The organism is Armatimonadota bacterium, assembly GCA_017993055.1.
In the GTDB taxonomy this organism is placed as follows: Bacteria; Armatimonadota; UBA5829; order DTJY01; family DTJY01; genus JAGONM01.
The window spans coordinates 1-57,671 of record JAGONM010000003.1 but is presented as its reverse complement, the minus strand read 5'-3'; the positions used below and the strand labels follow the sequence as shown (position 1 = coordinate 57,671).

Below are 57,671 nucleotides of genomic sequence, written 5' to 3'. Positions count from 1 at the left end.
GGGCTGACGTGCCTGACGCCGACGCTCGGGAGGTGATCAGTCTCGCCCCTCTGGTCGCGTTGACTATCCTCGTCGGCATCATGCCATCGCTGCTCGTCGGAGTGTTCAACGGCTCGGTGATCGAGATAGTCCAACTCGTTTCGCGCATGGTCGGAGGCTGACCGTGGACTTCAGTCTATACAGCATATCCCCGGAACTGATACTCACCGCAGGCGCGATACTGACCCTGGCGGCGGGCCTGTTCTCGAAGGAGCGGTCCGGAGATCGCCGAATCGGTCTGCTCTCTCCGGAGGTCGTATGCGTAGCCACGCTTCTCGCCGCACTCGTGCCTTCGGTCATGATGTTCACGGGGCTGTACACGTGCGCCTGCTGTCAAACACTTGTCTTCAACGGGCTTCTCGCCGTAGACGGCCTTGCCATCTTCTTCAAGATGATCGCGATCGTCTCGACGATCATCGTCGCCCTGCTGGCGGTTGACTACTTCCGAAAGGTTGATTTCCACCGCGGGGAGTTCTACGCGCTCCTCGTCTTCGCAACCCTTGCGATTAACCTCCTGGCCGCGTCAAACGACCTCATAATGATCTACCTCTCGCTGGAGTTCCTGAGCATCACATCGTACATCCTGGTTGGGTATCTCAAGCGCGACTCGAGATCGTCCGAGGCGGCGATGAAGTACTTCATTTTCGGCTCGGTCGCGGCGGCGGTGATGCTGTACGGCATGACGATCCTCTACGGACTGACCGGCGAGACGAACCTTGCCGAGATTGCGACCGCGTTCCGGTCCGGGCTGATCCCGTACCCCTTGCTCTACCTGGCAATGGTCTTCGCGCTCGTGGGCTTCGGTTTCAAGATTGCGATGGCGCCGTTCCATCAGTGGGCTCCGGATGCGTACGAGGGCTCGCCGACGCCGATCACGGCGTTCCTTTCCGTCGGATCGAAAGCGGCCGGGTTCGCCGTCCTCGTCCGAGTCTTGACATCGGGGTTCGCTCAGGACATCGTGGACTGGACGCCGGTGATCATCCTGCTCTGCGCCGTAACGATGACCGTCGGCAACCTCATCGCCATCCCGCAGACGAATATCAAGAGGATGCTCGCGTACTCGAGCATCGCGCAGGCCGGATACATTCTGCTCGGCATCGCGGCAATGGGCCGAGGGGCATCCCTGGCGCTCACGTCAGTACTGCTCTACCTCCTTGTCTACCTGTTCATGAATCTCGGCGCGTTCGCGGTCGTGACGATCCTCTCCGCGAGGATCGGGGACCGGATCAGCGACTACGCCGGGCTCATCAAGCGCGCACCGATCGCCGCGGCCTGCATGGCGGTCTTCATGCTGTCGCTGGCAGGAATCCCGCCGACCGCAGGGTTCATCGGGAAACTGTACCTTTTCATGGCCGCGCTCCAGGCAAACGACACGGCCCTTCTGTGGCTCGCGGTGATCGCGGGCGTCAACACCATTGTTGCCGTCTACTACTACTTCAACGTAGTCCGCATGATGTTCTTCATCAGGTCCGAAGACAACTCCCCCATTGTCTCCTCGATCCCGGTCGGCTTCGTGATCGCACTGACCACGGCAGTGACGTTCATCGTGCTGTTCTACCCGGAGCCGTTCATCAGGATCGCGCAACTCTCGGCAAGCACCCTGACTGGAATGTAGCAGATGCGAAACTCGAAACGCGGAACTCGAGACAAGCAGATCCGCGATATGTTCGCGTCAATCGCCCCCCGATACGACCTTCTGAACTCAGTTCTCAGCTTTAACCTGCACCGTTACTGGCGGAGGTTCGCAGTCGCGAAGTGCGAGTTGAGTCCCGGCGATTCGGCGCTCGACGTGGGCACAGGGACCGGCGACCTCGCGATCGAACTCGCGCGAACAGTCGGTGAGCGGGGATGCGTGGTCGGCCTTGACTTCTGCGGCCCGATGCTGGACCTGGCCGCTCGCAAGATCAGCCGGATTGGAATCACGAACACTACGCTCCTCGAGGGCAATGCCGAGAAACTCCCACTGCACTCAGACTCGTATCAGGCCGCCGTGGCCGGCTTTGCAATTCGCAACGTTGAGAGCATCGAGGCCGCACTCGCAGAGATGACGCGCATCGTCGTTCCGGGCGGTCGAGTGGTGATTCTGGAACTGGCCACACCAAGAGGTTCGCTATTCAGAATCGCACACGGCCTGTACTCGAATCGCCTTCTTCCGCTGATCGGCTGGGCGGTCAACCGGAAGCGCGGGCCGTATGATTATCTTCCCGCATCGGTCGCATCCTTTCTCTCAAGAGAGGAACTGAAGAGCCTCATGGTGAAAGTGGGATTGACCGACGTGAGGGTCTATGACCTGACCGGCGGCGCAGTCGCAGTACACGCAGGAACAAAGAGATGAGTTTGACCACTCAAGACAGAATCCAGAACCCCCCGGTGCCCGACTACCTTGCACCAATCGCGAGTGAGCTTTCTCAGGTTGACGAGACCATCTCATCCGAGCTGGACTCGGGCGTGAAGATGGTCCGCGACGTAACGGGCCACATCCTTGATGCCGGCGGCAAGCGCCTGCGCCCCAGCCTCGTACTCCTATCGGGGAGAGCCTGCTTGTACGATTGCGATGACTCGCATCTCATCCGCGTGGCAGCTGTCGCCGAGTTGATCCACATGGCGACCCTGCTGCACGACGATGTGATAGACGACGCAGAGTCACGGCGTGGGCGGATCACGGCGAACCGCTTCTGGGGCAATCAGGTGTCGGTCTTGACGGGCGACTATATGCTCGCGCGGGCGTTCTCCCTGCTGGCAGCCGACGGCGACATTGCCGTCATGGAGGCCCTCTCACGCGCCACGGTAGCGATGTCCGAGGGCGAGATTCGGCAGATCGAGCTCTGCGGAGACGTAGAGGGCCTCGCGAAGGAGTACATTACCATCATCGCGGGCAAGACCGCCGCGTTCATGTCCACATGCTGCCGAACCGGCGCGATCTGCTCGCGCGCTCCGCGGGGGGTCGAGGACTCGCTGGGGGAATACGGGCTGAACATCGGGCTGGCCTTCCAGATCACCGACGACCTGCTCGATCTCATCGGCGATCCGGCACTCATCGGCAAACCGGTCGGCGGCGACATCCGCGAGGGGAAGGTTACCCTACCGGTGATACTGGCGATGGATCGCGCAGAGCCGGACAGCCGCACGCGGATCGAGGGCATCCTGGCGTCGGGTGAAGCCACCCAAGAGGATGTGGACTTCGTGCGCCGCATGGTCGAAGAGACCGGCGCAATCGAGGCGACTCGTGAGGCCGCATCGGAGTACATCGCCATTGCCCTTGACGGCATTCTCCCCTTACCGCCATCGCCATACCGCGATTCCCTGAGGCTTGTGGCGGAGGGGATTCTCTCCCGGAAGAGATAGAATCCCCCACCGTCCAGACGCGTTGACCTCGCACATTCGCCTGCTGAACCGGACGCCCGCCCGGACCTTGGGGCCTAGAAGAACGGCGCGAAGTACATGCCCGTGGAGCCTCGGAAGCTTCCGGCAGCATCATACACGGGTTTGCCGGACAGAGTGGTCACATGGATTTCCAAGGTCCCCCCACCGTCCGTGAGCAGAGTCGTGATCGGTACGGCGTTGTACCGGAACCAGCCGTTGTTGATCCTCAGCAGGGCCTTCATTATGCCTCGATATGTCAGACCCCCGATCTGCACGTCGCAGAATCCACGGTATTCCGAATATGAGTTGGCCTGCGGCGGCGAGCTCATAAACACGAACATCTGAAACTGAGATAGGCCGGACCAGATTCTCGTGGGGCCGGCGGGGTTGTCCGGGTCAAGCAGCAGAAACTGCACCAGATTCGGCCTCAGGTTCTGCAGTTGTGCCAGGCTTCGACCGCCAGGCAGAGCGGCCACGGTCAGCGCCTGTCTCGGGGCCTGCAAGAGGTCGCCGACGGCTACCTCGCGCGGGCCATTCGGCGACTGCACGGAGGCTATCCCCGCAGTCGCGGAAGCCACGCTGCAACTATTGGGTGTCAGGCTCGCTATCACCGCAGGCATGGAAGCGAGTCCATCGAATGCACCGGTTGCACCGAAGGCCTGCACGGTGTATAGCCCGGTGAGCAGGGTCTTGAGAGAACAGGCCTTTCCGAGCGAGTTGGTGTAGATTGTACCGCCCGGCCCGATGAACCTCGTGTTCCCCGACATGTCCCACGCCTGCAACCACAGACCAACATTCGGTGAACCGACGAGACTACCGTTGTCTCCCTCGAGGGCCGAAGCGCAGATTCTGGTCGTTGAACCGAGACTGACGAAGTCGCCGTTGTAGACGATCTGTTCGTCGGCCGCCCATGCAATAGCGACCAGCATGAAGACGGACAGCAGCACGCAAATCATTGACCTTCCAGACATTCCACAACCTCCTCTGAAACGAGTCTCTGCACCAGCAACCGCCTGTATAGTAAGCGCAAGTAGAACGTGGGCTCTCACTATTAGGGCTGACTTATGATGCTTATTGAATGTATACCCAGTTCCGCAAACTTCTATGCATTGAGAACGGGTATTCGGGGACTGCCTGCACTAGAGGGAACGCAACGACAGGGCTGCATCGTACGCGGCCAGCATCAGTCGGACCATTTCCTGAGAACCGAAGCGGCGGGAGTTCTCAATCGCACGGTCGGAGAATGTTCGCCGAAGGTCGTCACTGTTTGCCAGGGCTTCAACTTTGGCGGCGAAATCCGCGGCATCGTTGTCACACAAGAAGCCGTCGTCTCCGTCTCTAAGCATTTCGGGGCTCCCTCCCGCATTGACCGCGATGCAGGGAAGCCCGGCCGCCAGGGCCTCGACAAGCACGAGCCCCTGAGTATCTGTAGTCGAGGGAAAGACAAACAGGTCGCCACCGCAGTAGACCCGCCCAACCATCTCCCTCGGTACTGACCCCGTCATCACGACCCGGTCTGAGAGATCGCGATTCTCGATCTCCCGAGCCAGGTGCTCTTCGTATGGTCCGCCACCTACCACGACGAGACGAAGGTCATCGTGCTCTGCAGAGAGACGAGAGAGCCCATCCAGCAGGAGCGTCATGTTCTTTTCCCTCGCAAGGCGACCGACAAACAGAAGCACAATGGCGTCCGCGGGAACCCCCCATTCGCGACGGACTTCCTCACGCACCCCAGGAGTCCGGGGAATGTCAAGCGAGTTGGCGGTGGGGATTACGCGAATGTCAGGACGAACACCGTACGAGATCAAGATGTCCTTGTTCGCCTGAGAGGGGGTAACCACCAGATCGCAGGCGTTGTAGTAGCGTCTCAGCATCGCTATGACAGCGGCCCTGCTCCAAGAGACCGGCGCGAATGGGAAGTAGTGTGTATACTCGGCGTATTGCGTGTGGTTCGTGGACACGACCGGTATCCCCAGCCGGCGACCGATCCTGAGACCCGTCCAGCCGAGCATGAAAGGAGTCTGCGTGTGTATGATGTCCGGCTTCAACTCGCGAACGAGCGAGATGAGCCCGCGCTTCCACGGGAGCGCCAGAGGGTAGTCGCGGGCAGTCGGCGGCCTGAAGGACGGAAAACGAAACACTTCAGGATCGTCGTCGCGGTAGCCGCGAAACCCGGGAGCGAAGACGAGAACTTCGTGTCCATGATCGCGCAGCGCATCGCGCAGGGTCTGGATTGACGTCGTAACGCCGTTCAGAACGGGCTCGAAACTCTCGCTGAAGATTGCTATTCGCAACGTCACTCCCCGGAGGTTTGCGGCAGTCGGAAGAACGTAACGGCGACCTGATACCGTTCCGGATCAGCTCCCATCGGCATCCAACGCAAGCATGTCGCCGACGCTGACCGACGACGCCGAGCCAGCCGGCAGTTCAATGGTGAAGGCAGCCTCCCGACAATACGGCCCGATACGCCAAGGCTCAAGGCCACACCGAACTCGCACTACCCGCCACTCGGAGTCAGCGCACACAAGGTCAACGGGGTAACGCATGAAGAAAGTGTGCACCTGACGGCATCGCGGCAGGACCAGAACGCTTCCCCGCGGCTTCCCTATCAGCCCCCACAACCGCGATGAAAGGCTGCGGGCGATCTCGACATCCTCCGCGAGCACCTCTCCGCCGGGCCGAACCGTCACGCGCATGAGGGGAATCTCATTGTTACTCGCCGCCCGACTGCCGCTCGAGAAAAGCCAGCACGTCGGAGAGCCTGAACCGCCGCTGGTTCCCCGCCGTGCGGTGGTGTGCAAGAGCCCCGCTGTTCGTGTATCGCCGAACGGTTGTCGGGCAGACGTTGAGCACGCGCGCGACCTCCTCCAGGCTGAGCACGGGGTCTACGAGCCGCTCGATCAACTCCTCGCGGGACTCTTTGAAGGTCTTGTACGACCGTTCGGCTACCTCGCGCCGGCCGACGCTCTCCGCATCCAAGTTGGTCGGCAGACGCTTCCTGATGCGCGCCGCCCTACCGGCCGCCGCGTTCGGAGCCGACGCCACTGCCACGGATCTAGGACGGGCCGCCGGCACAGGAGTGGGAGCAGTTAGTTCGGCAGGCCGAGCAGTCTTCTCAGGCTCGAGAATCACCGGCTCACTCTCGACCCTCAGGAAGGCCGGAACATCGTCCTCGACTTCCGGGGCAGCGATTACGGCCGACGCGGTCTCAGCCTGCCGCACCGGGGCAGGAGGCTCGGGCCTCTCCTCGACCCTTCGCTCGGCAGTCCTTGCCGGCGTCTCGATTTCTTGCTCCTGCTCTTCGAGATAGCGTGTCCAATCCTGTAAACTACGCATGAGATACACCCTCCGGTGTGATGGAGCCTCCCATCAGACTATTAGCATTGCATCGCCGAAGCTGAGAAAGCGATATCCCCGACGCTTGGCCTCCTCGTAGGCGTGCAGTACTCTACCTCGCCCCGCAAAGGCGGAGACCAGAATCAGGAGCGTGGACTTCGGCATGTGAAAGTTCGTTATGAGAGCATCCAGTATCTGAAACCGGTATCCAGGAGTAATATACAGCCCGGTCTCTCCGTCCATCGCCGCAACCTTCCCGTAACCGACAGCCGCGCTCTCCAGCACCCGCGCGGTGGTCGTGCCAACGGCGATGACTCGCCCTTCCGCCGAGTTGATCACCTCCGCCGCATCAGCCGAGAGCGATACTCGCTCCCGATGCATCACATGCTCGGCTATGTCCTCGACCCGGACGGGACGGAAAGTGGCTATGCCCACCTGCAGAGTCACGCTTGCCGTACGCACGCCGTGATCCCGCAACCGATGCAGCAACTTCGGCGTGAAATGCAATCCCGCGGTCGGAGCGGCCGCCGAGCCGGGAGATTCGGCGTAAACAGTCTGATATCTCGACGGATCGCTCAGAGTACTCAGTATGTACGGCGGAAGCGGGACTTCTCCTATCCGCCCCACTATCTCCGCGACTTCAGGAGATTCGAAGTCCAGGACTCTCCCGCCATCCTCGGTACGTTCGACAACCTGCGCATCAAGGCCTCCGTCGAAACAGATTCTCGATCCCACCGCGACACGGCGCCCCGGCTTGACCATCGCCTCCCACCGACCACCACCGAGGTGCCTCATCAGCAGCGCCTCGATCTTGCCGCCGGTGGGTTTGACGCCAAAGAGCCGTCGCGCAGTGACCTGCGTGTCGTTCATGACCAGCGTATCGCCCGACACCAGATACTCCGGCAGATCAAGAAAGCTTCTATGCTCGATGTCCCCGGTGCACCGATCCAGAACCAGGAGCCTGGATTTGTCTCGCTCCGCCAAAGGCTCCTGCGCAATGAACTCCCGGGGCAGGCAGTAGCTGTAGTCGCTGAGTCTCGTGGACATCCGGCCCTTCGCTCATCGCTGGGTGATGGCCTTACCAAAGGCCTGAAGCTCGGCAGCCGCTTCCTCCCGGAATAGTTGCGACTGATCCGCGTACTCGCGCTTGTCGGTTTCCAGAAACGATGTCAACATGCTGATGGACTGAGACAGGAGGCTCGCGCACAGCATTCCGTGCGCCTGAGCGGCCCTGAGACCGTCCGGCACGGTCAGCGTGGACAAGTATCTGGTGAACTCGTCCACCTGCACGCTCAGGTCGCTGCAGTCGAGATAGTAGTTCTCGCGGGAGAGCCGGCTCGACTGATAATCCTGCCAGTTCGTCTTAAGCTTCGCCAGGATACCTGTCAACTGCCCGCGGACGACCTCCGCCGCGATCCTGTACCGCGACGAAGCATCGAGTTCGGCGCCGCCGGCCCGGCCGGCGGACAGATGCTCAATGGCAAGCTCGTACTGCTTGCGAGCCCAGTAGAGCTTGTAGAGCCGTTCGTGCGGAACAGGGTTGGCAGGATCGAGTCTTGCAGCCTGATTGAAGGCATCGGCGGCGTCATCGAGCCTGTTTAGGTTCCAGTAGACATTGCCCAGGCTGACGCGCGCGGTAGTGTCGTCAGGATTCAGCCTGATGACCTCTCGCAACTGGCCCGCTGCCTCGGTAAGAGCGCCGCTCTCCAGGTAGAAATCGGCGAGTTCACGGTATACGGCAGGATCGTCGGCATCGAAGAGAAGCGCCCGCCGCAACTCGTCCAGGGCCAGTTCGGGCATCCCAATCGCGGAATAGGCATCCGCGAGCTTGACCCTCACAGCGACCGTCTTGGGCTGCAGGTTAACCGCCTGCCTGAGTTCCTGGATCGCGTTCGGCAAGTCCCCTTTCCCGATATACGAGTCGGCGGCGCTGAGGCAAGCCGCGTACTCGGCGGAAATGTCCCTCGGAGCCGATTGCTCCAGCGAGGCCTCAACGGTCGGGATCACCGTAGGCGAGACAGCGATCGGCGATTCGACACCCGGTTGAGCGTTCGGGAATGCGGCAAGGTCAATCTGGGAAACCGCGGAGCTTGCCGCAGTGCTGATCGCGTTTCGGCGGTTCATCTGAGCCTGAGGGCCGCCCACTTGCGCGATGTCGCTCTCTGCCGAGGAAGACCACTCACCTCTGCCTCCAAGCCGCGTCAATCGAAGGCCGACCCTAACCGTATCCGAACTGACTTCGCCGTGAACGGCGAGAACGTGAGTGGCGCCTACGATCCCAGCCAGGTCGCGAACGACCGCCGGATCGGCCATCTTCTTGTAGAGTTCGCTCGCGAGGCCGCGCTCCATGATGAACCGAGCGATCGTCGGATTCTCCCGATCGAACGCGATCACTCTGTACTTCTTCGCTGCCGCGAGATGCAATCTGACAGAGTCCAGTACGTCCGAGTCCGCCGTCGCAGAGTCGCCCACAACGCCAGGCACAATGAGCACCACAGGCGGCGACTGGCTCTGCGCGAGAACCTCTGTCAAGCAGAACAGAGATAGCAGAGCCGGGATAAGCATGGAAAGAGTTGGTCGTATGTTCGTCATTTACCCGCCTAACGCGAGGCGCTGCGGCTGACCTCGATGCCCGCTTCGCAGGCACGTATATTCCGCTCCACCTCCGCCTTGTCCCGACCGGTGTTCAACTGGTCGCGGAAGGACCTGATCGCGCGATTGTAGCTGTCTATCGCCAACGTGTGGTCGCCTTTACGCTGGTAGGACATGGCGATCTGCTGATACACCCGGCCGGCATCGCTTGTCTGGTTAAGCGCCTCCCTGTATGAGCTTATCGCCTCATCATATTTGCCTTCGCGGTGAAGCTGCCTTCCGCGCTCCTCCGGACTCACCGACGGCTGAGCAGCGACTGAATCGGGTGCAGGACGTATGACCGGGGTACGCGGCCGAGCGGCGTTAGTCGTGGATGTAGAAGTACCCGTCCCGCCGCCGCTCGGGCGGATGATGGGTGTGATTGCCGGTCTCTCCTGGGTCGGCGCACTCGGCTGCCTCACGGGCGAGTTCGGTCGCGTATTCGTGCCGGGGAGCGGCACGGACGGAATCCCCGGACGAGTCGTCGGAACGGCCGGGGCGGTAACTGCCTGCCGGTCCGTCTGCCCACGGCCCGCAGTCGGCGGCTCGGCGGCCTGTCCAGCCGGGGGGGTATACGCACCCGGCCCGTATGGAAGCGGTTGGCCGGGGATGCGGTTATCCGGCGCGCCGTTCTGGGCCTGGGTATCGCGAGGCGAGGCGTCCCTTGTTCGACTTCCTCTGATGGCGGCGCTTCCGATGGCGACCACTATCAGAAAGGCGAGGGCTGCGGCCACCCACGGCAGTTTGTCCCTGTGCTGCTTGAACCACTTGAGATCGGCGAGGCGAATCGCCGGACGGGGAGGCTTCACTATGGGCGCCGGCATCAGCAACTGCACGCGAAGCTGCTCGAGCTTGCGCCTGTCCTCTAGGCTGCCGGGATTCAGGGCGACGACCCGCTCGTACTCGTAGATCGCCCGCGCGAGGTCACCCATGCGCGCGTAGAGAGACCCGAGAAGGGCGTGGATCGCGGGGTTATCTTCGTTGATCGCGAGCGCGCCCTGACAGGCGGCAATCGCGTTCTCAACGTGCCCCGCGTCGCTCTCCCTGTACGCGAGATAGACGAACTCGCCTACCTTGAGGTGCTCATCCGGCGTGAGCTCCTTTGCCACGCCGGGATCGGACAACTTCTGCCCACACTCTTTGCAGAACTTGTTCGCAGAGTCGTTCGCTGTGCCACACTTGCTGCATCTCATAGTCGGTCATCTCCGGGCAGGCAGGCGTGCCCGCCCATCGGGGCCCACATCTCAGTATATCACCTTGTTGAGCGGATACTCCACGATGCCTTCCGCACCGGCATGGCGCAGCTGCGGAATCATGTCGCGCACCGTCTTCTCGTTTATGACGGTTTCAACCGCCACCCAGGTTTCATCAGCAAGAGGCGAGAGCGTAGGCCTGTTCAGCGCGGGCAGGATGGCTGTGACCTTGTCCATGTCGGCCTTGCGCACGTTCATCTTGAGGCCGACCAGTCGCTCGGCATTCAGCGCGCCGGTCAGAAGCATCGAAATCTGTTCGAGCTTGCCGCGCTTCCAACCATCTTCCCAGGAATCCCTGTTCGCAATCAGCCTAGCCGTGGATTCCAGAAGTGTATCCATTATCCGGAGGCTGTTGGCGCGCAGGGAGTTGCCTGTTTCGGTGTTGACGACGATGGCGTCGGCAAGTTCCGGGACCTTCATCTCACAGGCGCCCCAGGAAAACTCGACCTGAGCAGAGACGCCGTTCTCAGCAAGCCAGCGTTTCGTGAGGTTCACGTACTCCGTCGAGATGCGCCTGCCTTCGAGGTCTCGGACGCTCTCCATCTCCGAACACTCATGGACGGCAAGAACAACGCGCAGGGGCCTGGTAGTGGTCTTATTGTAGGACAGGTCAACCACCTCGATCACATCGGCGTCGTTGTCAACAATCCAGTCCTTGCCGGTCAGCCCGGCGTCGAGTACGCCATCCTGCACGTATTTCGGAATCTCTTGTGGCCTTGCCAGAACCGCCTCGATCTCCTCGTCATCGCATATCGGCATGTACGAGCGGTTGCCTACCCGGAAGTCCCAGCCGGCTTTCCTGAACATCGCGAATGTTGATTCCTGGAGGCTTCCCTTAGGAAGTCCGATCTTCAGTTTCAAGAACGTCACCTCGACGGCTACTGCGGTGATTGTCTGGTACGCATACAGAGTATAGCGACAATCGCAATCGCGGTCAAGGTTTCGAGATTCAAAGCTGTACAGCACGCTATCACCCCTCCGCATGTCGCAACCTAGTGATAGTACCTAGCTTCTCCGATAATCCAGTTGACAGACTCCCTCAGAGCAGAGGCGGCAGAATGAAGGACAACGAAGTCATGATCGACATAGCATGGAAATCCCTCGTCGCAGGGATATCCGACCGCAACCCGGACGAGTGGCATCATTGCAGGCGGGTCGAACGCACTTGCGCCCTAGTTGCTCGCGAACTCGGATGGGAACCGCAGGCGATTGCGGACTTGAAGCTGGCGGCGCTCCTGCATCACCTGGATCGCTCGCACGTCCCGGAGGCCGCACTGAGCCCTTCGGTCGCAGAGTGCCTGCACCGGTTTGCTGAGACCAACCGACGCCTCGAGACGGATACGCGCAGAACGATGACCCACGCAGACGAGGCGTGTGAGATCATCGCCGTTGCCGATGCCTACGATCGCCTGACGTCATCTCAGAGGTACCGCAAACCGATCTCCGACGACGATGCGCTGCGTGTCATGTGCCATGACGCGGGGACCACGTATTCTCCTGCTGTGGTCGAGGCATTGCGCCGCGTCCATGACTCGGCGGCCAAGACGTCCGAGTCCAAAGCCGCCTAGAGAAGCAAGTGTGTCTGACTCGGCCCTCATTGTGCCCCTCAGCATTCGATCCCCATGCCGCGGGAGGATTGCTCCGCTCAGCGCGTAATATGACGTCAGCGCGCTCGATTGCGGCGCATCAACCTTACAGGAGCTGATCTCAATGAGCGAAAGGAAGATCAAGGCCGCCGTGCTCGGATACGGGGCCTCGTTCAACATGGGCAAGTCCCATGCCAAGTGGATGAACGACACAGGGCGGATTGAAACGATCGCTGCCTGCGATATTGACCCTCCCCGCATGGACGCCGCAGCCGAGGACTACCCCGGCATCGAGACGTATCTGCACATTGACGACCTTCTCGACCGAAGCGATGCGGAGTTGATTGCGGTCATCACTCCACACAACACACATGCCGAGCTTGCGGTCGCCGCGCTCGAGGCCGGAAGGCACGTCGTAGTCGAGAAGCCGATGTGCCTCTCCGTCGCCGAGGCAACCGCGATGATCGAGGCTGCTCGCAGGAACAAGGTCACGCTCACCACCTTCCACAACCGCAGGCATGACGGCGACTTCAAGGCGATCAAGGAAGTGCTCGATAGGGGCACGATCGGCGAGGTCTTCGAGTTGGAGGCCTTCATGGGCGGCTACAGCAAGCCCCGTGACTGGTGGCGGTCAGACAAGGCGATCTCCGGCGGATGCATGTATGACTGGGGCGCCCATTTCGTGGACTGGATCCTGAACTTCATCCCGGAGGCGATGGAGAGCGTGACTGGATTCTTCCACAAACGGGTCTGGCACGAGGTCACCAATGAGGACCAGGGCCGAGCGATCATCCGTTTCAAGAGCGGAGCCACCGCCGATCTGACGATCTCTTCCATCGCGTACGCGGGAGAGCCGAGGTTCAGAATCCTGGGCACAAGAGGGGCGATCATAGATCACTGGGGCGGGAGTTTCAAGGTCATCACCGACGTAGACGGGGTGCGCGTTGAAGGCGATGTGAAGTATCAGGAGGGAACATGGCCTCTGTACTACGTAAACCTTGCCGCTCACCTGCTGGACGGAGCACCTCTCGAGGTAACGCCAGAGTCCTCGCGGCGCATCATAGCGGTCTTCGAAACCGCCGAGAAGTCGGCGATCAGCGGGAAGACAGAGCCGGTGCCGTTCGAATAGGAACCCAAGGTCGGGGTTTGAAAGTCGGGGCATAAACGGGTACAATAGCCTGGAATACCTACCATCTGCCCCCCGGCGGTTGGTAAATCAACAAGCGCCCTAAGGAAAGGGGAACAAAGCATCATGAAGAAGCAGGTGAGTGTTGCGCTCAGTATCAGCGCCATCGTAGCGATCCTAGTCTCCAGTTCAGCTGCCGCTGCGGCACCATCACTGCTGGGGTACAGCGGACTCGTAACCATTCCGACAACTGATTCGCTGGAAAAGGGACAGTATTCAGCAGCCATGTTCGTGGTAGATCTCGAATCCGGTCCCGATTCAAATGTCTACGCTCTGAACCTGGGGGTGAGCGATGGAACGGAGGTCGGATTCGCCAGGATCAGACCGGACGGCGGGGTCGGTGAAACCATACTCAACGCGAAGCATGCGTTCCGGGCGGAGACTCAGGCACACCCTGCCGTCGCAACTGGAATTATTGACCTGACCGGGGAGATAGATACCACCGCGTATGTCGTTATGAGCAAAGCCATCAGCTGGAAGAACACGACGAAGCACGGAGAGATCACCGCGCCCCGAGTTCACATCGGCGCGGGCGGAGGCATGATCGACGGCATTTTCGGAGGCCTCTCCGCAGTGCTTGGCGAGCGGCTGGTGCTCATGGCTGAGTACGACAGCACGGACTTCAACTTCGGCGCTCGTCTCCTGATCACGGACGAACTTAAGGTACACGGCGCGATTCTGGACGGTGACGATCTGGCGCTGGGAGTCAGTTTCGCCAAGGGTTTCTAGGACTCAGAGGGGCGCACGCCATCGGTGCGCCCCTCCAACCCCACTATCCGATTGTCAATCAACCTCGTCCTGCCAATCCGCACAGCCACCGCGACGACTGCCGTCCCCTCGACACGATCAAGCGGCTCCAAGCTCTCCGAATCCACGACCTCCACGTAGTCAATCCGCGCCAGCGGCTCCCGTACGACAAAATCCCGTATCCTGTCCCGCAAGCCGGCCGTGTCTCGGACTCCGCCTCCAATGAGATCCTCCGCGTAGTCGAGCGACTTCGGCACTACGAGCGCAGCTCGGCGTTCCTCCACACTCAAGTACGAGTTGCGAGAGGACATTGCGAGCCCGTCAGGATCGCGGACCGTCGGAACCGCCACGATCTCCACGGGCACATCGAGGTCCCGGGCCATGCGCTCGACAACCTTGAGCTGCTGATAGTCCTTCATTCCGAAGTAGGCCCGAGCCGGTTGGACGATGTTCAGGAGCTTCGCGACGATGGTAGTTACGCCCCTGAAGTGCCCCGGGCGCGAAGCACCGCACAGCCCTCTCGAAAGACCCTCGACCTCGACATGAGTGCAGCAGCCATCCGGGTACATCTCCTCCACCGAAGGGACGAACAGCAGATCAACGCCCACACCCTCAGCCATAGCCGCGTCGCGATCCAAGTTGCGCGGATAGGATGACAGATCTTCATCGGGTCCGAACTGGGTCGGGTTCACGAAGAGACTCACGACGACCAGTCCGTTTTCCTCGCGAGCCTTGCGCATGAGGGCCAGATGCCCGTCGTGGAAGTAGCCCATCGTCGGCACGAAGCCGACCGTGCTACCGCCGACTCCGGCCATTCTCACTTGATCGCGAACATCGGCGATCCGCTGGACGATCTTCACAGAGGCTCCTTTTGCTCACCGGGGAAAACGCCTTGCGTGACCTCTCTCACATACTCCGTGAAAGCGGCCGTCATCGCCAAGCCGAGATCGGCATATCGCTTGGCGTGTCTGGGAGTGCCGTTCAGCGTGAGGCCGATCACATCGTTCACTACCAGCACCTGGCCGTCGCAATACGGCCCCGCACCAATCCCGATCGTCGGCACAGACACCGCTGCAGTCACTTCCCGCGCCAGGTCCTGCGGAATCACCTCGAGGACGATGGCAAACACGCCGGCCGCCTCCAGTTCCCGCGCATCGCTCAGTATCCGCTCCGCCTCCGCCTGCGTCCGGCCCTGTATTCGCGGGCCGCCGAACTTGTACTTTGACTGCGGGGTATATCCGAGATGTCCCATCACCGGGATGCCGGCGTCCACGATGAGCCTCACCGCATCCGACACCGTGCGGCCGCCCTCCAGCTTGACTGCGTGGATGCCCGCCTCCTGCATGTAGAGTCCGGCGTTGCGAAGCGCCTCTTCGGGGCTGATCTGATAGGTCATGAACGGCATGTCGCCTACGACGAGCGCGCGCTCGACCCCCCGACTGACGGCAGTCGCATGGTGTATCATCATGTCGAGGGTGACCGGCAGGGTGCTCTCCATGCCCAGGACGACCTCGCCCAGAGAATCGCCGACAAGGACGACATCCACTCCTGCCTGATCGAGCAATCTGGCAGTAGGGAAGTCGTAGGCAGTGAGGGCGGTGATCTTCTCTCCCCTGCCCTTCTTCTCAACGATGCTTCTTGTTGTGACCTTCTTGCCGTTCATCACTACCCCCATGGCTTTACCATATCGCCCAGCGCCCAGCCGAGCAGCATGGCCGGGAATACCAGGTTACCGCCCCAGATGAGAACCTGCCTGGCCCCCACAGGGAAGAACACGGCGACGACTACTACGACGAGAGCTGTCGCCACGAAAGACTTCATCACCGAGGACGACATCGCGTCCTGGATGATACCCCCGAGCACGTAAATCACCACCGCCGCATAGAAATTGAACAGACTGAACAGGATGAGCAGGAGACCGACCGGGTAGGTCAGTCTCTTGCCCGCGGAGATCGTCTGGAAGACGAGTTCGTCGTCGAGCGACCTCAGGCTCTCCGTCATGCTCAATGTGAATCCGATCAAGGCACCCATGCCGAGCAGGGCCGTGACCAACATCCCCGTCCAGGCTCCGACGACGGGCAGATGATCCTTCAGCCACGGTATCGGTTCGCCCGGAGAGAAGTATAGCATGAAGAGCACGAGCGTGCCGAGCGACCCGACGACGAGGCCGACCCCGGTCTTGAGCACCTGCTTGCGGTCTTCGGAAGCGGCAGGTGACTGCGCCTTTCGGCTACGACGCATCGCCTTGTCCAGCTTATCCATCGCATCGGCGTTCCTCGGATCGAACTGGAGCGCGAGGGTGTACATCGACACGGCCTCGTCAACGCGTCCCTGCATCCTATAGACGTCACCCATAATCACATGCGCCGGAGCGTTTCTGGGATCCATCGAGGCCGCCGACTTGGCTGCGTCAAGCGCCGCCCATAGCTGACCGCGGCTGTAGGAGGATTCGGCCTGCTTGATCAGCCGCTGCACCCTGGCCGTGTCGGCACCCCGACCACTGCGCGGCCGGGTTCCAGATGCGCGGGTACGCACAGACTGGGATGCCTTGGCGCCTGACGCATGCGGCCGCGCCGGACGGGGAGCGACTTCCGTGATGTTCCGATCCAGTTCGGCATCGTATATGACGCGCCGGTCCGCGTTCGTGAGTACCTGATAGGCCTCAGTGATCTCCAGGAAGGCACCCGCAGCGGCGCGCTTGTCCTCGGCGACATCGGGATGGTGCTTGCGCACCAACTGCCGATACCGCTTCTTGATGACCTCCTGAGAGGCCGCACGCGGTACGCCCAGTATCTCGTAGTACGTCTTCTTCAGAGCCATGGCGAAAAACCCGGAGCCTGATATCTAAGTCAGTTCGAGCGCTCCAGCATACTGGTGTATGTAGAAGCCGACAACCTGGATGCCTATGTAGACCCCGGCGGCGAGTATCAACAGCACACCGAGAATCATCGTCAACCTGTGAATCCCGACTTCGGACTCGCTCTCAGCGAACTCCGCGACCTTGTCCATCATTTCGGGAATGCTGCCGGTTGCCTCGCCGGTCGCGAGCATATCCAGGGCCAGCGGCGGCATCACTCCGGCATGCCGCATCGCATCGGTGAACGCGCCACCGTTCTGAACGGCCGGAGCCGCCTCGCGAAGCCTTCTCGCGAGATAGAGATTTCCGCAGGCGTCAGCCGAGCGCACGATCGCCTGATACGGGCTGGTCCCAGCGCCGTAGAGGCTGCCAAGCGCCCGGTAGAACTTCGACAGCGCAAGCATCCTCACGAGCGCGCCGACTCCAGGAACTACGAGTTTCAGCATATCGGCCGCCCATCGAAATGCGGCTACCTGGTATAGCAGTCTGTAGGCAACCCAGATCACTCCGATCCAGAGCAGGATGCCGATCAGTTGCGGGAGAGTGGTCTCCAGATACTCCTTTGAACCTGAGAGCACGAGCTTCGGGGCCGACGGGATGAATATGAACGCCAGCAGCAGCATCTTCGGATACAGAGTCGCCATGCGGAGCCGCTGACGAAGGGCGTGCTCCCTCTCCAGGTAATCGGCAATCCGGTTCAGCATCAGGTCCATCGAGCCGCCCGCCTCACCTGCTTTCAGCAGGCTGATGTGTATATCCGGAAAGAGCGACGGGTGCCGGGCGAAAGCATCGCTCAGTTGGCCCCCGCCCTGGACATGTCGAGCCGCCTCTCGGGACACCGCGCTGAGACGCCCGGTCGGCGCCTTGCGTCCGAGGGAGTCAAGGACTTGCGCGAGACTCATCCCCGCAGCCACCATCGTTGCAAGTTGGCGGTAGTATACGGAAAGAGCCTTGACCGGCGCGCCTCCGAATATCGGCGTACTGAACCACCGCGTGAGAAGAGCGAGCGGACTGCTCGACCCGCGGCAACGGTCCCCGATCTCGCGCGCATCGAGCACCCAGTAACCCATACCCTGGAGCGAAGCCACCGCCTCGCGCCGATTGCCGGCCTCAAGACGCCCCGTAAGAGTGTGGCCCGACCCATCCTTCACTTTATAGGAAAAAACAGCCATATCATCGGCTCGAACTCGCGTTCCACCATTGAGATCGAGTTCAATACGTACTGGATGTTGCTAAGCACGATCGCCATCAGCGCGAGGATATTCGCCAGCACCGCTATGTGCAAACCCAGTCCCTGCACTCGGCCCGCGGACCGCATCGCGGCGTGCCCATAGTGCGCCGCGATCCTGCCGAGGATATCGGTTGTGTGCCCGGAGACCTCACCGGCGCCCAGCAGCCGTATGTCGTCGTCGCGGAACAGTCCGGACTCGGACATCGCCTCGCTCAACTTCGCCCCCGAACGTAGAGCGGCCACACGGCGACTCAGATTTGCCGCGATTACCGTGTTGTTCGCCGCCTTCGAAGCGGCTTCCCACGCCTGGATCGGGAGTATCCCAGCCGCCTGCAGCCTCCAGAGCATCCGCGTGAAGTTCGCCAGCGACCGATCGCGGCTCGCACGTCCGAACCACGGGACTCGCAGAACCGCTGAGTCCGCAAGTGGGCGCGACTCGGCTCGTCGCAGGAACGATCGCAGCGCCGCCCACGCGACCAGCCCTATGACAACAGGCGGTACGACGTACTTCATCACGTCGGAGACGTAGGCCCGCAGATAGCCGGAGAACCCCTCGGTCGCAATCACCGGAAGGTTCGGCATCGCCGGCACCAAGAAGAGCACTCCGATGCAGTTGATCCACAGCAGATCTCGAGTCCACTTGACCCAGCGCGAGGAGGACTTCTGCTCGATCTCGTAGTCGAGGGCAATCTCGCCGAGCACGGCAGGGAGAAAGCCACCGAGCTCGCCCGCCGCGGTCACACCGGCAACATGGGCCGGGAAGGCCCGAGGTAACTCACCCATCGCCTGACTCAGCGGTATGCCGGCCTGGACTCGGCACCCCATCGCGTCAAGCAGCCGGCGCATGGCAGGACTGCGCGTCTGGTCGCGCATGCGGATCATCGCATCGTAGAGGCCGACGCCCGAGTGAAGAAACGACTGGGCTTGGCGCAGAAATGATGCGATTTCCGCCGGGGGGGCTGACGCGGCGCTTTGAGGGAACTTCGCCATCGGGGCCGACGCCCTGGGCGCGCAGGGAACAGGGATTGCGGGAGCGGGCGGACCGATCACCAAGCGAATGGCATAGCCCTTCGCAGAAAGATTCCGACGCACGTCTTCCTCCGACGATGCGTTCATCACCCCGGACAGCACCTTGCCGGCCCGGTCAATCACCTCATATCGGTACATTGCCACTGGTCGGTCTCCGGCAGTCTCACCACGCCCTGGTCGCCGAGTTGGTCGAGCACATCCTGAACCCTTCGTCCATCTGGCAGCACCAAGTCCGGCGCAACCTCCGAGAGCGGCTGCAGGACGAAGGCACGTTCCAGCGTCCGCGGGTGCGGAATCGTTAGATCCGGGGTGCATATCTCCTCAGAGTCCCAGAGGAGCAGGTCAACATCTATGACTCTCGGACCCCACAGAAAATTTCGGGTGCGGCCCATCTGATCTTCGACATCCCTGGCATACGCATGCATATCGGCCGGCGACAGATCGGTCTCGATTACAGCTACCGCGTTGAGGAAATCCGGCTGATCCGCAAACCCGATGGGAGTCGTGAGATATAGCGACGAGAGCCGTATGACTCTAACGTCGGGACGAGCGGATAGCTTCTCGACAACCTCGCAGAGGTTCGCCTTAGGGTCATCAAGATTCGATCCGAGACCTAGGTAGACGACAGCCAACTGGTCAGTTCCTCTCGACTGACACGCCCGCAGATGGTATAGTGTCAGCGAAATCCGGGGATGCCTATGGACATTATACCGAAATGCGAAAGGGATTGTCCACGCGGGCAAGTAGTGGCGACCAGACGGGTCCGAGCTGTCAGACGAGTCAGGCGGTAACATGAAGAACATAATAGTCGGCACGGCGGGCCACGTAGATCACGGAAAGACGACGCTCATCCACGCCCTGACCGGCATCAATACCGATCGCCTGCGCGAAGAGCAGGAGCGCGGGATGACGATCGACCTCGGGTTCGCCAGCCTGACGCTCCCCAACGGGCAGCGGGTCGGGATCGTCGACGTCCCGGGCCACGAGCGCTTCCTCAAGAACATGCTCGCGGGAGCCGGAGGCGTAGACGTTGCGCTGATGGTGATCGCCGCCGATGAGTCAGTCATGCCCCAGACGACCGAGCACCTGGAGATCCTGCAACTCCTCGAGGTGAAGCGCGGAGTGATCGCGCTCACCAAGGCCGATCTGGTCGAAGAGGAGTGGCTCGCCGTCGTCGCAGACGACATCCGCGCGGGACTGGCTGACACATTCCTCGCGGACGCGCCGATACTCCCTGTATCGGGCACGACCGGAATGGGCATGCCGGAACTGCTCGATGCGCTTCAGACCGCATGCGATGCCGTCGAGAGGCGAGACTCCTCGGGTGCGTTCCGCATCCCGATCGACCGCGTGTTCACCCTAACCGGCTTCGGCACCGTGATCACCGGTACCCTCGCGTCCGGCACGATCCGCGTCGGCGACCCCGTCGAGGTGCTGCCGCCCGGGCTCGAATCGAGGGCGAGGCAGATACAGGTCCATGGGCAGAAGGTGGACCAGGCCGAGGCGGGGACCAGAGTCGCCGTGAACCTCGCCGGCATTGAGGTCGCCGACCTCGCCCGGGGTGACGTCGTCGCGACCCCGGGCACGCTCAAGGCGTCGGCGGTACTCGACGTAAGGATCTCCCTGCTTGGCAAGACACCCCACCCTCTGAAGAACCGTGCCCGTGTCAGATTCCACGCGGGGACGGCGGAGATCCTCGGGCGACTGACACTCCTCGACCGCGACGAGTTGAAGTCCGGCGACGCCGCCTACGCTCAGTTCAGGGCCGAGACCCCAACGGCGGTATCCAGAGGCGACCGGTTCGTCATCCGCTCGTACTCCCCGATGGTGACAATCGGCGGCGGAGTGGTGGTCGATGCGGCCGCGCGAAAGCACAAGCGGTTCGATGCGGGCACGATCAGTTCCCTGGATACCGCCTCCAGGGGCACGCCCGAGGAGCTTCTGGAACAGATGCTAAAGCAGGCGGTCGCGGGGATCGCGCCTCCGGAACTGCTGAAGAAGGCCGAGATACCGAACCCCGAGGCCCTACTCGAATCGCTCCGGCGCGCTGGGAGAGCCGTGACACTCAACGGCGGGAAGCTGATCCACGCGTCGGTCCTGTCGCAGTATTCGTCGAGAATGAAGGCGACGCTCAGTGATTTCCACGCCAGGCATCCGCTCCGGCCGGGCATGTCAAGAGAGGAACTCCGAGGCGCAACCGCCAGGGGGATGGACAACCGCACGTTCAGCGCCGTACTCACGCAGCTGGAGTCGGGGGGAATCATCGCAACATCCGACACCTCCGTTCGGCTACCGGACTTCGAGCCGGTACTGACGGCCAAACAGCAGTCGGCCGCAGACTCCCTCGGGCGCACTCTCCTTGACGCTGGGCTGAACGTCCCGGACGCCGACGAGTTCCTCCGCGCAACCGGCCTCCCTCAGGCTGAGGCGAAGGAGATCCTGGAGATGCTCGTCTACCGGGGCGAGGTCGTGAAGATCGCCGAGGGAATGTACCTGCATGCTTCGACGGTGACGGCGGCCGAATCGACCGTCCGCAGGTTCCTCGAGGAGAAGGGGAAGCTCACCGTCAGCGAGTTCCGCGACCTCACCGGCACGAGCCGCAAGTACGCCGTCCCGCTCTTGGAGTACTTCGACTCGAAGCGCATCACCCGCCGCGTCGGCGACGAACGCGTGGCCGGAGGGCGATAATCACGGCCTGCGGTCGAGCTTGCCGGATGCCACATCGTGGAGTAGCGGAGAGAGGTCCTTCAGCATCGGGCGGAACCCCTCCACGTGGAAGAGGACGACGCCGTCGGCCCCGAGTTTCATCGCGTCCCGGATCTGGGTCTTCGCGGTCTCCAGCGACTTCTGCGGGTCGCGCCTGAAGTACCGGGTCAGCGTCACGTGCATCGGGATGTCGGCCGCCAGTTCGCGGTTCCACCGCGCCGCCGCGAGGTACTCGCGCGGAATGTCGTAGTAGCCCATCGGATTGACCCAGTCGAGCTGTCCCTCGTCCATCCAGGTCTTCCAGTCCTGGCAGATATTGTAGCCCTTGCCGTAGGTCTGCGCTCCCCAGACGTACGCACTCATCGTGGCCTCGGGTTTGACCTCTCTCAGACCAGCACGGAGTTCGCGCATGAACTGGTTCGTCTGACGGAACCTGAAGAGGCGCCACTTCGCCCAGTCGCGCGATCCCGGCTCGGCGCTGTTCGCGGCCTTGGCATCGAGGTGAAACCGCTGCTCGAAGGCATTCGTGCACCGCTCGCAGAAGCAGTACCTGCCGGGAGTCGCGTAGCGCAGGTAGTCGAGGTTGATGCCGTCTATGTCGTAGTTGGCAGCGATCTCCTTGAGGACCGAGACCACGTGCTGTCGGGCCTCGGGGGACGACGGATCGATCCACCCTACCCGCTTGCCGTTGACGTCGACCATGCACCAGTCCGGGTGCTGCTGCAGGATCGGGGACATCTCGTTGTAGCCGTCGGCCGTGACTACGAACCAGGGGTGAACCTCCATACCTCGAGCGTGGGCGGCCTCGATGACGACCTCAAGCGCATCGTAGGGCCTGGGAATCTGCGGCATAATCCTGCTGTCGTAGAACGCGTACCCCTCGGTCGTGCGCGCGTACGGCATGAGGAACTGAATCCCCGCATCGGCGGCCTCGTTGACGAGCGCCCGCAGGCTTTGGGCATCCGGCGAGTGCGTGCGGGCAAGAAACACGTATGCGCCGACCTTCCCCGGCGACTTACCGACGGCCAGGACGGGCGCGACGCATGTCAGGGCCATCAGTGTGGCGAGAGTGATGCGTTTCATTGTTCGATCTCTTTCGTCGGACAGGTCAGACCCCGATTAGTCCATCACCAGCCCGGCCGGTTTGAAGGTTCGCAGCTCGTCCGGCGTCTTCGGGGGTCTGACCTTCCCTTCGATCACAAGCCGTTTCAGTAGTTCAACCTGCTTCATCCCGCCGTCAGAGACGTACTGCCTCGTGTACTTCATCGGGCTGAGTCCGACACCGCCGTCTTTCAAGCCGAAGCTGTGATCGCCGGAGACGAACTTGCCCTTCGCGGCGTCCTTGCAGATGGCGTAGACAGCGTTATCGACGCGCTTCATCATGCTGGTGAGGACCCGCCCGGGCGCGATATAGTCCTGGTCGGCATCCACGCCGATCGCATAGAAGCCCTTGCCTTTCTGTTTCGCCGCCTCGATTACCCCGAGCCCGCACGAGCCGGACGCGTGGAAGATGATGTCCGCGCCCTGGCTGAACTGCGCGAGCGCGAGTTCCTTGCCTTTCGCCGGGTCGTCCCACTTGCCGGTATACGCGACCAGCACCACCCCATCCGGGCGGACGGTCTGGGCCCCGGCCTTGTAGCCCGACTCGAACCGTTTGATCAGCGGGACTTCCATACCGCCGACGAAGCCGATCTTGCCGCTCTTCGAAACGATACCCGCGAGCGCGCCGGCGAGGAAGCAGCCCTCCTCCTCCCGGAACTTCAGAGAGGCGGTATTGGCGGCTTTGGGAGCGCTGCCGTCGATGATGACAAACTTCGTATTCGGGTACTTCGGCGCAACCTTGGCCAGCGCGTCTTCCATTAGGAAGCCGACCGCAAATACGACGTCGTAGCCCTGCTGCGCACAGCGGCTGAGGTTGATCGCGTAGTCGGCCTGCTCCTTCGACTCGAGGAACTTTGCGCCGATGCCGAGTTCCTTGCCGGCACGCTGAACGCCCGACCAGGCCATGGCGTTGAACGAGCGGTCGCCGATCCCGCCCGTGTCGGTCACAACGGCGGCCCTGATCTTGCCGGTCGTTTCTGCGCTCTGCTGTGGAGGCGGTTTGGAGCATCCGACCGCAAGAAGCACTATCGCCAGAGGCGCGGCGAGGAATCGGAACAACCTGGTCATGGAGTCATCACCTGTGTAACGGGAGTCGGTCTCAGTGAACAGATACGACGCAGAAGGCAGGAAAGCCTTCGTCGGGGTCAATCCGCACTCCCAGCGAACTTCGGTAGGGTTTGCCAAGCGCCGCGGGAATCAGGTATCATAGGGCGTTGGTTCATGAAGCAACGAAGGAGACGACCGTGGTGGAAGATGCCGATATCATGACGCTCAGACACAGCGCCTCGCACGTGATGGCGCAGGCAGTGACCGACCTCTACCCGGGGGTCAAGCTCGGAATCGGTCCGGCGATCGAGGACGGCTTCTATTACGACTTCGACCTGCCGGTAGGTTTCGCGCCCGAGGACCTGGAGAAGATCGAGGCCCGGATGAAGGAGATCGTCAAGGCGAACCTCCCGCTGGTCCGGCGCGAGGTGACCAGGGAAGAGGCCAAGAAGATCTTCGCCGATCAGCCGTACAAGCTCGAACTGATCCGCGAGATCGAGGACGAAACCATCACTGTCTACCAGGAGGGCGATTTCACGGACCTCTGCCGGGGTCCGCACGTCAACTACACCAGCAAGGTCAAGGCGTTCAAGCTGCTGAGCGTCGCCGGCGCGTACTGGCGCGGCAGCGAGAAGAACCCGATGCTCCAGCGCATCTACGGCACGGCGTTCCCCACGAAGGACGAACTCGAGGAGCATCTCGCCAGGCTCGAAGAGGCTCGGAAGCGCGACCACCGGAAGATCGGGCGCGAACTCGATCTATTCAGTTTCCACGACGAAGGTCCGGGATTCCCGTTCTGGCATCCGAAGGGTATGATCGTCTTCAATGAGCTGCTCGGGTACTGGCAGAGAATGCATCGCGAGCGCGGCTACTGTGAGGTCCGCACGCCGATGATCCTCAGCGAGGCGCTCTGGCATCAGAGCGGCCACTGGGACACCTACCGCGAGAACATGTACTTCGTCGACATCGACGAGCAGAAGTACGCCGTCAAGCCGATGAACTGCCCGGGCCTGATACTGATCTACAAGAACGACCTGCGCTCGTACCGCGACCTGCCGATGAAGTTCGCCGAGCTGGGGCACGTCCACCGGCACGAGAAATCGGGCGTCCTGCACGGGCTGTTCCGCGTCCGCTCGTTTACCCAGGACGACGCGCACGTCTTCTGCACGCCGGATCAGGTTCAGGACGAGATCATCAAGATTATGGACCTGATCCAGACGATCTACGCCAAGTTTGGATTCACGGAGTACCGGATCGAACTGAGCACACGGCCCGAGAAGTCAATCGGCACGGACGAGATGTGGGAGACCGCAGAGAAGGCGCTCCACGAGGCGCTCAAGAAGATGGGGATCGAGTACCAGCTCAATCCAGGCGACGGCGCGTTCTACGGCCCGAAGATTGACTTCCACATAACGGACTCGATGAAGCGCTCGTGGCAGCTCGGCACGATCCAGCTCGACTTCTCGATGCCCGAGCGGTTCGAGTGCGAGTACATCGGAGACGACGGGAAGGCGCATCGTCCGGTCATGATCCACCGCGCGGCGCTCGGATCGATGGAGCGGTTCATGGGAATCATCATCGAGGAGTACGCGGGGGCGTTCCCTCTGTGGCTCGCACCGACTCAGGCGGTGATCCTCCCGATCGCGGACCGGCATCACGAATACGCTCACGGGTTGGCATCGAAACTTTGCGAGATGGGAATGAGGGCGGACGTTGATGAGCGGAACGAGAAGACGGGCTTCAAGATCCGCGAGGCCCAAATGCAGAAGGTTCCGTTCATGCTGGTAGTCGGCGATAGGGAACAGGAATCGAGCAGCGTCTCCGTGAGGCAGAGAGAGAAAGGCGACCTCGGCTCCATGCGAACGGAGGAGTTCATGGAACTCATCCGTAAAGAGTTGACAGACTGATGACCTTCTGATATACTGTCGGTCAGATTTGGGAAGCATCGGACCTCAGGGCGCGCGGCATTCTCCACGCGACGTATTGCCTGCGGTCAATCTTGTGCGAGGTGAGTGCATATAAACAGAGATCTCAGGGTGAATGAGCGCATCCGCGTACGCGAGTGCCGGCTGGTGGATGACGAGGGGGAACAGCTCGGCGTCCTACCGGTCCGCGAGGCGTTAGCACTTGCCAGGGAGAGGGGTCTAGACCTTATCGAAGTCTCCCCGACCGCCGTTCCTCCCGTGTGCAAGATCATGGACTACGGCAAGCACAAGTACGAGCAGGGAAAGCGCGACCGGGACGCCCGCAAGAAACATCACGTCTCCGAGATGAAGACAGTGAAGATGAGGCCCGGGACCGATGAACACGATTTCCAGTTCAAGATGAAGCATGCTCTGAACTTCCTTGGTGACGGGGACAAGGTGAAAGTCACCATACAGTTCAAGAGCAGGGAGATCACACACCCGGAGATCGCCCGCAGGGCGATGGACCGCATCGTGGAAGCAACAGCGGAGATTGCCAGCGTCGAGAAGCCGCCCGCAATCGAGGGCCGCGCGATGACGATGATCCTAAGCCCCAAGAGTTGACGGAGTCTCTGTTCCCCTGATGGGGACTACAGCCGAGAATAGTTATCTTGCCACGGGCAAGCACGAGGCAGCCTCGTGGCAAGGTGTTTCTTGAAAGGAACGTCGAATGCCCAAGATGAAGACGAAGAAGGCCGCAGCGAAGCGGTTTACCCTTACCGGCACCGGGAAGCTCATGCACCGGAGTTCCGGGAAGGGTCATCTTATGATGAAGAAGTGCGCTGCCCGCAGGCGGAGTCTGGGTCTGGAGACCACGATACCGACCGGCGACCGCCGCAGAGTGCGCCGTATGATGCCCGGGACCAGCGCCTGAGGAGCTTTTCGCGCCGCTCAACGCGGGCAAGTCCTTCGGGCCTAAGCGTGTTCGAGAGGCGTTTTCGAAAGGAGACAGTCGGATGCCACGAGTCAAGCGTGGGATTATGACCCATAAGAGGCATAAGAAGGTCATTGACCGTGCCAAGGGATCTTGGGGAAACAGAAGTCATCTGTTCAAGACGGCAAATGAAGCAGTAGCGCACGCGCTTCAGTATGCATACAGGGACCGACGGAACCGCAAGCGGGAGTTTCGCCGCCTGTGGATCGCTCGCATTAACGCGGCTGCGCGGCAGGAGGGCATCACGTACAGCCGGTTCATCGAGGGCCTGACGAAGGCCGGGATTGAGATTGACCGCAAGGTGCTCGCGGACATGGCGGTGAACGACCGTGCAGGTTTCGCCGACCTGGTGCAGAAGGTTCAGCAGCCGGCAGCCTGATCACGGAAACCGGCGCCAACTCTTGGACGGAAGACACGACTAGCATGCCTGGGATGACGCACGAGGCAGTATCACTACAAGAGAAACTGACTTCTCTGCGGATCGAAGCGGAGCGAGCCATAGATGCGGTCGCGACGTCCGCGGACGTGAATGACGTCCAGGTCAAGTATCTCGGGCGCAAGGGCTTGGTGACCGAGTTGTTGCGCTCGGTAGGAGAGGTTCCCGCCGAACAGAGACCTGAGTTCGGCAGAAGGACCAACGAGCTTCGCACCCACCTGGAGGGAAGGCTGGCCGCGAAAGGCGAGTCCATCCGAGCAGACGAAGAGGGCCGTCGTCTCGCGCAGGAGTCGCTCGATGTCACACTGCCGGGACGGATGTTCAGAGTCGGCAGACGCCACCTCCTCACAACCACAATCGAACGAGTCAAGGAGATATTCATCGGGCTTGGCTATGAGGTGCTTGAGAGTCCGGAACTGGAGCAGTACCGATACAACTTCGACTCACTCAACTACCCCGAAGACCACCCCGCTATGGACGAACAGATGTCGTTCTACATAACGGACGACCTTCTGCTCAGGACGCAGACCACGGCACTTCAGGGCCGGGTCTTCGAGACTCGCCAACCGCCGCTGAGAATCGCGACGGTCGGCCGCTGTTTTCGGTATGAAGCAGTGGACGCTACGCACTCGCATACGTTCCAGCAGGTTGACTGTTTCACCGTCGATGAGGGCATCACGATGGCCGACTTGAAGGGCACCCTAGCCCACTTCGCCCGTGAGATGTTCGGCGATGACACCCGCGTGCGGTTCAGACCCGACTTCTTCCCGTTCGTAGAGCCGGGAGCGGAAGTCGCCATCAGTTGCGTGATGTGCAAGGGTGCAGGATGCAGCCTGTGCAAGTCCAGCGGATGGCTGGAGCTCGGAGGCGCTGGGATGATACACCCCAGTATTCTGGAGCGCTTCGGGTACGACTCTGAGAGATACACCGGCTTTGCCTTCGGCCTCGGCATCGAAAGGATGCCGATGCTCGTGCATGCCATTGACGACTTGCGTCTCTTTCTTGAGAACGACGTGCGTTTCTTGAAGCAGTTCTGACCTTCGTGCCGCATTTGAAGGGACCTCGGACGTGCTGGTACCAGTTTCATGGTTAAGAGAATACGTTGCTTTCCACTCTGATATTGAAGAGCTTGCTGATCGGCTCACAATGGCGGGGTTGGAAGTGGAGGAGATTCGCGAAACGGACGGCGACGCGGTCTTAGTCACCTACGTCACGCCAAACCGATCAGACCTGCTCTCGGTGCTCGGCGTAGCGAGAGAGGTATCGGCACTTCTCGACCTTCCACTGAATGCGCCCTGCCCCTCGCTGGACGAGAGCGACACTGGCGCATCGAGCCTGGCCTCGGTTGAGATCCTGAGCCCAGTTAGCTGCCCCAGGTACTCAGCGCGGATTCTGACCGGCATCACCATAACCGATTCGCCAGTGTGGATGCAGAGGAGACTTCTCGCGGCGGGCATGCGGCCGATCAACAACGTCGTCGACGCGACGAACTACGTGCTTCTCGAACTCGGCCAGCCGCTCCACGCATTCGACTACGACTTGCTAGCAGATCACAGAATCATCGTGCGCCAGGCCAAGGCGGGCGAGCGGATCGTTACCATAGACGGTGAAGAGCGGACCCTGGACGAAGATGTTCTGGTGATCGCCGACCCGAAACATGCCGTCGCCATTGCGGGAGTGATGGGCGGCCTCGATTCGGAGGTCAGCGAACGCACGACGAATCTGCTCCTCGAGTCCGCGCACTTCAACAGACTCTCGATCAGGCGCACCGCTCGCAAACTCGGGATGTCCACGGAGGCCTCGTATCGTTTCGAGCGCGGCGTGGACCCTGAACTGACCATCAGGGCACTGGACAGGGTATCGGCGCTCATCCAAGAGACGGGTGGCGGCGAGATCGCCCGGGGGGTCATTGACGCATACCCGGATCGGATCTGCCCGACGGAACTCACCCTCCGTCCGGACCGGGCTCGGATGATGCTCGGCATGGACATCGAGGACAACCTGATGTTCGAGTACCTCTCCAGGCTCGGCATGGGGGTCAGCAAGGCCGACGACTTCCGTATCACGGTCCCGACCTTCCGTCCAGACATCGCACGGGAGGTTGACCTAATCGAGGAGGTGGGTAGAGTCCACGGATATGAGAACATCCCTGAGACTCTTCCGACCGGCCGCACGATGCAGGGATCGGACAGCGCCCAGGGCAAGTTTCAGAAACGGGTCACGGAACTGCTGATATCCTGCGGCCTGCAGGAGGTCGTCACGAACACGATGGTGCCCACCGAACCCGGGGGGGACGGACAGGTTTCGGTAAGGAATGCTCTCAGCGACGAACTATGCTGTCTCAGATGCCATCTCATACCGAACCTGCTTCGCGTCCTGTCCTACAATTCCGGCAGAGGCTCAAAGGATCTGGGGGTGTTCGAGGTGGGTCACGTCTTCGAGCCCGAGGGCGACTCCGCCGTAGTGGAGCGCCGAAGCATCGCGGCCGCGATCACAGGCAGCATGTGGGAGAAGCCGTGGAACGTGGAGAAGGGCTCCCTCGTTGCGGACTATCATGCGTGCAAGGGAGTTCTCGAAGCGCTGCTCGGACGAATCGGCATTGATGACATCGCCTATGTCCCAAAGGCCGCGCCCGGATTCCACCCGAACAGATCGGCCGTAGTGCTGGCCGGCGGGACCGAACTGGGCGTGATCGGCGAGATCAGCTCCGATAGAGCGGCCGAGTACGACCTTTCAGGCAGGGTGTGCGCATTCGAACTAAATGCCGAACCCATCATGGGCCTGATATCGAGCGGCAGAAAGTACGCGCCGGTCTCCAGGTACCCATCCAGCGCCCGGGATCTGGCGGTCGTCGTCGCGGACGACGTCACCTACAAGCAGGTCAGCGACATCATCATCGCGCAGGCCGGCGAATTGCTTGAGAGCGCGACCTTGTTTGATCTCTATCAGGGGCAGCCGCTGCCCGCCGGACATAAGAGTCTGGCCTTCAACATCGTGTTTCGCTCGAACGAACGCACTCTTCGCGATGAAGAAGTGGATGAACGCCTGGATTGCATCAGGAAGGTGCTTGCCGGGGAATTGGCTGCATCGTTCCGTTAGGTTGAGACTCGGGAGGGGTAGAAATGGATGCACCCGTACGAGTATCTGCAGCGGACATCGAAGCGATCATCGGCTCTCTCAAGGGCATCATATCGGTTCGCGCGGTGCCGGCTAGCGACGGCTCGGTAGAGGAACTGCACGTACTGGCCGACGGAGACAGAGCGCCGAAACAGATCGTACGCGACGTCGAGTCGGCGCTGATGGCCCAGTACGGCTTGGAACTGGACCACAAGGTCGTCAGCGTCGCCCAGACTCAGAGCGGCAGGCAGTTCCGATTCAACGAATCGCGCCTCAAGTTCTCCGATGTGGCAATATCCCTCAACGGCACCCGAGCCGAGGCAACCGTCAGACTCAGCCGAAACGGGGACGTCTACACCGGAAACGCCGTCGGCCACAGCTCGAGTCAGAGTCAATACCGCCTGGTGGCGACAGCGACTCTCGAGGCACTTGAGCAGTGCCGCGGCACAGAGGGAACGCTTGTTGTGGAAGACCTTGATTGGTCAGTCACGCTTTTGGGTAAGAACATAGTGCTGGCGCTTGTAAACATGATCACCCCCCGGGGTGAGGAGTACCTAACAGGCTCAGCCATTGTCAAGCAGGATTTGTGGAAAGCGGTGGTGAATGCTACGCTGGACGCTGTCAACCGAAGGCTCGGTGTGGCAGCGGAGGAATGATTACAATTTAGGCCGGGAACCGGTGGCAGCTTAGGGTCGCAGAACGCAACCCGTCAGACAACCAACCCGAGCGGAGCGGTGAAAGTGCTTGTCTCTAGCGATGACGAGCATTACTCTCACCACAACGAAAGGGGTTGAAGTTACCATGAAGACCTTAGTCAAAGTGCTGCTTGCCCTGACTGCGTTAATACTCAGTTCAGGCGCATTCCCGAAGTTCTTCCCGCCCCCATAGGCGGCTAGCGCGACCGGGGCGGGAGCCTGACGGTTTTCACCGTCAGGTGTGCCACCGACCCGGCCTATGATTGCCGAAGAGCATTCTCCATTGCGTAGATCATCCAAGGCTTTTAGTCTTTACTCACGGGCAGTCTCCACGATCGGGGTCGCGATCTTCATAGCGGCCTGTTTCTCACTTCTCCAGGGGCGAGTGTTCTCGTGGGAATGGTTGTTCTTCCTCGCGGTTATTTTCGTAACCGAGTTGTTCCCCACCAAGATCCCGGATTCCAGCATATGGGTAACTGTAACCGTTCCGGTCGTGCTCGGAATGTTTCTCAGCCACGGTCTGGCGGCCACAATTGCCGTAAGCGCCGTGCCGATTCTGATAGCCTCGTACATCACGCAGTGGGGCCCGGCGTTCGGATGGCTGACCTCTCTCGTTATCTACAATGTCGCCAACCACATTGCGGCCGCAACCATCGCGTCGCTCGTGTATATGATCGTCGGCGGTCCATTTCTCCGTATCGGCTCTGCCCAAGCCGCAATAAGCCTGAGGCTGATCCTGTTCATGCTGCTGTGGGCCGCGATCTACAGCCTGACGACAGCGATCGTCTGTGCAACGGGAACGAGTCTCTACCACAAGGAGCCCTGGCGTGTATCGGCACATCGCAACCTGCGCTGGTCGCTTCCGGACTTGTTTGTAAGCGTATGTTTTGCCGCATTCTTCGTCCTTCTATATGTTAACTACGGGGCAGTCGGCATACTGCTCCTGATCATTCCGTTCCTCGTTGCCCGGCAGGCACTCAACCTCCATGCGAGATATGTCTCCACCTACCGCGAGACTGTGACCGCTCTGGGCACGTATATCCAGCATCATCACATGTATACCAAGGGGCATCTCGAACGAGTTGCCGACCTGGCCGAGAGGATCGCCCGCCAGATGCAACTTCCTACTCAGTCGCTGATGTACATCAAGGACGCCGGGCTGCTACACGACATCGGCAAAGTCGGGGTTGATGAGACGGTTCTGGACAAGACCGGCTCACTGAACGAGGATGACTGGGCGATGATCAAGCAGCATCCTGCCCGCGGTGCGGAGATCCTCACCCAGATGAAGTATCTGGACTGCATCGTTCCGTGGGTCAGAGGCCACCACGAACGCCCGGACGGTCGAGGATACCCTGACGGACTCACTGCTGATCGAATCCCTATAGAGGCAGCGGTGATTGCTGCTGCTGATGCGTACGACGCCATGACGGGGGCCGACGAGAGCACGACCCGCGTATACCGTCAGCCTCTGACCACCGATCAGGCTCTGGATCAGGTGCGGCTGGGGGCAGGAACGCAGTTTGATCCCAGGGTCGTGAAGGCGTTCCTGACGGTGATGGACGCAAAGGAGTAGAACCTCGGTGGACAACGTACTCGAACTGCTCAAATCGCCTGCCATCGTCATTTCCCTCGCTGCCACGGTGGCGGCCGTGCTGTACTCCTATGTATATCTGCCCCGCCGAATGGGACGCGCGTATCGTCGTAGCCTGCTGACGCTGGCGAGCGCCGTCGAAACCAAAGACATGCGCGCTGCCGGGCATGGGGAGCGGGTTGCCGAATATGCAACCGCAACCGCCAGACAGATGCGCCTTCCGAAGAGGCTGATACGGAACATCGAATACGCGGCATTCCTGGAGGATGTGGGAAACATCAGGGTGCCGCACGCCATTTTGAACAAGCCCGGGAAGCTGACCCGAGAGGAGATGGAACAACTCGAAGCTCATCCGGCCATCGGACAGGAGATCGTAGAACAAGTGCGTTTCCTCAAGGACATCGCGCCTTATCTTCGCCACCACCATGAGAAGTGGGACGGCTCCGGGTATCCCGACGGCCTGATGGGCGAGCAGATTCCTCTGGGAGCGCGGATTCTGGCAGTGGCCACCGCGTTCGATTCCATGACTTCGGAACGTCCGTATCACGCGAAGATGGACGAGGATGCCGCCGTAGCGGAGTTGAAGGCCGGAGCCGGGGCTCAGTTCGATCCGGCCGTAGTGGAGGCGTTTCTCCGCATGCTCCAGAAGCGAATTCGTACAGAGAGGCGCGCCGCATGAACACCGAGGCGGCTATACTCGGAGTCATAGTGGGGGTTTTGCGGAAAGGCAGTCTGTCCAACCTGGCGCGGATTCCGTTTCGCGGCGCATACGTGTTTGCGATACCTCTCGTCCTGTTCGTAGTGGCCACAGTGCTGACCTATCGCACAGCTGATGAGGCTCTCATTCGAACCGCAGTCAGGGCGATGAATATCCTGCTATACGTGGTTCTGCTCTTGGCGATCGTCTGGAATCGGCACATACGCGAGATGAAGCTGCTCGGCCTTGGAGCGTTCCTGAACTTCGTCGCCCTCACGGCCAACGGGGGCGTCATGCCCGTCAGCCGGTGGGCGGCCGAGACCGCCGGGATGCTCGAGTTCCTCGAGCGCATGAAGGGAGTCAGGCATGTCGTGATGGACGGCGGATCGAGACTCCGGCCGTTGACCGACATCATACCCGTGCCGATCCCCATACTGACTACGGTACTCAGCGTTGGCGACATCATTCTGGCAGTAGGAATATTCCTTCTGATCCAGAGATATATGTGCCCTCCCACCGGGGAAGCGAAGCCGATTGAAGAAGCTTAGTACCCTGATTCTCGTCTTGGCGATATTGACGGCCGCTGCCGGATTCCGCATCTGGGGCCTAGACTGGGGACTGCCTACCAAACAGCACTTCTTCTCGTACCATCCGGACGAGACGATCCTGTTGAACGCAGCCATCTCCGTTGACCTTCTCTCGGGGCATCTCGACCCGGGCTTCTACAACTACGGCTCGCTATACGTCTTCCTGTCGAACCTCGCGATCACAACGGCCACGTTGCTCGGCGCAATCAACATAGGCGGCGACCCTCTCTCCTCGATCGGGGAGTTCGCCAAGGTGTACATGAGCGGCCGGGTCGTCACCGTCACACTCGGAATCCTGACTGTATATCTCATGTACGCGCTCGGACGGCGGATGCATGGCAGGTTGGTCGGACTGCTGGCGGCGGCATTCATGGCGATCGCTCCGATTCACGTCATGCACTCGAGGTTCATGACAGTAGACGTGCCTGCGACCTTCTTCGTTGCACTCTCCCTGCTGTATGCCGCTCGGATTCCGGATGACGATCGCTGGCGGAATTACATCTTGGCTGGGTTGCACGCCGGTTTCGCGGCGGCCACGAAGTATAACGCCGGCCTGGTGGTGATCGCGCTCGGAGCCGCGCACCTGGCTTCCATCAACGGCAGACCCCTGCTGCTGGCGTTTCATCGGAAGTGGCTCGGGGGCATCGCGGCGGCAGCGGCCGGATTCCTGATCGGATGCCCGGGCTCGGTTCTCAACACGCAAGCGTTCGTCCGTGACTTCAGATTCGAAGCGCTCCACGCAGGCAGCGGCCACGGACTGCTGTTTGCCGGCACGGGGTCTGGGTTCTCCTATCATCTGATGCACTCGCTTCTTCCCGGACTGGGGCCCGCCCTACTCATCCCGGGGATACCCGGAGTGGTCCTGGCCCTGACCAAGGCACGACCTTTCAGTGTCGTCGCCCGCATACTGACACCCTGGCGACTTCAGATCGCCATGCCTCAAGCTGCGGTGCGCGACTTGATGCTCATAGCCTTCCTGGCCTCGTACTACACGCTGATCGGGATCGCCCAGGTGCGATTCGCCAGATACACGATGCCGATACTGCCGATAGTGCTGCTGCTCGGCGCGAGGATAGTTATCGAGTGCGCGCGAACCCGACGGATCACCGCCGCGATCGTCTCGACTGTCACTGCTGCCTGCTTATTATACACGGCTGCATATACGGCTGCTCTATCCACCGTGTTTGCCTCGACCGACACTCGTGATGAGGCCGCGGTGTGGGTCAGAGCCAACGTGCCAGAGGGGAGTTCGATCGCCCTTCCGACCACACCCTGGTTCTACACTCCTCCTCTCCTGCCGAACTTCGGGCAGGTCAACGCGGAGGATCGTCTGGCCGCGGCGGAAGATTCTGCCGAATACGTGTTCGTCGTGGACGGCCGAGAGGAATGGAACGCCCGATTGTTCGCCGAGACAGCGCCCGACTACGCCATACTATCCGAGTTCGAATACGAGGACCGAAGGCGTGTCGGCGATATGGACTACAAGCGGTATTTCGAGATATTGAAGCAGGACTACGAGTTGGAGAAGCGATTCTCTCGGAGGCCCGCCATTCTCGGCATGCCCTTCCCTCTTCAGTGGGAGATGCCGCACGACATGTCCTACGCAAGCCCGGAGATTCTTATCTACCGCAGGAGCGGGCAGTCAAGTGGATAGCGCGATTCAGGCATTCACGGATCACCTGACGATCGAACGCGGGTTGTCGCCGAATACCGTGGAAGCGTATTCACGCGATCTGGCGCAGTTTTCATCATACGCGAAGGAACACGGAATCTCCTCCCTCGGGAACGTCAGCGATTCGACTGTACAGGGCTTCTTGGACGGTCTGCGGGAGGCGGCGATGTCGCCGAACAGCATCGGCCGAAAGCTATCGGCCATCAGGACGTTCGCCGGGTTCGCCTGCCGGGAGGGACTCATCGACCGAGACTTCACTTCCGAGTTCGAGTCCATGAAAGGCTCGAAGCGGCTTCCCGGCGTCCTGACGGTCGAGGAGGTCGCGGCCATCCTGAGCCAGCCTGACGCGAGCACTCATCCCGGGCTACGGGACAAGGCGATGCTCGAGACACTATATGCCTCAGGTCTGCGCGTTTCGGAGTTGATCAACCTCCGGCTGAGCGACGTGAACGCGTCAGTCGGATTCCTGAGGTGTTTCGGCAAGGGATCGAAGGAGCGCGTAGTCCCACTCGGCCACGTCGCGATCCACTGCATCGAGCAGTACACCGCACGGTCGAGGCCGGTGTACGCACGCTCCGGGAGTTCGGAGTATCTCTTTCTGACTAACCGAGGGCGCAAGATGTCGAGAGTCGGCTTCTGGAAGATCATCAAGAAGTACGCCGCGACGGCTGGAATTTCGAAGAATATCACGCCGCACACGCTACGACACTCTTTCGCGACGCACCTACTTCAGGGAGGCGCGGATTTGCGCTCGATCCAAGAGATGCTCGGACACGCAGATATTGCCACGACACAGATATACACCCATGTCTCCCGCGACAAACTGAAGGAAATCTATCGCGAATCCCACCCCCGAGCATAGCTTCGCACCCCGCTACGGTTTGACGACTCCGGCTTCAGGGTATACGGAAGGGTAGGACGGACGAGCGGGTCCTGGTACGTCACACCACCGACATGGAAGTTGACTATGCGAGACAACAGCAAGAAGATCGCCCTCGAACGGAGGGAGTTTCTCTCTCTGGCCGCTCTTGGAATAGCCGGCCTAACCATGGGGAATCCCTCATGGGCCGCACTCGATACACCCGAAGGAGGATCATCAACCATGGCACACGAACTGCCACCGCTGCCCTATGACTACAACGCATTGGAGCCGCATCTCAGCGAACAGATACTTCGCCTGCACCATGACAAGCATCATGCGGCGTACGTGACCGGCCTGAATGCCGCCGAGGAGAAAGTCCGAGCGATGCTCAAGTCGGGCGATTTTGCCGCTGCGAACGGCTTGGCCAAGGACCTTGCGTTCCACGGGTCGGGCCACATCCTGCACTCGGTCTTCTGGAACAGCATGAAGCCAGGCGGCGGCGGCGCACCAACCGGCGATGTGGCATCGGCGATCGAGAAGAGTTTCGGCAGCTACGATGCGTTCAGGGGGCTATTCGTAGCTACATCAAACGCGATACAGGGCTCAGGATGGGGCATCCTCGCCTACAGGTGGGAGGACGACTCATTCGTGGTACTCGGCGCGGAAAACCATGAGGACCGCGCTCAGTGGGGCGTGAAGCCGATCATGGTGCTCGATGTGTGGGAACACGCATACTATCTGCAGTACCAGAACAGGCGTCCCGACTGGACCAAGGCGTTCATGGACAATCTGGTCAACTGGGACTATGTCGCGGAGAAGTTCGCGCATATCAAGGGGAAGTAAGACGCACCCAGCGTTCTAGATTGAAGAGAGCGCAGGCAGACTGACATGGGGCGCAGGTCGTTCGAGACGGCCTGCGCCTTTTGCCTCGTGCCTTGACCTCTGACCGGCCGAAGGATATACTCATAGGCAGGCAGGAGGTCAGGGACATGAAGAGGCTTTCGCACAAGTTCGATTTCTGTGTCGTCGGCGGAGGGATGGCAGGGCTGTGCGCCGCCGTCGCCGCCGCCCGGGAGGGCGCAAAGGTCGCCATCGTGCAGAACCGGCCGATGTTCGGCGGGAACGCATCGAGCGAGGTCAGGGTGCACGTCTGCGGCGCGGACCGGCACAACCAGATCCCCAACATGCGCGAGACCGGCATCCTGGAGGAGGTCCGCCTGGAGAACCTCCGGCGCAACCCACAGAGGAGCTTCTCGATCTGGGACACGGTGCTCTACGAGAAGGCCCTCCTTGAGCCGAACCTTACCTACTTCCTCAACACCGCCTGCTGTGACGCCAAGATGGACGGCGACCGGATCAAGTCGATCACCGGCTGGCAGCTATCCACCTACACCTGGCACACCATCGAAGCGAAGATCTTCGCCGACTGCTCGGGCGACGGCATTCTGGCATTCCTGACCGGCGCGAAGTACCGCATCGGCCGCGAGGCGCGGAGCGAGTACAATGAGTCGATCGAGCCGGAGGCCGCCGACAACAAGACGATGGGCATGACCATCCTCTTCCAGGCGAAGGATACCGGCACTCCCCAGCCGTTCGAGCCGCCCTCGTGGGCGCACAACTACCCGACCGAGGAGGACATCCCGTTCCGCGGGCACAAGTGGCTGGAAATGGGCTACTGGTGGCTCGAACTCGGCGGCGAGGAAGACAGCATCCATGACTCCGAGGAGGTCCGCGACGAGCTGCTGAAGGTCGTCTACGGCATGTGGGACCACCTCAAGAATCACGGCGATCACGGCGCTGACAACTGGGCGCTCGAGTGGATCCAGTTCGTGCCCGGCAAGCGGGAGAGCGTCCGGTACATCGGCGATCACGTGCTGACGCAGAACGACGTCGAGGCCGAGGGGCGGTTCCCCGACCTCGTGGCATATGGCGGCTGGACCATGGACGACCACCATCCCGGCGGGTTCCGCTGGAAGGGTAAGCCGACGATCTTCCACCCTGCCCCATCACCCTACGGCATCTCGTACCGCTGCCTCTACTCGAAGAACATCGAGAACCTGATGTTCGCCGGCCGATGCGCGAGCGCCTCCCATGCGGCAATGAGTTCGACGCGCGTGATGGGCACCGGTTCCTCAATGGGCCAGGCGGTCGGGACGGCGGCGGCGATGGCGATCAGGGAGGGCCTGACGCCGCGCGAGGTCGGGAAGAAGCACATCCACGAGATTCAGCAATCCCTCCTGCGCCAGGATGCGTACTTGCCCTGGGTCAAGCAGGAGTTCTCCGAACTGACACGCAAGGCCAAACTCACCGCTTCCTCCGGCGATCCGGAGCCGCTCCGCGACGGGATCAACCGCCCTGTCAAGGAGGACCAGCACGCCTGGGACGGCAAGATCGGCGACAGCGTCGAGTACGCGTGGCAGGGGGCGCAGATCGTGTCCAGCGCAACGTTCATCTTCGACAGCGCGCTGAACAAGATCGTCCAGTTGAGCTATCACCAGAAGGACAACCAGCTTACCCATCCGCCGGAGGAGATGGTGAAGGACTTCCGCGTCGAGATCGAGACGCCGGACGGGTGGCGGCTCTGGAAGAAGGTCAGGGGCAACCACCAGCGCCTCGTGCGGGTGAGCATCGGCACCCCGGCGACCGGCGTCCGGATCACTGCCGATTCGACCTGGGGCGCAGAAAACGTCCGGCTCTACGCGTTCTACATTGACTAGGAGGACGTAATGCTGAGGTATACTGCCATCGTCTGCCTGCTCGCCTCCGCATCGGCCGGTTATGTGCCGGAGGTCGCCTCGGTGGAGAGCAGGTTCTTCGGCTACCAATCGGGGGTCAACCGCGACTTCACGAACTACGGGCGCACATTCGCTAATCCGGTTACCCAGTCGGTCCCCTGGAAGGACATGCAGGCACTCCTCGCCGACATGAATGCCGACGGACTGGCCGACTTGGTCGGCTACGATCCGAAGACCGGCAGAGTCACGTGGGCTTTCGGCGATGGCGACGGCACCTTCGATATGTCACGCCCCGGACGCGCGAATCTGGGCGCGGAAGGCACTCTACTGGCCGCCGATTTCGATGGGGATGGCCTTACCGAACTAGCGCTAGTCAAGGAGCGAGACGTTTACATCGCGGCGGGCACTCCCAAGGGTCCAGGTCCGACGAGCCTCTACACTGCCAAGGGATTCGGAGGCCAACTAGCCGCAGGCGACTTCGACGGCGACGGTCTAGGCGACATCTACTCCTACAAGCCGGGCGCGGAGAAGTGCCTGAGCATCGCCTACGGGCAGTCAGGCGGCGGATTCGGCACGATGAAGACATCACCCTGGAACCCGGGTAAGATCAGCGGAGCCATCCTCGCCGCCGACTTCAACGGCGACAACTACTGCGACATTGCCCTCTACGATGACAATTCGTTCACCTTCTGGTTCGGCCGCGGGAACGGCGTGTTCGGCCCGACGTCGGACGAAGAGCAGGCGACGGACTATCGGGCAACGCACCTCAAGGCGACCTTCGACTGGCCGACGCAGAGCGAGTCACTCCCTCTCGCCGGACAGGTAAGCGACGACGGCACGCCGGACATCGCTCTGTATCAGCCGGATATCAGAAAGCTATCGGTCAGGTTCGCAACCGGCGAGCCGGCCTACGACTACTCGGTCCACCTCACGAAGATGGGCTCTGAGTACCGTATGTGGCACGGCGGGCGATGGCGCACCCTCGACGAGAGCGGCAACTCGATGCCCGGATGGGACGGCGATCACACTATGTACTCGTGGTCGCTCGACGGCAAGCGATGGTTCCGCAAGATCGACGGCCCGGTGTTCCTCAAAGGCTTCGAGGAGGGCAAGCCCGACGCCTGGTACGAGAACAACTACCTCGAGCCCGAGGTGCTGAAGATCGACGGCACGTACTACATGTTCTGGCAGGTGGAGATCGACCCAGGTAGCAGGACGGACACCGGCGAGACCGCAGTCAAGCAGTGCGACCGGATCGGGCTCTCGACATCGAAGGACGGCGTCACCTGGACGCGCAAGACCGACCGAGGCGTGGTCATCAATATCGCCGACCCGACGGTCACCAACCTGGATCACCACGAGGTAATCTACGTCCCCGACGACCCTGACCGCAAGCCCTGGTGGCTCTACACCTTCCACTTCATCAACGGCGCACCGGCCGGACACGTCCGCATGAGGGCGAGTGATCCGACGACATTCGACTGGTCGAAGCGCGAGCCGGTCTCGGGCATGTCGCAGATCGGCAACCAGATCGGATACGCCGACGAAGCGCCCGGCGGAAGGGTGTTTGTACGCATCACCTTCACCGGCGACGGCGACCGTACGGTGCCGATCCTTCAGTTGTCGAGGGATGGGCTGATCTGGGAGGGTGCTCGTACGGCCGACGGCCCTCTCAAGCTGGCAGGCACCGGGAACGAAAAGGACAACAAGAACGTCTACTTCCTCGGAATGTCCACGATCGACGGAACGGGCAAGCTGGAGCACCTCGGCGGCGGCAAGTTCCACGCTCTATACGGCGCGACGACCTCCGGCGGACCCGGCCAGCCGCACATCTGGCTCTCCGAGATCGGCATCGGCGAGTTAACGATCAGCTTCAGGTAGTCGCCTGATGTGCGGCGAGTTTCGGCATGTTGACCGACAGGGTATACGGGGTTAGTTCCGACTACAGCAAGAGGCATTGACATGTTCAAGGAATATGATGACCTGATCAAGCAGATGGAGTTCGAGATGCAGCGCAGTTCGGCCGAAGCTATGAGGCGGCTGCTCGAGCTGCCTCCGGACGTGCGCGAGTTCTGGCTGCCGAAGGCCGACGTCTATGAAACACCGGAGGATCTGGTTGTCCGCGTAGAGGTCGCCGGGGTTCGCAAGGAATCCCTGAACGTTTCACTATCGGCGGACAACCGCACCTTGAGCGTCACCGGAACGCGTTCGGAACGTTACGTTGATGATCGGGCGAAACTGCGATACTATCGGCTCGAGGTCTACTTCGGATCATTCGAGCGCGACGTCCTTCTTCCGGCGGATATCTCCGTTGACCGCAACCGGCTGGGCGCCACTTACCGCGACGGCTTCCTGATCGTCACCCTGCCGAAGAGCGACGATGTCCCCGCCTCGCGGTACATACCGATCGAGGAGCAAAGCGATGAATGAACTGAGCGCGACGGACCGCGAGCAGGCCACAGACCAGGAGGAAGATGCCGGGCAGTCGATCCCTGAAGAGCTCAGCGTCCTTCCGCTGAGGGACACGGTTCTCTTCCCTCTGGTGGTCAGCCCACTAAGCGTCAGCCGTGAGGCTTCCATCAAGCTCGTGGACGAGGCCGTGACCACCGGCAATCGCGTCATTGCAGTCGCGACGCTCAGAGACTCCTCGACTGAGCGGCCCGTAGTCGAAGACATGTATCCGATCGGCATCGCCATCGTCATCCACACGATGATGCGGCTTCCCGATCACATCAGGCTGATAGTGCAGGGAATACAGCGGATTCGCATAGTCGAAGGCACCCAGGGCGAGCCGTACATCAAGGCTCGGGTGGAGGTACTGCCGGAGAAGGAGGACTTCACACCCGAGGAGAGCACCGAGATAGAGGCTCTGCGGCGAAACGCGGCCGGTCTCTTCCAGCGTATCGTTGCGTTGTCACCTAACATGCCGGACGAACTTCAGGCGCTTCCTGAGAATATCACCCGCCCCGCCCTCCTGACTGATACGATCGCCACAAATCTTGCGATCCCGCTGACCGAAAAGCAGGAATTGCTCGAGATAACCGACGTTCGCGAGCGGTTGCGCCGCCTCTCGACTATCCTCTCGCGCGAGGTGGAGGTGCTGGAACTAGGGAGCAGAATCCAGTCGGAAATCCAGACCGAGATGACAAAAAGTCAGCGCGAATACTATCTGCGCGAGCAGCTCAAGGCGATCCAGAGGGAACTCGGCGAGGGCGACGACCGCACCGTGGAGATGGAGGAACTCAAGCAACAGATCGAGGCCGCCGGAATGCCCGAGGAAGCAGAGAAGGCCGCGAACCGCGAGCTGGATAGGCTTCAGCGCATGCCGGCGGCGATGCCGGAGTACTCCGTCGCACGAACGTACATAGATTGGCTGGTCGGCCTTCCGTGGAGTACTTCTACGGTTGACAATCTCGACATAAAGCACGTGAAGGAAGTGCTGGACGAGGATCACTACGGTCTCGACAAGGTCAAAGAGCGCATTCTCGAATACCTGTCGGTGCGGAAGTTCAAGACTACCGGAGAGGTTCGCCAGCCGATCCTGTGCTTCGTGGGCCCTCCCGGGGTCGGCAAAACGTCCCTCGGCATATCAATCGCGCGGGCACTAGGCCGGAAGTTCGTGCGGCTGTCCCTCGGCGGGATTCGAGACGAAGCCGAGATGAGGGGCCATCGACGGACCTACGTAGGGGCGCTGCCGGGACAGATCATCCAGGGCATGAAGCGTGGGGAATCGAACAACCCGGTGTTCATGATGGACGAGATTGACAAGGTCGGCGCGGATTTCCGCGGGGACCCGTCTGCAGCCCTGCTCGAAATACTCGATCCGGAGCAGAACGACCAGTTTCGTGATCACTATCTTGAGGTGCCCTTCGATCTGCGGAAGGTACTGTTTATCACGACCGCGAACCTCCTTGACCCGATACTGCCGCCGCTGAAGGACCGCATGGAGGTACTGGAGATCGCCGGCTACACCGAGGAGGAGAAACTGGTTATCGCAAAGCGCCACCTGCTGCCGAAGCAGATGGGCGAGCACGGCCTCACGGACGAGAACATGGTGTGGCAGGATGAGGCCATCCGAGGCCTGATACGCGGATATACACGGGAGGCGGGCGTCCGCAACCTCGAACGGGAGATCGCCGCAGTCTGCCGGAAAGTCACCAGACAGTTCGCGGAAGGGCGCACCGAACCGGTCAGCGTAACGCGCGACGCCGTAGCGGAGTACCTGGGTTCGCCTCGATACCAGCACGAAGAGATTCGCCAACGTGTGAAGGTTCCCGGGGTGGCGACCGGCCTTGCGTGGACACCCGTTGGCGGGGAAGTGATGTTCATCGAGGCGACGAAGATGCCCGGGGGAAAAGAACTCATCCTTACCGGAATGCTCGGAGACGTGATGAAGGAATCGGCAATGGCCGCCCTCTCGTACGTGCGATCTCACGCCGCTGAACTCGGCATCAATGTGAAGGAGTTCGCGGAGAGCGACATCCATCTGCACGTTCCGGCGGGAGCGGTTCCGAAAGACGGTCCGTCCGCCGGCATAACGATGGCAACCGCGCTTGCCTCTCTGATGACGGGAAGGCAGGTCAAGGCTGACCTCGCCATGACCGGAGAGATCACGCTAACGGGGCGGGTGCTGGCAGTCGGGGGGATCAAGGAGAAGGTACTAGGAGCGCACAGGGCCGGTGTCAGGAAGGTCATTCTGCCGGCGGACAACTGCAAGGACCTCGAGGAGGACGTACCGGAACAAATCTGCAGTCAGATGACGTTCGATTTCGTCGAGAGCGTTGACGAGGTTTTCCGGATCGCTCTCGGGCGTCGGGGGAAGAGGTCGGATGCTTCCAAGTAGGCACATCAGACAGTAGGGCTTCTTGCCAAGCGGCCTGCGATTCTGGTATATTGTCGTTAGATTCTGCGGGGACCTGATAGTGGTTCCGGCGGGTCGGATGAAGCACCCGAGACAAGCTGTGCGGAAAGGGTTGTTGAGCTAGTGATAACCGTTCAGAAATACGGCGGCAGTTCGGTGGCGACCACCGAGAAGATCTGCAACGTGGCAAAGCGGATCAGGAAGGCGGCCCAGGACAGCCAGGTTATCGTAGTTGTGTCGGCGATGGGAGACACGACCGATGAACTGATTGCGATGGCCAAGGCAATCAGCAAGATTCCTGACGAGCGCGAAATGGACAAGTTACTCGCGACAGGAGAGCAGGCAAGCAGCGCGCTCCTGACAATGGCGATCCACGAACTCGGAATCCCGGCGGTATCGCTTACCGGAGGACAAGCCGGGATCATCACGGAGAAGACTCCGGGAAAGGCACGGATTCTCTCGGTCAACCCGGAGCGGATACGCCAGGAACTGAGCGGCGGCAAGGTCGTGGTCGTAGCCGGATTCCAGGGTGTTACGGACAATGCCACGTGGGCCGACATCACGACGCTGGGCCGGGGTGGATCGGACACGACCGCAGTTGCGCTCGCGGCTGCGCTCCACGCGGACAAGTGCGAGATATACACCGACGTGGACGGTGTGTTCACCGCCGACCCCCGGGTGGTGTTGAGCGCGCGCCAGCTGGACTGCATCTCTTACGAGGAGATGCTCGAACTTGCGGGACAGGGCGCCAGGGTCATGCACTCTCGCGCCGTCGAGCTTGGAGAACTCTACGGAGTCAATATCCTGGTGGCACACAGCGTACGCGAAGTGCCCGGGACCGTGATCACAAAGGAGGACACCCTGATGGAGGCGAGAAACCCCGTTCGCGGCATTGCTCATGATACCGATGTCGCCAAGATTACCATACTGGCCGTGCCGGATCGCCCCGGCATTTCTTATCAGATATTCCACGCGCTCGCAGAGGCAAATGTCAACGTGGATATCATCGTCCAGAACGTGAGCCTGGAGGGCGTCACGGACCTGTCGTTTACCGTCAACCTGGCAGACCTGGTGAAGTCCGAGGCCGCCCTCGAACCCGTCGTCCGGAACATCGGGGCGAAGGACATGACCACATCGGTGGATCTGGCGAAGGTGTCGATCGTCGGCACAGGAATCCGCAGCCATCCGGGCTACGCGGACAACATGTTCGGCGCTCTCGCCCGAGAGGGCATCAATATCGTCTCGATAACCACGAGCGAGATACGAATCACCTGCTTGATCGACAAGGCCGACGTTCAGAAGGCAGTGCAGGCGCTACACTCGGCGTTCGAACTCGAGAAACCCGAGGGCGGAGTCTGCTGAGACGGGCTCGGACCGCGGTTTCACGCGCAACACACAATGAGACGGGCGGCGGGAAGTTCCCGCCGCCCGTCTCAGTCTGCAAAGACCGTCCGGAGCATGCCCCCTGTCTCCGAACCGCTCTTGATCTCCACGCCTACTGGCCGAGACTGAGGTTGTACTTCTCCACGAACTCGTTGTTGCCCAGAGCGTAGAGGTCTTTCTGCATCTGATCGGCAATCGCATTCATCGAGCTGAGATCGGCACTGCTGGCCTTGACGAACGACTGATCCGACCTCTTTCTGTTGCGCAGAACTACCACACAGTACGGGCTGATCCCACTGCCCGCAATCCGGCGGTCCACCTCCCAATGGGTCGCCGCGGACTCCTCAGCATTCTGCATACTGATGCACCCCTCTCTCGAACTCACTCCAAGCCAGCCGCCGCAGACTCAGGACAGTCCCTCAAAGTGATCGTAGACAGCCCTGGATATCTCGGCGACGGCGCGTTCTGCCCGAGGCATGTCGTCCACCTCCCGCGCGCATACGCAGATCGCGTAAGCTCCACTCGGCGCGAAGACTACTCCCGCATCGTTCATCACACGCGGTATCGAGCCTGTCTTGTTAGCGACCTTCGTGTTCTCGGGCAGAAGGAGCGGAATCTTGTCCCTGTATTGTTGTCTTGCCATGATATCGAGCATCTCCTCACTAGTAGATCTACTCGAAACCGCCCCTTCCGCGATACGCGCAAGAAGCAGCGTCATATCATGCGGTGTGATCAGGTTCTCTCTGCCTAGTTTCTGCTGCTCCCAATCGTACATCTTACGCGCGAGGGTAATCGTCTTCAGCCCCAACCCGCGCATCCGCTCGTTGACCGAGTCCATCCCCAACCGATCAATGACCAGGTTCGTGGCCGTGTTGTCGCTCACGATGATCATCAGCACGGTAAGATCGCGCAGTGTCAGCGCCAGGCCCTCGCTCAGCGAGTGAAGTACGCCCGAGCCCGACACCCGGTCCACCTCTCGCAGCCTGAAGGTCTCATCCAGCGACAGGCGGCCTTCGTCCCTCTGGCACATCACTTCGACCATCAGCGGCACTTTGATAACACTGGCAGATGGAAACACCTTATGCTCGTCGAGCACCACCTGGTCACCGGATACGATGTGGCGGGCCGAGACTCCGAACTCTCCGGAGACGTTTCGGCAGATATCGGCTATGCGGTCGGCAAATGACATGACACAATCTCCCCGGGGTCTGCAGGTCATCGCTTGAACTGCTGAATCCCCCACCCGATGCCGAAATTCTAGATAGGCCACCCGGTTTTGTCAACAGCTAGGAAGGATAGCGCTGATGAATCGGGTAAGAATGACCATGCAGGTACTCGGATACTCACGTACGGCCGCAAGTCATCGCTGTATCGTGAGTCCTTACCGCACGAGGTGGCTTCGGACTATGAGCATGCTGGGTAAGACAATCAAGGGACTCGCAGTCGCGGGGATATGCGGCGTGGGGCTGTGCGCCCTCGCAGAGCGAACGCGACTTACCGAGCGGTTATCCCGACTCGCACAGAGCGTGGAGGGAGTGCCATTCCCGGGTACCGGACTCTACCCTTTTCTCGCCGGCAGGGAATTTCGACGACTCTACACGGCGGTGGCAGAGCAGATGGTCGGCTCGGGAATACGGGGGCGAGTGCTCGATCTCGGCACGGGACTCGGTTACATCCCGATCGACCTGGCTCGAATGGAACCCACTCTGGCCGCGCATGGCATAGACTCGTCGCCAGAAATGATCAGGATCGCGCGGGCGAACGCATTCTCGGAAGGCGTCGGCCGAAAGCCTCAGTTCGGCGTCGGTAATCCCATGCGGATGCCGTTCCCCGGGCGTTTCTTCGATCTCGTCGTAAGTGTAAACATCCTTGGTCACTGGATAGAGCCGCGCAAGGTGCTGCAGGAGATCTACCACGTCTTGAAGCTCGGCGGCGAGTTCTGGGGCTACGATTTCAGGAAAGACATCCCGCGGGAGACCTGGTCGAATCTCCGAGAGAAGCTGCCGTCACTGGAACGACTCCTTCTTCAAGTAAGCCCTACGGCATCAGGTGGCGCCTCCATCGGAGAAGCAGCTTTCGTGCAGATGGCGCGAGAAGCACATTTCGAGGTAGTATCGGTGGAAGAAACAAGCCTTCCAGCGCCCGACGAGCCGATGCCTCTGTTCGTGAGGGTGAGACTGCGAAGACCGAATCTTACCGACGCGCCCTGAAACACCGGAACGAGGCTCTACAACTGGCCGAGTACCCTATGGCACTGTGGGATGACCCGCACATCATCAAGGTGCCGCGCGCACAGCGACTGCCACCCCAGCATCTGCTCCGCCGACGGTGGACGCACGCCGCCCTTCCTCGTCACCGGCTGGATAACGAGCGGTATGCCTCGTCCGGCGCGCTCGACCATGCAGGCGGCCGAAGACATCTCCTCGTCGGACGTCGTCGAACAGACCACCGCCTTCACATACAGATCCCGCGCCGCCGCAACCGAGATGAACTCCTCGTGCGCGGCGCACGGATTATGACCTGATGCGGACGGCAGTTTGATATCCATGCTAATGACGTCCACAAATGGCAGGATCGTCGTCAGGTTGCCCGTGAGTGTTCCATTTGTTTCCAGCATCACGGGTACCGATGATTCCTTGAGACCGCGAGCAATGGCGGTTGCCCACTCGACGTCGTCCAGAGGCTCTCCGCCGGTCAGGACGGCGGCGTGGTGCAGTCCCAGCGGCTCATTCAGCGACGCGACGTACTCGATAACCCTATCTAAATCGAGCGGGTTCGGGAACTGCGCGAAGTCGCGCGCGCCGGCCGTCCGTTCTACCCGGCAGACGGACGGGACTCGGCGCGACGCGTCCGTGTCGCAGTAGTCGCAGTCGAGATTGCAGCCGCAAAGGCGGATGAAGATCTGCCGACGCCCGACGTAGAGTCCTTCTCCCTGGATGCCGGAGAAGATCTCGACCAAGCTGCCAGCCTGCGCACGGGGCTGTTTAGTGTGTTCACTCACGACCATAGATTCGCCGGGGCGGGCGATCGCTAGAGCATCTGGAGTACTTCGGCCGCCATGTCGTAATCCGCGAAGGGCGGCATCAGGTACACGCCCTGGATATCCTGTTTGACTTCGGACAGGAACTCTTGAGCAATCCTGATGCCCTCCGATCGCCCATTATCCTCGCCAGCAGCCTGCATCCGAGCACGAATTTCGTCCGGGATCGTAATCCCGGGGACCTCGTTGTGCAGAAACTCGCAGTGGCGCGGATTCCTGAGTGGCAGAACCCCGATAAGCACGGGCACTCCGACCGGGGCGACCTTCTTCAAGAACCTGCGGAGGACTTCAGTGCTGTAGATAGGTTGGGTCTCGGCGAAATGTGCTCCGGCGGCAACCTTGCCGGCGAGGCGGCCTATCTCCTTTTCGAGATCGTCGGCGGCCGGACTCACGGCGACTCCTATGCAAAAATCGGGCGACTGATTCAGCCTGTTCCCTGCAAGGTCCGTGCCACAGTTCAGACGCTTGATCAGATGCACCAGCCCTTCCGAGGTAACATCGAAGACGGCAGTCGCGTTCGGAAAATCCCCGAGCGACGGCGGATCGCCGGTCAGAGCCAGGACATTCTCCACGCCAAGCGCATAGGCGCCAATAAGGTCTGACTGGAGGCTGAGCAGATTGCGGTCTCTGCAGGTCATGTGCAGGACGGTCTCCAGCCCCACGCGCTCCCGAATCAGATGCGCGAGTGCGACCGGACCCATCCGCACGCGAGCCATCGGGCTGTCGGCGAGGTTGATGGCGTCCACGCCTTTCAGCAGGCACGCGCCTTCAATCGCCTTGTCGACGTTGATGCCTCTGGGCGGATCGAGTTCGACTGTGACGACGAGTTTCCTCCCAAGCTTGGAGGCCAGCGACATATCAGCTACTCCTCGCCGTTCCGCGACGCGTCACCAGAAAACCGTGCGCCGATCACGGCATCGGCCTCTCGCAGGAAGACCTGCGATGCGTCATTTCTGTGAGAGACGTCGCCGACGTCAATCGCCGAGGAGAGACGTAACTCGGACTTGATAAGGCGCATGGAACGAAGTGCATCCTCGTTTGCCGCGCCGTTGGAGCCGATGCAATCGCCTATCCGCATCACCACATCGGAGACTCCGAGCCCGTGTCGGATGCCCTGGTCGAGGGTCTGTCTAGCTCTCTCAAGCCTCTGTTCGGGGGACCCATCGCTAACATCGGCAAGAGCAACCGCACCGTGCCTGGCGACAACACCCAGGAGCCGAAACCCATCGTCCACGCGAACCATCGCCCTGCCCTCGATCAATCGGAGTATCCCCTCCGCCGACGATTCGTCAAGACCCTCAAGGCACAGCGCCGCATTGCCATCGGACTGAGCAAGTTCGATAAGGCTCTCCGCCGATTCCGAACTGCAGTCAACTCGGATCACATTAGTCGGGGCCGGACCGCCCAACTCTACCATCCGCGAACGACCTGCCAACCGCACCGAACGGCCCATCAGAACGGCAGGCCTTTTCAGACCCGAAAGAGCTTCCGCCAGAGCCTTGGTATGCTCCGGCGTCGTGCCACAGCATCCGCCGATGAGGACGGCTCCGGCCTCAATGAACCGTCGCCCGAACCCAGCCATGTACTCGGGGGTAGAGAGGTACATCAGACGGCCTTCGTGAAACGCGGGGAGGCCGGCGTTGGGCTGCGCGCTGACCCCGATCCGGGCCACAGACGACATAGCCGAGACGGTGTCGAGCATATCCTGGGGTCCGGTCCCGCAGTTCGTGCCCAGCAGGGCGGGACGGAAGGCCTCCAGCACGACGGCAGCGGTCGCGGGGTCGGTACCCATGATGGTGCGGCCCTCTTGTGCGAACGACATCTGGCAGATGATCGGCTTGTCGCACACGCTCCGCGCCGCCAGGATCGCCGCCTTCATCTCGCGGAGATCCTGCATCGTCTCGATGATCAGGAGGTGGACACCCCCTTCGCAGAGAGCGAGTATCTGCTCCCGGAATGCTTCGAATGCCTCGTCGAAACCCAGAGGGCCGAGCGGACAGAGCAGTCTGCCGGTCGGGCCGACTGAGCCGGCAACAAGCACTCCGTCGCCCGCACATTCGCCCGCAATCCGTGCAGCGGCGGCATTGATCTCCGCACAACGGTCGCTGAGGCCGTAACTGCCAAGCTTCACCCGATTGGCGCCAAATGTGTTCGTCTCAATGACATCCGCACCGGCGTCCACATAGGCCCGATGCACCGAGGCGACGATCGCAGGCCGTGTGACGTTCGTTTCGTCGAACGACTGGCCCAACGATACACCCGACGAGTGCAGCATGGTGCCCATCGCACCGTCGAACAGTATGATCTTGTCTCCGAAGAGGAGTTCCTCTACCAGGTTCATGCGTGCCTCAGGAATCATTCCCAGTAGCTAGCTGCAGATGTGGGAGTCTCCCACACGGTTGACCTTCTGATTCCGCTGCCCAGCCGCTCGCGCATCTCCGAGAAGATGTATTTGGCAATGTTCTCAGCGGTCGGGTTCACCTCGCGGAACTCGGGGAGGTCATTGAGGTGCCGGTGGTCTAGATAGCCGACGACCTCGGCCAGTTCGTGCTTGAGTTTCCGGAAGTCAACCAGCACTCCGATGTCATCAAGTTCCGATGCCGAATAGCATACCATGACCCTGTAAGTGTGGCCGTGCAGATTCTCGCACGCCCCCTGGTAGCCCCGCAGGCAGTGCGCCGAATCGAACTGAGACTCGACGGTCAACTCATACATCTCGCGTCTCCTTGACCCGCGACCGCGACTACACCCGATCTATCCTAGATTGGCCCTCTGAGACCGCAGAGCGACCTGAAGAGCCGCGATGTCCAGAGTCCGAGGAGCTATCCCCCGGTTCACGGAGATTGCCGCAGCTGTGCCCGCTGCCTGGCCGATCGCCATGCAGATCGGCATGATCCGCAGCGACGAATGCGCCTCGTGCGTGGCCGAGATCGGTCGTCCGGCGATCAGCAGGTTGTCGAGTCCGAGCGGCGTCAGGCAACGGTAAGGGATGTCGTACGACTCGCCCGGCTTCAGGCGTTTGATCACCGTTCCCGCTCCGGTTGGGCTGTGGATGTCTATGGAGTATGAGCCGCGAGCGATGACATCGTCGAACTTGCGCGCCTCCAATACGTCCTCCTCGGTGAGCACGTAATCGCCGATCACGCGCCTGCTCTCCCGGATGCCGATCTGCGGGCCGCTAACCAGGATCTCCGCGTTCTCGAAACCGGATGCGTCTCTGCGCAGAAACTCCAGAAACTGCCACGCCTGCCTTCGCCCCTCGATCTCGGCTCTAGTCAGGTCTTCGGCGGACGTGCCGTCTATGCCGGTGATGCGCGTCTGGTTGAAGTGCATCTCGCCCCTGCGCGTCGTGAGAAACATCAGGACGTTCTCGCGCGGGCAATCGAGCCGCCCCTCGGCCTTCGCCAAGTCATAGAGCCGATTGAACTCGTCCCTCGGTGGGATGCGGTCCTGATCCACCTGGCAAACGCGGAAGTTGAGGGTGGTCGGCTGAGTGAGGCCGTCCTGTGGACGCCCCATCTCGCACTTCGCGCGGGCGAGGAATGCGAGGTCGGCGTCACCGGTGCCATCAATGTATACCTTGGCCTCGACGCGCGACTTGCCCGACTTACCGGCGATCTCGACCGAGGTGATCTCAGCGCCCGAGGTCACCGCATCGGTCAGTATTGTGTGGAATAGGAGGCGAACTCCGGCCTGCTGCGCCATCTGATCGCAGACGTACTTGTACGCCTCTGGGTCGAACGCGGTGCGGCTACCCTTGCCGTATGCTCCAAGCGCGCTAAGCCGCTCGGTCAACTCCTGCAGAACGCCCTCGATGATCTGCTGGTCGCCCGCCCAGTAGGTCATGAACGGGTTCACGAGGCCTATCGTCGCCATCCCGCCGAGGAATCCGTATCGCTCGACGAGAAGGGTATCCGCCCCATGCCTAGCGGCGCTGATCGCGGCGGCGAACCCGCCAGGGCCTCCACCCGCGACGAGGACATCACACAGCCGTTCTGCGCTCATCAGGCGTCCTACCCCTTCATAGACTCTGCCAAGCGCTCGCGGAGGATCTTGTTCACCGCGCCGGGATTCGCTCGGCCCTGAGTGTACTTCATCACCTGGCCGACCAGGAAACCCATCGCCTTGGCATCGCCACCAGTGATCTTCCGCACGACATCAGGGTTCTCAGAGAGCACCCTGTCAACGACGGGAACGATCTCATCGTCGCCGCTGATCTGGGTCATCCCGCTTTTCTCGACGATCTTCGCCGGAGACGCGCCCGACTCGAACATCTCATCGAAGACGGACTTAGCGATCTTGCCGCTGATCGTGCCGTCGGAAACCATCTTGAGCAGAGCGCCGAGGTCCTCCGGCTTGACCTTTGACTCGCTGATCTCGATTCCCGACGAGTTAAGCGCCTTCGTATAATCTCCCATCATCCAGTTGCTGACGGCTTTCGGCTCCTGAAACGCCTTGACTGCCGCCTCAAAGTACTTAGCTAGAGCGCGGGTGCTCGTCAGTTCTGCCGCGTCGTACTCGGGGATGCCATACTGCTCGACGAAACGGCGCTTCATCGTCTCCGGAAGCTCGGGCAGCATCCTCCGCTGCTCCTGGACGTAGTCGTCGGTGAACTCCATCGGGACCAGGTCGGGCTCGGGGAAATAGCGATACTCCTGCTCGAACTCCTTGCTACGCATGGTGGCCGTCACGCCGTTCACGTCATCCCAGCGCAGGGTTTCGTGCACGATCTCTCCACCCTCGCGCAGCACCTGCTCCTGACGCGAGATCTCATAGTCAGTCCCCCGGTAGACGGCCCGGAAGGAGTTCAGGTTCTTCATCTCGGTGCGAGTGCCGAACTCCTCTACGCCCACCGGCCGGATGCTGATGTTCGGCTCACAACGGAGGCTCCCCTCCTCCATCTTGCCGTCGTTTACGCCGAGGAACGTCAGTATCGAGCGCAGCTTGACCAGATACTCCCTGGCCTCTTCGGCTGAGCGGATATCGGCCTCGCTCACGATCTCCATTAGGGGGACGGTGCTGCGGTTGAAGTCCACAAGGCTCTCGTCGCTATCGGGCGCGTGGATCAGCTTGCCGGTGTCTTCCTCCAGGTGAACCCGCCGGATGCGGATGCGTCTGGTCTCGCCGTTAACGGTGACGTCAAGCCAACCGCGGACTCCGATCGGGGTGTCGCCATACTGCGAAATCTGGTAGTTCTTCGGCAGGTCCGGGTAGAAGTAGTTCTTTCGGTGGAAGATGCTGTGCCTGGATATTTCGCAGTTCAGGGCAAGGGCGGTCCGCACCACGTATTCAACGGCCTTCCTGTTGGCGACGGGAAGCGCACCCGGAAGGCCAAGGCAGACGGGACAAGTCCTTGAGTTCGGCTCGCCGCCGAACTCCGCGCTGCAGTTGCAGAACATCTTGCTCTCGGTGAGCAACTCGGCGTGCACTTCCATCCCGATAACGGGCTCGTATGCTGTCATAGCTTCGGCTTCTCCCGATGGTAATCCGTATTCTGCTCAAACGTGTAGGCCGCGCGCAGGATCGTCTCCTCGTCGAATGGCCTGCCCATGATCTGCATCCCGATAGGGAGACCGTGCTGAAACCCGCAGTTCACAGAAATCGCGGGAATCCCGGCCATGTTGACCGGGATCGTACAGACATCCGCAAGCTTCATCGCCAGAGGGTCGTCCGAGCGCTCCCCGATGCCGAACGCGGGTACGGGCGACGTCGGGCTGATCAGCACATCGAACTCGGTGAACGCCTCGTCGTACGCTGTCCTCACCAGCGTCCGAACCTGCTGCGCCTTCAGGTAGTAGGCATCGTAGTAACCGGCGCTGAGCGCGTATGTGCCGATCATAATGCGCTGCTTGACTTCGGGGCCGAAACCCTCGTCGCGAGTCCTGCTGAGCATCGCGAACGTATCGGTCGCGCGAGCGGTTCGATGTCCATATCGGACGCCGTCGAACCGGGCGAGGTTCGAGCTAGCCTCGGCAGGCGCGATGATGTAGTACGTCGGGAGCGTGTACTCCATGATGGGCATAGAGAGCTCCCTGCACTCCGCGCCAAGCCCGACCAGCACGTCGACGGCCTTCATTACCGTCTCCGCAATCTCGGTCTGCACGCCCTGGGCGAAGAACTCCTTCGGGACGCCGATCTTGAGGCCCCTCACATCGTTGCGAAGGCCGGCGAGGTAGTCCGGCACGGGAATGTCCACGGAGGTCGAATCGAGTGGGTCCTTGCCCGAAATCGCCTGAAGCAGAATCGCACAGTCGGTAACGTCTTTGGTGAGCGGGCCGATCTGGTCCAGCGACGAGGCAAACGCGACCAACCCATACCGCGAGACGCGACCGTAGGTCGGCTTCATGCCAACCACTCCGCAGAACGACGCCGGCTGGCGTATCGAGCCGCCGGTGTCCGATCCCAGCGCCACGATGCATTCGTCCGCCGCAACCGCCGCCGCCGAGCCGCCGCTCGATCCTCCGGGAACCTTCGACACGTCCCACGGATTGTGCGTAACGAAGAAGGCCGAATTCTCAGTGGACGACCCCATGGCGAACTCATCGAGGTTCGTCTTGCCGACCATGACGGCGCCGGCCGCAGCCAGTCTCTCAACTACCGTGGCATCGTACGGAGGGACGAAGTTCTCGAGCATCTTCGAGGAGCACGTGGTCTTCGTGCCCCGAGTGCACATGTTATCCTTGACGGCAATAGGGATGCCGGCAAGGGGACCGATATGCCCGCCGCGCGCCAGGCGCTCATCAACATCCGCGGCGGCTCGGAGTGCGATCTCCTGCGTCTGAGTAACATAGGCGCGCACCTTGCTCTCGACTGCGTTGATACGCTCTAAAACGGCCTCAGCCACTTCGCGGGCGCTGATCTCCCGGGATGCGATCATATCGTGAATTTCGTGTGCCGTCAGACTGCTGAGTTCCATATCTCCCCTTGCCTACGTATCCACGACCTGTGGCACTACGAAATAGAAATCCCGGGTATCCGGCGCGTTCGACACCGCTTCCTCCTGGGCAAACGACGGGCCGGCAATGTCATCGCGAAAGACGTTCTTCATCGGTATCGAGTGCGAAGTCGGCTCCACGCCTGAGGTATCGAGCTGCTGCAACTCTCCGAAGTGCTCCATTATGCCGTTCAGGTGTCCCGTCAGCCGTTCGCTTTCTTCCTCGGAGAGTTCCAACCTGGCAAGCCACGCCACTCTTTCGACTTCTTCTTTGCTCAGCTTCATTTTGCAGCACCGTCCCGCGGAGTGAAATACAGGTGATTATAGCATCGGACGCTTCGGTCCTGCAACCGGATCGGTGAATGTGAGTGCGGCTGAGTAGTAGCCCGCACCATGAGTGGGAGGTCGGCCCTCAAGTGCGCGAATCTCTCGACCGCGCCGGAGGGATAGACAGCCTGAGAGACGATATCATTTGAGGCCAGTCCGTGAACCAGGCGTAATCGGGCTTCTCTGCAAGGCACGGGGGGATCAGGACCGGCTGTCTCCGGCGGCCGCACGCAGAGCGTCAACAGCGGAGATACCGATCGTGACGTGGCCTATCGGTATCTCCTTCACCATCCCCGGGCCGTGTGAATCAGAGCCTCCCGTGGCGATAAGTCCGCATTTCTCGGCTACACGAGCGTACCATCTGGTCTGCCGGGGTGTGTGGTCAGTGTGGTAGACCTCCAACCCCTTGAGGCCGGCTTCGATGAGCAAGGGAAGCATCCGTTCCGTCACCTTTCCGTGACCGGGGTGAGCAAGCACGGGCGCACCTCCTCCCTGCAACACGATGCCGACAGCCTCGACGGGAGTGAGCTTATAGCGCGCGACATGACCCGGGGCGCCGTGTATGAGGTATTTGCCGAACGCACCGCTCATCCCGCGAGTGTAACCCGCCTCTACGATCGCGCGGGCAACGTGCGGACGACCTATGGGGGCATCTCCGGCGATCTCCTGCACTCGTTCGAAAGTGATATTCACGCCGATCGCATTGAGCTTCTCGACCATCCGCACGCCGCGGGCAAAGCGCCCATTGCGCAGTTGATCGGTGTGACCCCGGAGAATCTCAGAACGCGGGTCTATGAAGTAGCCGAGAATGTGCAGTTCGTCTTGCTCCACATCGGTGTTGATCTCGATTGCCGGGACGACTACGATGTCCGCGCCCTCGGCTGCCGCCAGAGCAGGTTCGACGCCATCAACGGTATCGTGATCCGCGATACCAATCGCCTTGAGTCCGAGACGCGCCGCCTCGCGGACGGCCTCCTCGGGCGTGAGCATGCCGTCCGATGCAGTGGTGTGTATGTGAAGATCGGCGCGACCTGTATCCATGAGTTCTCTCTCGCGCTTCAGGAGCCAAGGCGGGATTCTCGATTGCCCTCTTATTGTACCAGCAGTCGCAGATCCGGGCAAGCGCTTCCGGGCAGACGGATAGAGCTCAGTCCCGCTCCAGCACCTTGTCAATCCTCTGATCGAGTTCCCTGCACGTATCAGCGACAGAGCGCTTGCCGAGCCACATGAGGTCCATCACTTCGTTTGTCACGTTCTGCATCTCGAGATACTTCGGAGTGAACGGGAGCCGGTGCCCGTGCTCGATCTCGCCGATGAAGACCATCTCCCCATCGGGAGGAGGGGTGAGGTACTCCTTCGACTTCGCCACCGACTTCCGGGCGGGCGTCGAGAAGTCCGCGCCGACCATCACGGCCTGGCCATGCTTGTCCGTAAGGAACTTGATATACCGCCAAGCCGCATCCTTGTGCCGACTCTTCGACGGGATGCAGAGCGCCGACCCGTAGGCGTTATTCGCCCAGAACTTCCCCTTCGGGAGCGGGGCGACGTCCCACCGGAAGCGCCGCACCTTCGAGAGCGTCGGCACGTCCCAGTGGCCGCCGAACATCATCGCCACCTTGCCGGTCATGAACATCTCGTAGCCGCCCATGTCCGCCAGTTCGCCGGGCCGCGTGGTGACGTGATGCTTGAACCGCAGGTCGACGAGCCATTGCAGCGCTTCG

55 protein-coding genes (1 of these 55 running past the window's edge) are annotated in these 57,671 nt (G+C 61.1%); 27 read left to right on the top strand and 28 right to left on the bottom strand.

Going from position 1 to position 57,671, the window contains the following annotated elements; translation table 11 throughout:
• The 4 genes in view from KBC96_01960 to KBC96_01945 are tightly spaced (at most 3 nt apart) and all read left to right on the top strand, a layout consistent with a single transcriptional unit that may run on beyond the window.
• Positions 1-161: the end of an NADH-quinone oxidoreductase subunit M gene (locus KBC96_01960; GenBank protein MBP6963148.1), read on the top strand. The gene continues 1,351 nt to the left of window position 1, outside the view; the window shows 161 of its 1,512 coding nt (coding positions 1,352-1,512); its start codon lies beyond the left edge, outside the window; its stop codon occupies positions 159-161.
• A gap of 2 nt (positions 162-163) precedes the next feature.
• A complete protein-coding gene (locus KBC96_01955) occupies positions 164-1,654 on the top strand; it encodes an NADH-quinone oxidoreductase subunit N (GenBank protein ID MBP6963147.1) in 1,491 nt (496 codons plus the stop codon).
• A 3-nt stretch (positions 1,655-1,657) separates the two neighbouring features.
• Complete coding sequence (gene ubiE, locus KBC96_01950; GenBank protein ID MBP6963146.1) at positions 1,658-2,374, top strand: bifunctional demethylmenaquinone methyltransferase/2-methoxy-6-polyprenyl-1,4-benzoquinol methylase UbiE; 717 nt, start codon at positions 1,658-1,660, stop codon at positions 2,372-2,374.
• A 2-nt stretch (positions 2,375-2,376) separates the two neighbouring features.
• Positions 2,377-3,384, top strand: coding sequence for a polyprenyl synthetase family protein (locus tag KBC96_01945; GenBank protein ID MBP6963145.1), 1,008 nt, complete (start codon positions 2,377-2,379; stop codon positions 3,382-3,384).
• Between the two features lie 74 nt (positions 3,385-3,458).
• Here KBC96_01945 and KBC96_01940 read toward each other — a convergent pair whose 3' ends face one another.
• From KBC96_01940 to KBC96_01905, 8 genes are all read right to left on the bottom strand, one after another.
• The gene (locus KBC96_01940) at positions 3,459-4,373 is read right to left on the bottom strand and encodes a hypothetical protein (GenBank protein MBP6963144.1); all 915 of its coding nucleotides are present in this window, start codon (positions 4,371-4,373) and stop codon (positions 3,459-3,461) included.
• 168 nt (positions 4,374-4,541) lie between these two features.
• On the bottom strand, positions 4,542-5,696 hold the full coding sequence (locus tag KBC96_01935; protein MBP6963143.1) for a glycosyltransferase family 4 protein: 1,155 nt from the start codon (positions 5,694-5,696) through the stop codon (positions 4,542-4,544).
• A 63-nt stretch (positions 5,697-5,759) separates the two neighbouring features.
• A complete protein-coding gene (locus tag KBC96_01930; protein MBP6963142.1) occupies positions 5,760-6,098 on the bottom strand; it encodes a DUF192 domain-containing protein in 339 nt (112 codons plus the stop codon).
• Positions 6,099-6,114: 16 nt separating this feature from the next.
• Positions 6,115-6,738 carry a helix-turn-helix domain-containing protein gene (locus KBC96_01925; protein MBP6963141.1) on the bottom strand — a complete coding sequence of 208 codons (624 nt, stop codon included), beginning with the start codon at positions 6,736-6,738 and terminating at the stop codon, positions 6,115-6,117.
• A 33-nt stretch (positions 6,739-6,771) separates the two neighbouring features.
• The gene (queA, locus tag KBC96_01920) at positions 6,772-7,785 is read right to left on the bottom strand and encodes a tRNA preQ1(34) S-adenosylmethionine ribosyltransferase-isomerase QueA (GenBank protein MBP6963140.1); all 1,014 of its coding nucleotides are present in this window, start codon (positions 7,783-7,785) and stop codon (positions 6,772-6,774) included.
• Between the two features lie 12 nt (positions 7,786-7,797).
• Positions 7,798-9,162, bottom strand: a complete 1,365-nt coding sequence (locus tag KBC96_01915; protein ID MBP6963139.1) for a tetratricopeptide repeat protein — start codon at positions 9,160-9,162, stop codon at positions 7,798-7,800.
• A gap of 176 nt (positions 9,163-9,338) precedes the next feature.
• Entirely contained in the window at positions 9,339-10,562 is a 1,224-nt protein-coding gene (locus KBC96_01910) for a tetratricopeptide repeat protein (GenBank protein ID MBP6963138.1), read from the bottom strand.
• 51 nt (positions 10,563-10,613) lie between these two features.
• Positions 10,614-11,606, bottom strand: a complete 993-nt coding sequence (locus KBC96_01905; protein MBP6963137.1) for an ATP phosphoribosyltransferase — start codon at positions 11,604-11,606, stop codon at positions 10,614-10,616.
• Positions 11,607-11,680: 74 nt separating this feature from the next.
• On the opposite strand from KBC96_01905, the gene KBC96_01900 reads away from it, so the two are divergent.
• The 3 genes from KBC96_01900 to KBC96_01890 all read left to right on the top strand — a co-directional run bounded on the left by KBC96_01900 (position 11,681) and on the right by KBC96_01890 (position 14,123).
• Positions 11,681-12,190, top strand: a complete 510-nt coding sequence (locus tag KBC96_01900) for a hypothetical protein (protein MBP6963136.1) — start codon at positions 11,681-11,683, stop codon at positions 12,188-12,190.
• A 142-nt stretch (positions 12,191-12,332) separates the two neighbouring features.
• Positions 12,333-13,337 (top strand): Gfo/Idh/MocA family oxidoreductase, encoded by a 1,005-nt coding sequence (locus KBC96_01895; protein MBP6963135.1) that lies wholly within the window; start codon positions 12,333-12,335, stop codon positions 13,335-13,337.
• Between the two features lie 123 nt (positions 13,338-13,460).
• Positions 13,461-14,123: a hypothetical protein gene (locus KBC96_01890; GenBank protein ID MBP6963134.1), complete on the top strand. Its 663-nt coding sequence runs from the start codon at positions 13,461-13,463 to the stop codon at positions 14,121-14,123.
• Here KBC96_01890 and KBC96_01885 read toward each other — a convergent pair.
• The 6 genes from KBC96_01885 to folK are packed head-to-tail and all read right to left on the bottom strand — an operon-like array spanning position 14,120 to position 19,890.
• Entirely contained in the window at positions 14,120-15,001 is an 882-nt protein-coding gene (locus tag KBC96_01885; GenBank protein MBP6963133.1) for a pantoate--beta-alanine ligase, read from the bottom strand. The genes KBC96_01890 and KBC96_01885 overlap by 4 nt on opposite strands.
• On the bottom strand, positions 14,998-15,804 hold the full coding sequence (gene panB / locus KBC96_01880) for a 3-methyl-2-oxobutanoate hydroxymethyltransferase (GenBank protein ID MBP6963132.1): 807 nt from the start codon (positions 15,802-15,804) through the stop codon (positions 14,998-15,000). The genes KBC96_01885 and panB overlap by 4 nt, the downstream gene beginning before the upstream one ends.
• 2 nt (positions 15,805-15,806) lie before the next feature.
• Positions 15,807-16,961: a J domain-containing protein gene (locus tag KBC96_01875; GenBank protein ID MBP6963131.1), complete on the bottom strand. Its 1,155-nt coding sequence runs from the start codon at positions 16,959-16,961 to the stop codon at positions 15,807-15,809.
• Positions 16,962-16,985: 24 nt separating this feature from the next.
• The gene (locus KBC96_01870) at positions 16,986-18,170 is read right to left on the bottom strand and encodes a type II secretion system F family protein (GenBank protein ID MBP6963130.1); all 1,185 of its coding nucleotides are present in this window, start codon (positions 18,168-18,170) and stop codon (positions 16,986-16,988) included.
• The gene (locus KBC96_01865; protein MBP6963129.1) at positions 18,146-19,402 is read right to left on the bottom strand and encodes a type II secretion system F family protein; all 1,257 of its coding nucleotides are present in this window, start codon (positions 19,400-19,402) and stop codon (positions 18,146-18,148) included. Before KBC96_01865 ends, KBC96_01870 begins: the two co-directional genes overlap by 25 nt.
• On the bottom strand, positions 19,378-19,890 hold the full coding sequence (folK, locus tag KBC96_01860) for a 2-amino-4-hydroxy-6-hydroxymethyldihydropteridine diphosphokinase (GenBank protein MBP6963128.1): 513 nt from the start codon (positions 19,888-19,890) through the stop codon (positions 19,378-19,380). Before folK ends, KBC96_01865 begins: the two co-directional genes overlap by 25 nt.
• Positions 19,891-20,050: 160 nt before the next feature.
• Between folK and selB the strand changes: the two genes are divergently transcribed.
• Positions 20,051-21,946, top strand: coding sequence for a selenocysteine-specific translation elongation factor (gene selB, locus KBC96_01855; GenBank protein ID MBP6963127.1), 1,896 nt, complete (start codon positions 20,051-20,053; stop codon positions 21,944-21,946).
• On the opposite strand, the gene KBC96_01850 is transcribed toward selB, so the two are convergent.
• Together KBC96_01850 and KBC96_01845 are read right to left on the bottom strand one after the other, a co-directional pair.
• Complete coding sequence (locus KBC96_01850) at positions 21,947-23,047, bottom strand: family 10 glycosylhydrolase (GenBank protein ID MBP6963126.1); 1,101 nt, start codon at positions 23,045-23,047, stop codon at positions 21,947-21,949.
• 36 nt (positions 23,048-23,083) lie between these two features.
• Entirely contained in the window at positions 23,084-24,133 is a 1,050-nt protein-coding gene (locus KBC96_01845) for a BMP family ABC transporter substrate-binding protein (GenBank protein MBP6963125.1), read from the bottom strand.
• A gap of 197 nt (positions 24,134-24,330) precedes the next feature.
• Between KBC96_01845 and thrS the strand changes: the two genes are divergently transcribed.
• The 18 genes from thrS to KBC96_01755 all read left to right on the top strand — a co-directional run bounded on the left by thrS (position 24,331) and on the right by KBC96_01755 (position 45,628).
• The gene (gene thrS / locus KBC96_01840; GenBank protein MBP6963124.1) at positions 24,331-26,019 is read left to right on the top strand and encodes a threonine--tRNA ligase; all 1,689 of its coding nucleotides are present in this window, start codon (positions 24,331-24,333) and stop codon (positions 26,017-26,019) included.
• A 111-nt stretch (positions 26,020-26,130) separates the two neighbouring features.
• Positions 26,131-26,640 (top strand): translation initiation factor IF-3, encoded by a 510-nt coding sequence (infC, locus tag KBC96_01835; protein ID MBP6963123.1) that lies wholly within the window; start codon positions 26,131-26,133, stop codon positions 26,638-26,640.
• Between the two features lie 106 nt (positions 26,641-26,746).
• Positions 26,747-26,950: a 50S ribosomal protein L35 gene (rpmI, locus tag KBC96_01830; GenBank protein MBP6963122.1), complete on the top strand. Its 204-nt coding sequence runs from the start codon at positions 26,747-26,749 to the stop codon at positions 26,948-26,950.
• Positions 26,951-27,032: 82 nt separating this feature from the next.
• The gene (gene rplT / locus KBC96_01825) at positions 27,033-27,389 is read left to right on the top strand and encodes a 50S ribosomal protein L20 (protein MBP6963121.1); all 357 of its coding nucleotides are present in this window, start codon (positions 27,033-27,035) and stop codon (positions 27,387-27,389) included.
• Between the two features lie 53 nt (positions 27,390-27,442).
• Positions 27,443-28,483, top strand: a complete 1,041-nt coding sequence (gene pheS / locus KBC96_01820; GenBank protein ID MBP6963120.1) for a phenylalanine--tRNA ligase subunit alpha — start codon at positions 27,443-27,445, stop codon at positions 28,481-28,483.
• A 109-nt stretch (positions 28,484-28,592) separates the two neighbouring features.
• Entirely contained in the window at positions 28,593-30,545 is a 1,953-nt protein-coding gene (locus tag KBC96_01815; GenBank protein MBP6963119.1) for a phenylalanine--tRNA ligase subunit beta, read from the top strand.
• 23 nt (positions 30,546-30,568) lie between these two features.
• Positions 30,569-31,219 carry a hypothetical protein gene (locus KBC96_01810; GenBank protein MBP6963118.1) on the top strand — a complete coding sequence of 217 codons (651 nt, stop codon included), beginning with the start codon at positions 30,569-30,571 and terminating at the stop codon, positions 31,217-31,219.
• Between the two features lie 322 nt (positions 31,220-31,541).
• Positions 31,542-32,834: an HD domain-containing protein gene (locus KBC96_01805; protein MBP6963117.1), complete on the top strand. Its 1,293-nt coding sequence runs from the start codon at positions 31,542-31,544 to the stop codon at positions 32,832-32,834.
• A 7-nt stretch (positions 32,835-32,841) separates the two neighbouring features.
• A complete protein-coding gene (locus KBC96_01800; protein ID MBP6963116.1) occupies positions 32,842-33,531 on the top strand; it encodes an HD-GYP domain-containing protein in 690 nt (229 codons plus the stop codon).
• Positions 33,528-34,097: a DUF5317 domain-containing protein gene (locus tag KBC96_01795; protein ID MBP6963115.1), complete on the top strand. Its 570-nt coding sequence runs from the start codon at positions 33,528-33,530 to the stop codon at positions 34,095-34,097. The genes KBC96_01800 and KBC96_01795 overlap by 4 nt, the downstream gene beginning before the upstream one ends.
• The gene (locus tag KBC96_01790) at positions 34,084-35,790 is read left to right on the top strand and encodes a glycosyltransferase family 39 protein (protein ID MBP6963114.1); all 1,707 of its coding nucleotides are present in this window, start codon (positions 34,084-34,086) and stop codon (positions 35,788-35,790) included. The genes KBC96_01795 and KBC96_01790 overlap by 14 nt, the downstream gene beginning before the upstream one ends.
• Entirely contained in the window at positions 35,783-36,670 is an 888-nt protein-coding gene (gene xerD / locus KBC96_01785) for a site-specific tyrosine recombinase XerD (protein MBP6963113.1), read from the top strand. Before KBC96_01790 ends, xerD begins: the two co-directional genes overlap by 8 nt.
• Before the next feature lie 240 nt (positions 36,671-36,910).
• Positions 36,911-37,513, top strand: coding sequence for a superoxide dismutase (locus tag KBC96_01780; protein MBP6963112.1), 603 nt, complete (start codon positions 36,911-36,913; stop codon positions 37,511-37,513).
• Between the two features lie 146 nt (positions 37,514-37,659).
• Positions 37,660-39,387 carry an FAD-dependent oxidoreductase gene (locus KBC96_01775; protein ID MBP6963111.1) on the top strand — a complete coding sequence of 576 codons (1,728 nt, stop codon included), beginning with the start codon at positions 37,660-37,662 and terminating at the stop codon, positions 39,385-39,387.
• A 9-nt stretch (positions 39,388-39,396) separates the two neighbouring features.
• Entirely contained in the window at positions 39,397-41,286 is a 1,890-nt protein-coding gene (locus KBC96_01770) for a VCBS repeat-containing protein (protein MBP6963110.1), read from the top strand.
• An 81-nt stretch (positions 41,287-41,367) separates the two neighbouring features.
• Positions 41,368-41,835, top strand: coding sequence for an Hsp20/alpha crystallin family protein (locus tag KBC96_01765; protein MBP6963109.1), 468 nt, complete (start codon positions 41,368-41,370; stop codon positions 41,833-41,835).
• Complete coding sequence (lon, locus tag KBC96_01760; GenBank protein MBP6963108.1) at positions 41,828-44,248, top strand: endopeptidase La; 2,421 nt, start codon at positions 41,828-41,830, stop codon at positions 44,246-44,248. Before KBC96_01765 ends, lon begins: the two co-directional genes overlap by 8 nt.
• 141 nt (positions 44,249-44,389) lie before the next feature.
• Entirely contained in the window at positions 44,390-45,628 is a 1,239-nt protein-coding gene (locus tag KBC96_01755; GenBank protein ID MBP6963107.1) for an aspartate kinase, read from the top strand.
• Between the two features lie 133 nt (positions 45,629-45,761).
• Here the strand turns inward: KBC96_01755 and KBC96_01750 are convergent, their stop codons facing one another.
• Positions 45,762-46,007 carry a hypothetical protein gene (locus tag KBC96_01750; protein ID MBP6963106.1) on the bottom strand — a complete coding sequence of 82 codons (246 nt, stop codon included), beginning with the start codon at positions 46,005-46,007 and terminating at the stop codon, positions 45,762-45,764.
• A gap of 48 nt (positions 46,008-46,055) precedes the next feature.
• Positions 46,056-46,838 (bottom strand): serine hydrolase, encoded by a 783-nt coding sequence (locus KBC96_01745; protein MBP6963105.1) that lies wholly within the window; start codon positions 46,836-46,838, stop codon positions 46,056-46,058.
• 223 nt (positions 46,839-47,061) lie between these two features.
• Here KBC96_01745 and KBC96_01740 point away from each other — a divergent pair, with 223 nt between their 5' ends.
• The gene (locus KBC96_01740) at positions 47,062-47,859 is read left to right on the top strand and encodes a class I SAM-dependent methyltransferase (GenBank protein ID MBP6963104.1); all 798 of its coding nucleotides are present in this window, start codon (positions 47,062-47,064) and stop codon (positions 47,857-47,859) included.
• A gap of 17 nt (positions 47,860-47,876) precedes the next feature.
• Here the strand turns inward: KBC96_01740 and KBC96_01735 are convergent, their stop codons facing one another.
• The 10 genes from KBC96_01735 to KBC96_01690 all read right to left on the bottom strand — a co-directional run.
• The gene (locus KBC96_01735; GenBank protein MBP6963103.1) at positions 47,877-48,608 is read right to left on the bottom strand and encodes a 7-carboxy-7-deazaguanine synthase QueE; all 732 of its coding nucleotides are present in this window, start codon (positions 48,606-48,608) and stop codon (positions 47,877-47,879) included.
• A 71-nt stretch (positions 48,609-48,679) separates the two neighbouring features.
• Positions 48,680-49,546 carry a methylenetetrahydrofolate reductase gene (locus KBC96_01730; protein MBP6963102.1) on the bottom strand — a complete coding sequence of 289 codons (867 nt, stop codon included), beginning with the start codon at positions 49,544-49,546 and terminating at the stop codon, positions 48,680-48,682.
• 5 nt (positions 49,547-49,551) lie between these two features.
• The gene (locus KBC96_01725) at positions 49,552-51,030 is read right to left on the bottom strand and encodes a homocysteine S-methyltransferase family protein (GenBank protein ID MBP6963101.1); all 1,479 of its coding nucleotides are present in this window, start codon (positions 51,028-51,030) and stop codon (positions 49,552-49,554) included.
• A 14-nt stretch (positions 51,031-51,044) separates the two neighbouring features.
• On the bottom strand, positions 51,045-51,404 hold the full coding sequence (gene queD, locus KBC96_01720; protein ID MBP6963100.1) for a 6-carboxytetrahydropterin synthase QueD: 360 nt from the start codon (positions 51,402-51,404) through the stop codon (positions 51,045-51,047).
• 39 nt (positions 51,405-51,443) lie between these two features.
• Positions 51,444-52,694 carry an FAD-dependent oxidoreductase gene (locus KBC96_01715; protein MBP6963099.1) on the bottom strand — a complete coding sequence of 417 codons (1,251 nt, stop codon included), beginning with the start codon at positions 52,692-52,694 and terminating at the stop codon, positions 51,444-51,446.
• 8 nt (positions 52,695-52,702) lie between these two features.
• The gene (gene gatB / locus KBC96_01710; GenBank protein ID MBP6963098.1) at positions 52,703-54,151 is read right to left on the bottom strand and encodes an Asp-tRNA(Asn)/Glu-tRNA(Gln) amidotransferase subunit GatB; all 1,449 of its coding nucleotides are present in this window, start codon (positions 54,149-54,151) and stop codon (positions 52,703-52,705) included.
• A complete protein-coding gene (gatA, locus tag KBC96_01705) occupies positions 54,148-55,605 on the bottom strand; it encodes an Asp-tRNA(Asn)/Glu-tRNA(Gln) amidotransferase subunit GatA (GenBank protein ID MBP6963097.1) in 1,458 nt (485 codons plus the stop codon). Before gatA ends, gatB begins: the two co-directional genes overlap by 4 nt.
• 12 nt (positions 55,606-55,617) lie before the next feature.
• Positions 55,618-55,908 carry an Asp-tRNA(Asn)/Glu-tRNA(Gln) amidotransferase subunit GatC gene (gene gatC, locus KBC96_01700; protein MBP6963096.1) on the bottom strand — a complete coding sequence of 97 codons (291 nt, stop codon included), beginning with the start codon at positions 55,906-55,908 and terminating at the stop codon, positions 55,618-55,620.
• A gap of 243 nt (positions 55,909-56,151) precedes the next feature.
• A complete protein-coding gene (locus tag KBC96_01695; protein ID MBP6963095.1) occupies positions 56,152-56,991 on the bottom strand; it encodes a PHP domain-containing protein in 840 nt (279 codons plus the stop codon).
• Positions 56,992-57,097: 106 nt separating this feature from the next.
• The coding region (locus tag KBC96_01690) for an extracellular solute-binding protein (protein ID MBP6963094.1) at positions 57,098-57,671 on the bottom strand (574 nt) is incomplete at its 5' end.

Coding starts and splice junctions, on each gene's coding strand:
- gatC (MBP6963096.1), bottom strand. CDS start 55,908: ATGAAGCTGAGCAAAGAAGAAGTCGAAAGAGTGGCGTGGCTTGCCAGG.
- rplT (MBP6963121.1), top strand. CDS start 27,033: ATGCCACGAGTCAAGCGTGGGATTATGACCCATAAGAGGCATAAGAAG.
- KBC96_01775 (MBP6963111.1), top strand. CDS start 37,660: ATGAAGAGGCTTTCGCACAAGTTCGATTTCTGTGTCGTCGGCGGAGGG.
- queD (MBP6963100.1), bottom strand. CDS start 51,404: ATGTATGAGTTGACCGTCGAGTCTCAGTTCGATTCGGCGCACTGCCTG.
- thrS (MBP6963124.1), top strand. CDS start 24,331: ATGACGCTCAGACACAGCGCCTCGCACGTGATGGCGCAGGCAGTGACC.
- KBC96_01815 (MBP6963119.1), top strand. CDS start 28,593: ATGGCGGGGTTGGAAGTGGAGGAGATTCGCGAAACGGACGGCGACGCG.
- KBC96_01730 (MBP6963102.1), bottom strand. CDS start 49,546: ATGTCGCTGGCCTCCAAGCTTGGGAGGAAACTCGTCGTCACAGTCGAA.
- KBC96_01745 (MBP6963105.1), bottom strand. CDS start 46,838: ATGTCATTTGCCGACCGCATAGCCGATATCTGCCGAAACGTCTCCGGA.
- panB (MBP6963132.1), bottom strand. CDS start 15,804: ATGAACGGCAAGAAGGTCACAACAAGAAGCATCGTTGAGAAGAAGGGC.
- queA (MBP6963140.1), bottom strand. CDS start 7,785: ATGTCCACGAGACTCAGCGACTACAGCTACTGCCTGCCCCGGGAGTTC.
- KBC96_01845 (MBP6963125.1), bottom strand. CDS start 24,133: ATGACCAGGTTGTTCCGATTCCTCGCCGCGCCTCTGGCGATAGTGCTT.
- KBC96_01770 (MBP6963110.1), top strand. CDS start 39,397: ATGCTGAGGTATACTGCCATCGTCTGCCTGCTCGCCTCCGCATCGGCC.
- KBC96_01940 (MBP6963144.1), bottom strand. CDS start 4,373: ATGTCTGGAAGGTCAATGATTTGCGTGCTGCTGTCCGTCTTCATGCTG.
- KBC96_01795 (MBP6963115.1), top strand. CDS start 33,528: ATGAACACCGAGGCGGCTATACTCGGAGTCATAGTGGGGGTTTTGCGG.
- lon (MBP6963108.1), top strand. CDS start 41,828: ATGAATGAACTGAGCGCGACGGACCGCGAGCAGGCCACAGACCAGGAG.
- KBC96_01910 (MBP6963138.1), bottom strand. CDS start 10,562: ATGAGATGCAGCAAGTGTGGCACAGCGAACGACTCTGCGAACAAGTTC.
- rpmI (MBP6963122.1), top strand. CDS start 26,747: ATGCCCAAGATGAAGACGAAGAAGGCCGCAGCGAAGCGGTTTACCCTT.
- KBC96_01810 (MBP6963118.1), top strand. CDS start 30,569: ATGGATGCACCCGTACGAGTATCTGCAGCGGACATCGAAGCGATCATC.
- pheS (MBP6963120.1), top strand. CDS start 27,443: ATGACGCACGAGGCAGTATCACTACAAGAGAAACTGACTTCTCTGCGG.
- KBC96_01930 (MBP6963142.1), bottom strand. CDS start 6,098: ATGCGCGTGACGGTTCGGCCCGGCGGAGAGGTGCTCGCGGAGGATGTC.
- KBC96_01850 (MBP6963126.1), bottom strand. CDS start 23,047: ATGAAACGCATCACTCTCGCCACACTGATGGCCCTGACATGCGTCGCG.
- KBC96_01765 (MBP6963109.1), top strand. CDS start 41,368: ATGTTCAAGGAATATGATGACCTGATCAAGCAGATGGAGTTCGAGATG.
- KBC96_01740 (MBP6963104.1), top strand. CDS start 47,062: ATGCTGGGTAAGACAATCAAGGGACTCGCAGTCGCGGGGATATGCGGC.
- KBC96_01905 (MBP6963137.1), bottom strand. CDS start 11,606: ATGCGGAGGGGTGATAGCGTGCTGTACAGCTTTGAATCTCGAAACCTT.
- KBC96_01925 (MBP6963141.1), bottom strand. CDS start 6,738: ATGCGTAGTTTACAGGATTGGACACGCTATCTCGAAGAGCAGGAGCAA.
- KBC96_01875 (MBP6963131.1), bottom strand. CDS start 16,961: ATGGCTCTGAAGAAGACGTACTACGAGATACTGGGCGTACCGCGTGCG.
- KBC96_01715 (MBP6963099.1), bottom strand. CDS start 52,694: ATGAGCGCAGAACGGCTGTGTGATGTCCTCGTCGCGGGTGGAGGCCCT.
- KBC96_01890 (MBP6963134.1), top strand. CDS start 13,461: ATGAAGAAGCAGGTGAGTGTTGCGCTCAGTATCAGCGCCATCGTAGCG.
- gatB (MBP6963098.1), bottom strand. CDS start 54,151: ATGACAGCATACGAGCCCGTTATCGGGATGGAAGTGCACGCCGAGTTG.
- KBC96_01870 (MBP6963130.1), bottom strand. CDS start 18,170: ATGGCTGTTTTTTCCTATAAAGTGAAGGATGGGTCGGGCCACACTCTT.
- KBC96_01895 (MBP6963135.1), top strand. CDS start 12,333: ATGAGCGAAAGGAAGATCAAGGCCGCCGTGCTCGGATACGGGGCCTCG.
- selB (MBP6963127.1), top strand. CDS start 20,051: ATGAAGAACATAATAGTCGGCACGGCGGGCCACGTAGATCACGGAAAG.
- KBC96_01750 (MBP6963106.1), bottom strand. CDS start 46,007: ATGCAGAATGCTGAGGAGTCCGCGGCGACCCATTGGGAGGTGGACCGC.
- gatA (MBP6963097.1), bottom strand. CDS start 55,605: ATGGAACTCAGCAGTCTGACGGCACACGAAATTCACGATATGATCGCA.
- KBC96_01695 (MBP6963095.1), bottom strand. CDS start 56,991: ATGGATACAGGTCGCGCCGATCTTCACATACACACCACTGCATCGGAC.
- ubiE (MBP6963146.1), top strand. CDS start 1,658: ATGCGAAACTCGAAACGCGGAACTCGAGACAAGCAGATCCGCGATATG.
- KBC96_01780 (MBP6963112.1), top strand. CDS start 36,911: ATGGCACACGAACTGCCACCGCTGCCCTATGACTACAACGCATTGGAG.
- KBC96_01725 (MBP6963101.1), bottom strand. CDS start 51,030: ATGAACCTGGTAGAGGAACTCCTCTTCGGAGACAAGATCATACTGTTC.
- KBC96_01900 (MBP6963136.1), top strand. CDS start 11,681: ATGAAGGACAACGAAGTCATGATCGACATAGCATGGAAATCCCTCGTC.